Here is a 57,671-nt window from a genome sequence, read left to right on the forward strand (position 1 = left end):
GACTTGTAATGGAGAGCTCGAGAGCGGCAATACACAGGAAAATACGGTGATCGCGATTGGCAGCTCCCCATTACCGGCTTTGCCCATAAGGCAGGTAATGGGCGTCACCCATTACCTGCCGGAATTGCCCATGCCCGTGGTGCCGCATCAATCCTGACAGAAAATGGCGGCCGGCGGCGTTACGCATCGGAGATGACAGATGAACAGCGTGGATTGAGGCGATACGGGCAAGAGATTGCGACTCAAAGAGCAGCAGGTCATGCGGCCCTCTGAGATTTCGTTACCCGACATCGTAGAAGAGGCTCCGCGTGGACGGATTTAGTAGGGCCGCAATGGTAGGTCGAACAGAGCGTGGCGGCGAACCGGCATAGCGATGAAGTCATCTCCCTTTCTGCGACTTTGGCTGGATAAAGCCGGAGCGCTCCTGATTGTGTACGGAATGATCGCTGCCGCAGTTTCGATCGTTCTTGTCCTTGCACTAAATGGCTTTGGTGCCAACCGAGGCGATGTTTACGACCCCTTCTCTTCACCCGGCGCTCCTGCCGGTCCGCTTGACAAGCTGAAGTTCGCGCGTGAGCCCGGCAATGACAAGCACTATATCTGCGAGAAGCCCCAAACTGACGCGTTCATTGCGCGAGACCATTTCAAGGAAGACATCACGTCAACGGCCCGAGTCAAAATGGCGTGGCTTGGCGCGACCTTTGTCCGGCAATTCGCTGCCAAGGTCGAGGGTGTGGACGTGACACCTCTGCAAACGTACATCTTACAGAGCCCAGCAAATATCGATGAGTTCGTCGGAGAGCTGGGCGCTCGCGATGGGGTTAAGCTCGTGGATATCTGGTGCCTCTTGAGGCTGCAGGCCAATGGCGAAAGCGGTGCGCTGCAGACTACCTCTCTTCCGAATGCGTTCTTTGTCCGTGATGGCACGGGTGCACTTGCTGTGATTGATGTTGTATGGGGAGGTGCGGGCTGGGAAATTGGAGCCAGCCCGATCGAAAGCCGACGGACATGGCCTCGCGGCACTCGCGTCTTCTCTCGTTGAGCGGGCTCTCCCCCGAATATTTGTAGTCGTCGACGCCAGCGTCAGCCGACGCGCAGGATCGTCATTTTATTGCCGGCGTCGCCCACGGAAGGCTGCTTCGAAGGTGTATCTCATATGGGATTGGCGCTTCTCTGCGCATCCGTGCAGAAACGGCCTCGTGGCGCGCCACGAATCCTTTTCAGAGACTTATCGGCGGAGGCAGCAGAGTGTTCGCTGGTCGTGCATTTTCGTCAGACATCTGTCACGCGATCAGCGCCATCGACGCCTCGAAAGCCTTGCCAATGAAACAGTAGGGGCTATTGCATAAAGCCCGTGGAGCGGTGGTATGAATTTACGTTCGTCCAGGTTGCCGTTTGGCGCCAGTTCGACAGCTAAGAAATGCTTTTAGTTTCGTTTATTGGAAAAGTCGCTTATGGCAGACTATCCGGTCAACAGGATGGCTCTATTTATCGATGGACTGAAATGGTATGCGACCTCCAGGGCGCTCGATCTCGGTGTCGATCACAGGCGCCCGCGGCAGCACTTCGGGCGCCATGGTCGGCTGCTGCGAGCCTTCCATTATATGATCGGCGAGTTCCATGATGCCGACCGGTGCGAGCGAAGGTTTTGAAGGCTCGCGATTGCTCGGCACAAAGAAAGCGCAGGTCTCCAAAGCCATGCCGACGTGACTACTTGAATCCTTCATTTCTAACTGTTCCAACTCTCGAGAGAGGCTTCATTGTCTGAGCCGAGACAACAGCGAGACCAGCTCGCCCTGCCGCCCGGTTGCGGTCCGCAAAAAGACAGCCTTCGGATGGTTGCGGGCCGTACCCTTGGAGATGTTCATTTCACGGGCGATCTCGTCGAGCGATTGTCCCGTGACCAAGAGCGACGCGAGTTGTGCCTGAACGGGAGTGAGGTCAAAGATCGCCATGAGTGAGGTCTGTGGGACGGCCGGAACTTCATCCAGGTCGGTCAGAAGAAGCAAAACACCCGCATCACAAGCTGACGTTACCCGCTCTAACAGGATCGCCTTCATCACGATCGGTCGTCGGCCGGAGCGATTGATCACCAGTTGCGAAACCGCAGGTCCGTCGCTGGCTGGATATCGACGGACCCGATTGATCAACTCTTCCAACCTCATTCGCGATTGGTAGTCGGACACGAAAAGACGCTGTCTTTGCACAAAGAAGTCGCTGTCGAAGACTTTCCTCCTGCCGGTCACGGTCAGCACTAAGCCGTCTCGATCAAGCCAAATCGCGGAGCAATTGATTAGATCAAGCGCCTTGACAATACTCGAGCACTCCTGAGGGGGCATGGCTGGCTGAGAGAGTTGGGCGATTCCGGGAAGCAAATCGAGCATTTGGAAACTCACCTGCAAGTGCATCTGCTAAAAACAGAACAATGGATCACACGTCGTATTCTCCAAGCATCATCTCGACCGAAGGCGGCAACAATTCGGGTTAAGTTTTGTCAACTCTAACCAGGAACGAGAGACGGGCTGAAGCCCAAGCGGCCCATTGCTGACGTTCCCGTCAACCTTCACGGAAGCACCTTCATTCCGTGTCGGTTGAATCACGGCGCTTGCTACCATCTGGCGCGGAGCCTAGCCGTTCGGCCGGGTCGCGGCCGAACTTCAGCTTCAGTTGCGCCATGTCGACAAATTCATCCGCCTGCCGTCGAAGTTCGTCGGCGATCATTGGGGGCTGGCTGGCGATCGTGGAGATGACGGTGACGCGGACACCGCGGCGCTGCACAGCCTCGACCAGCGAGCGGAAGTCGCCATCGCCGGAAAACAGAATCATTTCGTTGATGTGGCGAGCGAGTTCCATGGCATCGACGGTGAGCTCGATGTCCATGTTGGCTTTGACCTTGCGGCGGCCGCTGGCGTCGATGAATTCCTTGGTGGCTTTGGTGACCACGGTGTAGCCGTTGTAGTCGAGCCAGTCGATCAGCGGACGGATCGACGAATACTGCTGATCCTCGGCGATCGCCGTGTAGTAGAACGCACGCAGCAGCGTCCCGCGGCTCTGAAACTCCCCGACCAGGCGTCTGTAGTCGATCTCGAAGCCAAGCTCCTTTGCGGTTGCGTGAAGATTCGCTCCGTCGATGAAGAGCGCGATCTTGGAGTGTGACATGCCTCAATCCGCGCTGCTCATCTGTGGTCTCCGGTGGCGCAGGACGGCTGCCATTGCCGTGCTGCTGTGACCCGGCATTCAATGCCTTGATTGCCCTAAGCTGTGCTCCGACAAACATTGTCCGTAACGAACGAACAATGGCGTTTCTCCTCCGAGTGTGTCATCTCGGCTTTTCCCCGAGGATTGACCGGCCGCGATGTCGGCTTTGGCGCGATCATTGGACCGCTACGGAATTCCGTTTGATCTGCACTCGCCTCCCATTCGCAATCTGCAAGCCTATGCCCTAGACTGGTCGTTTCGCTCGCCAAGCATCCACAGACCTTTCTCGGGGGGCTGACTGTTGGATTGAACAACCAGTTCGTCCCAAAAGATCACCGAAAGAATGATGCAAGATGCCTGGCGGACTTGCTAGCTCGCCGGCTCCTTTGCTGAGATGATCAACTGAGACGAGCCGTATGCGCTTGAAACAAGCTTGTAACAACAGCACGCCCGTTGCTCGAGGCACCGACGGTCATCGATCTGCAGGACGCCACGCATCTTGCGAATCAGCCCTTGTTCTTCGAATCGGATGAGGGTCTCCGTGACTCCGGCACGGCGCAATCCCAATGCGGTCGAGAGGTAGTCATGCGTTACCGGAAGAACAGGAGCGCCGATGGCGTCGCTCGCAAAACAAAGCCAGCTTGCAAGCCGCTTGTCGCGATCGTGCCGAACCCCGCATAATCCAGTTTGAAGGCAATGCAGGGTCAGCGCTTGCACGTACTGAACAAGATGCTCCCGGATTGCGGGGCGCTCATTCATCACCCGATTCAAATCCTCGACACGGATCCTGTGTGCGGTTCCGGGAAACAGCACGACCGCCTGATGGGTCGAAAGATGCCCTCCTACTAGCAGCGATGCGGCGACCGCCCCCTGATGTCCGATCATCGCCGTTTCAAGGATGCAGCCCTCCGCGACAAGCCTCAGCGAGACGAGGCCCGATTCTATGAAGTAGATGTGCTCGAGACGCCTCTTCGGCTCCTGCAGGACCATGCGCTCCTTTAGGACGATCGGCTCCAGGAGCTCCCCGATTGCCGCGACGTCTTGCGGAGAAAGACTCGCCAGGATCGCATTTTTGACGAAGGCCCGTCGGTGAGGGCGCTCCGTCATCGGCCGGCTGAGCACCGGCCGGGTGGCGGACGCCTGCGTGAGAGCCGCACCTCTGGAGCTGTCAGGCGCTTCGATAATGGCGGGCACGTGGTCGGTCATGGTCCCTCTCCTGGCAGGCGCCCCCGGCAGCTGTAACGAGGAGTTGATTGCTATCGTAACAATATTCTCATCTTTATTTATGCAAGGAGCCCAGGCTGGGCGCTCAAATCCCCCGTTGGGGCGACGTTCTTCGACAGATTTCTGCTGGGCCGACGGGCGCTGCCGCAATACTTGCTTGGATCCGTCGCTCAGTTCGCCAACGCCACAGCAACGGAGGCCTTCCCCAGGGCGGCGGCCTCAGTCCGAGACCGCGCGCCAGCCCGTGCCCGTATGCGCATGTCGACCTGCAAACGTGCCTCACTGAACGGACGAGTGCGGGACGACCTCTACTTGACGAGCTTCAGATGGGGCGGAAACGGCCTGGCCAATGGAGCTTCCGGATCTAGCCGCAGCTCGTTCGACGCGATCATGTCGCACAGCGCCTTGAGATCGGAATCGGTGATGCTGTGAAGCTCCATCCGAACTTCAAGGATCGCGAGCGACAGCAACTTCGCAATCTCTTTGACGCCTTGATCGAATAGAAGTGACTGACACTCTTCCAAGCTTGCAAGCAGCGACAGCAATTGTTCTTCAATATTGGTGACCGGCATATGTTCAACTCCCGACCCCGAGCAGGCGCAGTACAGCAACGTTTCAAAACGGATCAATGCGCGCGCGCTCTACAGGGTGTGGTGCCGGCGCCATACTTGGTGGAGACCGGTACTGCTCTTTGCCTGGCCCGCCTGCGGGAGCCTTCGATCGTCACGCTCCAACGAAAGGCTCAAGCGACTGGTCGCAAATGCGCTCCTGCCCACGTTGATCCGTCGGAAACTATCTCAGGTTCCTCGAACGGTTTCTGCACGAAGCTCTGCTCCAACCAAGGCAATGAGTGGCGAACAATCTCATTTCTTGCCCGAGTGTGGGGCCTCGGCTTCAGATTTGAGCGTTTCGTACAAAGAATCCGCCGTCTTGCCTTTCCAATTTGTTCTATATTTGGGAGACATCGCGCTTCGTCCGCTGCGCAACAGCGGCATACTTGCCACTGCGGAAAGCGAAGCGGCGCCCAGCTTCATCCATAGTCCCAATGGGAACGTCGGTCGTCCGAGGCCTTGCACATCTTGCCACGATTTTGTGATGCCGCGCGGGGCCACTTCGTCGGCGAGGAAAGGGTCGATGACGGTGGCTGAGGACATCCGAGGTACGCGTAAAGCCGGGGCTGACTACGGCGGCTTTGCCTGCTGCTGTTCGGCGACGAAGTGGCAATACGACGCGTTGGGCCCGTATGCCGGAGGCTCGTGGACAAGGGCCGCCTCAGGCGTAGAAAAGCCGGCCCTTGGTGCATTCACCTATTACCTGCCGACGCATCCAAGCATCCTGCCGCCGACGTGACGACAAGAGCGCCCTCCTTCAAAGTGTTGATCGCCGCCGAGCTGGCACGCATTGAGGCTCAACTGGCGAGTACGCCACGCGGGCCAGAGCGCGAGGCGCTCGAAAACAAACTGCGTCGGTTCAAGACCGCGTTCAGCGTCGATAGTTGGGACCGGCCGACCTGAACGACCCACTCACAGGCAAGGCCTCATTCTCAGGTGAGCTCCAACCTCCGCGCTCTGCGGCTGGTTCCGATGAGGAGGCAACTGTACGGACTACGGCGCGTGCGAATTCGTCCGTTCCGCACAAAGTTTGCAAACCGATTGCAAACGCAATCTGTCAACATGACCAACTAAGTTGGCCCATTGGCCTGTACCCGCAACTGCATTGCGCGAACTGTCGATGTCGATTTGAACGAGACGTACCTGCCCGCGAGCTATTGGTGGCGAAGGTCTTTGTTGATGCAATCATGGCGCACTGGCGCAATTTGCGGTCGAAAACACGTTTGCGGAGAGGTGAAAGTGGTGCCGTCACGCTCCTCCCTGGACGTACGCGCGGCGACTGCTGCCATCCATAGAGTGCGGTCGTCACGATGGGAGGCCGGAGTGAAAATATTGATCGTCGAAGATCAGCCAGCACTACGTATTCTGATCGGCAGTCACCTTTCGGAGCGTGGCTTTACGGTTGATGAAGTGAGCAGGGCCGACGACGCAATGGCTGCAACAGCGGTGAGCTCCTACGATGCGATTATACTCGATCTGGGGCTTCTGGATGTAGACGGCCTGGAGCTGCTTGCGCGGGTCGCCGGGAAGGCGCCGATAAAAACGCCAGTCCTCGTCGTCGGTGCGCGGGATGGTGTGGAGGATCGGGGGCGGGCGTTAGACGTCGGGGCCGACGATTATCTCGTGACGCCGATCGATCCTGTCGAGTTGGAGGCAAGACTGCGAGTGCTGCTGCGCAGGCCCCGCCACTGAGCGCAAGACGGCAGAACGATGCATCTGACGAGCGGAACGCCCATCGGTTATGACCCCAAGTGGATGGTCTACAGATTCACCATGTTCATTGGCAATAGGAGCGTCGATTGCGAGATCAGCAACGCCGCGTTGTCCGCTTTGGGAGAGATGCGGGAAAACCCGAGGCGCACTCACGAGTCTGTATTTCGACGCCATCGCAAGCTGATCGAGGGAGTGGCGTCAAGCCACTACAGGGGCGATCCGGGACCGGTCAGGATTTTCGCCAAGCACCTTCCATCGCCGAGGGCGCGAGGCCGCAGATCAGCCAGGCGACCGCCCAGCCTTCGATCGATCCCGAGCTGTGATCAATCTCATTCAATATTGGAAGAAGGCGGAGAGGCCAAAGTGGTGTTGGCAGTTGAACCGCCCACCATTTAAGTACAGGCAAGCTCCAAGCTCGCTTTGTTGGAGACGTTGACGGCCGCCCGTCTCTCCCCGCAATCGGCGTCATGCGGAGAGAGGTGCAGCGCGTTCTGACGCCGCGACCGACCCGCGCCGTCGCTCGGTTCGCCCGAGCGCTGGCCCTGATCTCACATTTCAGATCCATGATATCCGTTTAAAGTGCCAAGGTATCCTTCCAGCTCGACGAGCGCTCGCTGCTCCCATTCCTCGGCCTGCGTCAGCAATGAGATTCGTTGAACTGGTCGGAATGTCGCAGCCTGACGGCACAGCGAAGCTATTGCGCGGTAGTGGCGCACGTTTTCCATAACGTCCAGCCCAGTCATGTTCGAATCACCCATACTATCCCGGCGGGAAAGTGTGCCAGAACGATTGTCGATTGGTTAGCGACCAGCTCGGTAAGCCTGCATGGTTGGCAAATCCTTACGACATGTCCCGTCAACCTGCGGGATGGCAGTAGCAGAAGTCGTGCCGACGATCAGGCCAACGGTTAGATGATTGAATAGCAGTCAGTCCCTGCTTGCCGCTATCGGCATCGTCGACATCCGAACCGACTAAGGTGCGCCGCTCGGAGCCAGTGGCGAAAGCGCAGGACACCATTTCCGATCGTGGAATGATCACGGTCACCGCCAGAAACGCCATCTACATCAGCGGCCGGGCAACGCAGAGTCAGGGCGTCATTTGGTGCCTGAGTTTCACGTGCATTTTGTCATGCATTGCCGTACTCGTCTGCTACCGGGACCGATACCGGGTACGGCGTTGACCCGTTTGCTCGGTGTCGTGCATGCTCGCGCTCCGCCGGCGTCCTTGGAACCATCGTGATCAATGGCAATTGCTCTTCGGCTAACGCGCCTTCAGGAGCCCTGGCTCCGCATCTGACGCTGGATCAGTCGCTATTCCAGATGATAGCTGTCGAGATAGACACCATCGTTCGTCCATCGTTGTTCCTGACATAAGTATCAGGGGGCCCCGGTATCGATCTTCGTGCAGTCCTGGACAGAGCAGTGTGAAAGCTTCTCCGAGGAGGAAGGTCGCTCCGACCTTGTTGCTGTGCTCACGAATGCGAAAGTACAAAGTGCTGTTCACGAAGTGCCAAGTAGCCGCGACTAGCGTTCATGACATTTGAAAGCGTCCCGCCTTGCGCTGCCACCCCAGAGTCAAGTCGCCGGCCGACTCGGAAGGTGAGGCAATGCTCAGGCCGCCCGAGACTGTCTCAAGGGCAACCCGCATCCCTCATCCAGTCCGCAAGATATTACAGCCGTCGGAGCTGTGTTCGCGTCCTGGCCGTGGGCGGTCCCTGCAGCGCAATGTTCTCGGTTTCAGCCGAAAGCCCTTGTCGCATTTAGAGCTCGTGGACCTTCTCAAGGATGCTCGACGATGCTGGCAGCCTTCATCAAGAGCGCGACCTGCACGCTCGCTCTAAATGAACGCAAAGACGAGCAGGCTCGAGCAGAGTAGCGCAAGGCTGGTCGCGGTCAGTGCGAGGAGGCTACCGGAGACAAGGTCATGATTGCGCATGAAACACCCTCGATTGGAGCCGGGAAGAGAGAGCGGCAGTTCGCTGCCTTGCGCTTTGCGATTAAATCATTAATCGATCCTGATTGCATTATTCCTGCTCTTTCATTGAGACAGTGCATTTTACCTGCATCATTAGAGCGCACTTCGTCGAAGCGCGGCGTGACGAAGAAACGAATCGCGGTTTGAGGATTCTCCAGAATCTACTGTCGTCCGAACGTTTGGAGTCATTGCAGCAGCGGTTGCGATCGGTGTTTGACGAACCGTCGCCGACGCGCTGATCGGCGCCGAACCCGTTGGTAACTCGGACTTCTGTCATTGCGAACCACTTGGAGCTTTCCGGCGCCTCTCGGCACACTGGGGCACCTCGTCAGCCGATACGGTCAAATGCGTCCGGCCCTTGCTGCTTGGGATTTCCGGCGGCGTTTCGGCGGTCGTGTGGTCCGGCGTGTCGTCTTTCCAGCGTACTGAGCCGAACGGCCTCTCCAGCATGCGACGGACGCGTACCGGCGTGGAGCCGATGTGGAAGCTGATTGCTCGCTGCTCCAGCGCACGCTCCGACTGGGTCGAGCGGTTGCGCCAGCGCAAGTAGTCGAACCAGGTTGGACAGTGGTAGCGCTCGGTCCACAATTCGGGATTGGCAATGTCGCGCGCGATCGACCAGCCATAGGCGCCGTTGCGCTGGCGGGATAATTGCACGTCCTGCATGACACCATGAAACGCCCGCGCATTCTCGTGTGCAACTCGGTATTCGATCTCGACGACGAGTGGCCCGCTCCGTCCGGTCAAGTCGAGCCTTACCTCAGGATCGGCGAGCAGCGCGGCCTCCTCACCCCGCGCGACGACGCGGGGCATGGGCAGCCAAAGACCGATCAGTGGTGAGGCGAGCATCAGGGCGGCCGACACCAGCAGGGCGGTTTCAACTCCGGCCGCGTCGGTCAGATGGCCCCAACCCCAACTGCCGACGGCAATCCCGCCGGAGCTCGCCGCCTGATAGGCCGCAAGCGAGCGTCCGGCCACCCAGCGCGGCGCCGACAACTGCACGCCAATGTTGAACACCGCCCACGCGATCATCCACACGGCCCCCGCCAGGACCAGCGCTGCCGCGGTCAACACCGGTTCGCGGCTGAGTGCGACTGCGGCGATCGCAGCGCCCATGGACAATGCGCAGGCGCGGATCGCGGCCTCGCCGCTCATCCGCTTGCGCACTTCGGTGATGTTCAGCGCGCCTATTACCGCACCCAGGCCAAAGGCGCCGAGCATGATACCGTAGGTCTGCGCGTCGCCGTGCAAAAGATCGCGCGCGACGAGCGGCATCAGCGCAGTGATCGCGCCGCCGACGATGCCGGTCACCAGAGTGCGGGCCAGCACGATCTTGATCGACGGGGAATTGCTGATGTAGCGCATACCAGACACCATGGCGCGGCTCAATCCCTCAGGCGGAAGCCGCGAGGGCGCACTGATGCGTTCCCACAGGAATAAGGCGGCCATCAACGGCAGATAGAGGAGCGAGTTGAGTGCAAATGCAACCACTGCGCCCGCGGTCGCCACCACCATCCCGCCAATCGCCGGACCCACGCTGCGCGCGATATTGTAGCTGATGCCGTTCAATGCGATGGCCGCAGGCAGCTGCGCTTCCGACTGCACTTGTTCGCTGACCGACGATTGCCAAGACGGTCCCATCAGCGCCATGCCGCTGCCAACGACGAAGCAGAGCACAAGCAAGAGGTTCGGTGTGACCAGGCCCAACCAGGCGACGACCGTCAGGGCGGTTGCGCCGGCGAACGCGATGCCAAGCGCAACCAACGCCACAATACGTCGGTCGTACATATCAGCGATTGCGCCGGCTGGGATCGAAATCAACATCACCGGCAACAGCAGCGCGGTCTGCACCAACGCGACCTTGTCGGCCGAGGACGTCATCTGCGTCATCGCCCAGGCCGCACCGACACCTTGAATCAAGACGCCGAGGTTGGAGAGGAGGCTCGCAAGCCAAATGCGTCGGAAGGTCGCGTGCCGTAGCGGCGCCGTGATGCCGTCGGCGTTACGCGTCTGGACTTTGGCTGGTTCGATCATATCGGACCGGTTTGATTTAACACGATTCGAGTCTGGTGCGAATCACAAGGATGTTCCCCGGTGCGACATCGCGTCCAAACACACGCTCGGTCGTGAAATGCGATGACTCCACCGTTTTGATGCGAGCGATGATCCGACGGCGTCGCCGTCATCCGGCTTATAGCAACCGCGACGTCGCAAGCGGGGTCGGTCACGCATAGCTATAAGGGCGGAACTAATCGTGCATTCCGTACACTACGTACAGACTTATTGCTTTACAGAACTACGCGCTGTTGGGATGCACCTCTGATGGGTCTCACGGACGCGAGACAAGTTGAACGATCGAGCTCGTCTCGTTGAAACGACGAGCAGCAGGGCCTTTGCAATGTAAGCGCTCTTCTGAGGAGAAATCTGAGGAGCGGCTCGGCAGTAGCCGGCCGTTGGGCGCGAATCGCGAAAGGTCGCACGGCGGCTTCAAACGATTAGTCCGGACCGTACGCGCTTTCGACCAATAGAACTATGGACAGCGCTCCCTCGGAAGTTGTAGGAGAGGGAATTGATTGAGCAAATTATAGGTGGGCTATATGACTGAGACATCAAAGGTCGTGCTTTCGCTTGGTGCTGCGCTCGCATCACTAACCGGAATGTCGGTTCAGGGCGCCGAAGCCAAGGCAGTACCTGCCAGGGAAGCAAAGGCGGTCGCGACCGAAAACACCGCCACCAACCTTCAGCCAAATGCCCACTACCAGGTGGGTGAGGACCTTCTTGGGTTTGTCATGACGAAGGAGGCGGATGGCACCATCGTCGCCCAGCATGCCTCCCACGCGTCGCATGCTTCTCATGCGTCCCATGCCTCGAGCCGCTAAGCCTCCTGCGGCGTCCCCGGTCGAAGTAGCTGTCAATTTTGATGCAAGCGTCCAAAGCCTTAGTGCTTTGGACGCGGCAGCCTATCGCCTGATCGGAACGGCGACCTGCCAGATTGAACGAGCGGACGACCGTTATGTTTGCCATCTGGTTTCTTCCATTCCGCAAAAGGGGGCCGTGCTCAGTTCGGACGAGCTGAAAGAGCGGTTTCTGAATCTTGTCGCGGACGAAAACTTGCGGGCTCGCGTCGCCGAAAAAACAGAGGGCATCCGGAACGTCATCCTTGCACTCGCCTTCGGGGCGCTGGCCGCTAACCAAAACGATGCCGGATAAAGTCCTGCGAGCACCATGGCGCGGTTTTTACCTCCTGAAAGCTTCAGTGCGGCAACCGAAGATCTTTCGTTGTTGCCGTTCAATTTTGAGCGCACCGGAGCAAACCGGTATCTGGTCGCCAACATGGTTGGCGATTTTATCCGACTGACCGAAGATGAACTGCACAGGCTGGTCGGCCTTCAGGTTCGACCCGGCGATGGCCTGTATGAAAAGGCCTATGCGGCTCATCTGGTCACGGGGGCGAGCCAGAAGGCGCAACGGCAGCTCTTGGCGGCTCGACTGAGAAGCCGCATGTCGTTCCTGCAGCAGGTGACTCCGCTGCATATTTTTGTCGTAACGCTACGTTGCGAGCATTCTTGCCCCTACTGCCAGGTTTCCCGTCAAAGCACCGACCGCTCACGTTTCGATATGAGCGAAGAGACCGCGATGCGTGCGCTCGACATAGCGTTCGCCAGCCCAGCGGCACGGATCAAGATTGAGTTTCAGGGCGGGGAGCCGCTTCTCAATTTTCCGCTGATCAGGACGATTGTTGCCGCTGCGAAGGCTCGGTCCGGCAAAAAGCTCGAGTTCGTCATCGCGTCAAACCTAGCCTTGTTGGACGATACCGTTCTCGAGTTTTGCAAGGCGAACAACGTGCTGCTGTCGACGTCCCTCGACGGTCCCGCCGACCTGCACAACAAGAACCGCCCACGCCCCGGTGGAAACAGCCATGAACTGGCCGTTGCTGGAATCCGGCGAGCCAGAGAAATCTTAGGCCCCGACGCGGTTGGGGCTTTGATGACCACCACGGAAGCGAGTCTCGACCGTGTTGACGATATCATCGATGAATATCTCAAATTGGGGTTGGATGGCATCTTCCTGCGGCCGCTTTCCCCGTTCGGTTTTGCGATCAAAACAAAGCAGTTTGCCAAGTACGACGCGCGAAAGTGGCTTGCGTTCTACGAGCGTGGGTTACGCCGGGTCCTGGAGATCAACCGAAAGGGCACCCCGTTCCGGGAGTTTTATGCGGCGCTGCTTCTCACACGGATGCTCTCGGACCGCCCCATCGGCTACGTTGACTTGCGCAGCCCCGCCGGCGCCGGCCTTGGCGCGCTGGTCTACAACTATGACGGCAGTGTTTTCGCTTCGGATGAAGGCAGGATGCTGGCTGAGACCGGTGACGACGCATTCCGGCTTGGTCACGTCGAGCACGACAGTTACAATTCACTCATCCTGTCGGATAAACTGATCGGCGCGATTTCGTCATCGCTCACGCAGTGCGCGCCCGAATGCTCGACCTGTGTGTATGAGAGCCACTGCGGCGCGGACCCTGTCTATCATCACGCCACGCAGGGGGATGCCTTGGGAATCAAGCCTCTGTCGGCGTTCTGCGCTCGTCAAAAGGGCATCATGGGCCTGCTGCTGGATATCCTGGAAAACTCTCCGGAAGATGCTGCCATCTTGCGACGGTGGGGCGCCGCATGACCCTTCCTCTCTATGGCACAGCCTCCCAGAGCGTTGGGTTCTCTTCGGATAGAGCCCGCTCGGTCGTCAGGCTTCGGTCGATCGAGAGTGGCGCCGAACGTCACGTGGCGGATTTCGCGCTCGCCAAAGCGCCGCACGAAGTCCGGCGCGCAATAGAAGCTGACTGGTCGTCCATCCTTGTCGTCTCCGAAGGTGCGATCGATTTACCCAGCTCGTTCCAAGGACGGCTGGTCGTGGTGCCCCCGAAATATGGGTACCTGGCCGACGGTGACGTCATTGGCTTCGATCATGCGTCGAGGAAATTCCGTACGCTGTATCGCCGGAATTCGGCGCACAACTCGTTTCTGGTCACAGAGCGGTGCAACAATTACTGCCTGATGTGCTCGCAACCACCGAAGGATGTCGATGACCGGTGGATACTCAGCGAAATCAAGGAAAGCCTTCCCCTCATTGATCGGGCGACCGGCGCGCTGACGTTCACCGGCGGAGAGACCTTGTCGGATTGGCAAGATTTCATCGCCGTCCTGAAGGAGTGCCGCGACCGGCTGCCGGCGACCGCCATCCAGGTGCTGACCAACGGTCGGGCGTTCGTCGACTCCCAGATTGTCGATGCTTGGAAAGATATCGGCCACCCGAACCTGATGGCGGCCATTCCGGTCTATGCCTCAGTCGATCATGTCCATGATCACGTCGTGCAGGCCAAGGGTGCGTTCGACGAAACAATTCTGGGCATCTTGAAGCTCAAGGACCGCGGACAACGCGTCGAGATCCGCGTCGTCCTGCACGCGTTGACCGCGCCGATCATCGAGGATACGGGCCGATGGCTTGCCCGCAATCTGCCGTTCGTCGACCACGTCGCCTTGATGGGGCTCGAAAACACGGGCTTTGCCATTGCAAACGATGCCACGCTCTGGATGGATCCGGTCGATTATGGCGACGGGCTCGCGAGGGCCGTCGATCACTTGAGTGCCGCTGGTGTCAACGTGTCGGTCTATAACCTTCCGAAGTGTGTCCTTCCAAAATCTGTATGGCCACACGCTCTCCAGTCGATCTCGGACTGGAAAAACGGCTTCGTGGAGGAATGCGATCGGTGCGACGCAAAGAACACCTGCAGCGGCTTTTTTACGACCGGACGTCCGCGGTTCAGTCGCGGCGTGCGCGCGGTCACGTTCGACCGAGAAGAATTGAGCCGGTTGGTGAATTAGCAGGCCACGGAAATCAGGAGAACGAATATGAAGATTGATAATGGTCTCCTTATCGCTGCTGCAGTTGTATGCAGCATCTCGGCAGCTCCAGCCCTTGCCAAGACGGCGAAGGAATGCACGGCGGAGTGGCGGGCGGACAAGGCCGGGATGCAAGCCCGGGGCGTAACCGAAAAAGCGTACGTTGAACAATGCAGGGGCGGGGGAGAGACAACCGCCGCCGCGCCGGCGCCGAAACCGGCCGAGACGGCGCTGCCGCCGGCGCCCAGGTCAGCGACAGCAACCGGATCGAAAACCGCCAAAGAGTGCACCGCCGAGTGGCGCGCGGATAAGGCCGGCATGCAAGCCCGCGGTGTGACCGAAAAAGCGTACGTTGAACAATGCAGGACAGGTGCGGCGCCAGCGGCTTCCGTCCCTCCGCCGAGGCCAAACGCTGCAACGCCTCCGCCTGCTGTACCGCCGTCGCCGTCGACGAGTACCTCGTCTTCCCAGAAAACCGCCAAGGAGTGCATCGCCGACTGGCGGGCCGACAAGGCGGGCATGCAAGCCCGTGGCGTCACCGAAAAGGCCTATGTCGAGCAGTGCAGGGCCGGCGGCGCCATGCCGAGTGCGACCGCTCCCGAACCCAAGCCAGCCCCTGCTGCGCCCCCGCCGAGTCGGCTCGCACCAACCGCGACGCAGGCTGCGCCAGCCCCTGCGCCGCAAAAGCCGGCCCCCACCACGACTGCGGCACCCGTGCCTCCCCCGGCGCAGCAACCGTCCGTTCCCAGAGACAACGTAACACTGGAGACAGGACAATTTGCTGACGAGGCATCCGCAAAAGCACGCTGCCCAACCGACACCGTCGTGTGGGTCAACCTGCCGTCGAAGATCTATCACTTCGCGGGAACGAAGAGCTACGGCACCACGAAGCGCGGCGCCTATATGTGCGAGAAGGAAGCAATCGCCGCTGAAGATCGCGCTTCAAAAACCGAAAAACGTCCCTGAAGTCGAATACAGCGGATTTGGCACAGGGAGACAAACTACATGTACCGGTTTGCCGTCCTCGTCACAGCTCCTCTCGCTGGCACCACCTGGGCGGCGGCGGAGACCATCGACGTGAAGTATTACGGCAAGATGGATCTTGCGCCCTTCGCCTGCACCGATGTCTCGCGGAGCAGCTTCATCAACCGAGCGTGCTATGACAAATCCAAACAGCTTATGCTCGTGCAACTTAGATCGGTCTACTACCCCTATTGCGAGATGCCTGCTGCGGTCTTCGAGGCCTTTTTGGCGGCGCCGTCGATGGCGGCAATACAATAACGCCAATATCAAGGGCTCTGGCCCAGATGGCCCTTTTGACTGTCGCACGCATCGGGTTCCCAAATATTAGGTCCTTGTTGGGCGGGCCGGTCCTGCGCCTCTCTCCTCGACAACGGCGGGCGAGCCCATCGGACGTCATCGGCAATCGATGAACAAAGGAATCGATCGCAGATCGATACGAAGAGGAAGCCGAGCAGAGACGTATGGAAGATGCGTCCAACAACGTCATTGACTGCTTCAAATGGGGAGGGCAATGCTGCCCGCAGACGTGACCGCCTCTGACGCAAAAGATGCGAACTACGTAGCCTGTCGGGCCAACGCGGGCACCTCGCGCACTTACGTGTCAACCGACCGTGATGACCAAGGCTTTTCCGAGACCTATCGCACAGCTTGCAAACGAGTAGCGGAGGACCCATGACGCCAAAGTATGCGGCCATTCATATCATCTTGTGGCTGACGCTTAAGCGTTAGCTCGTGGATCAACCTGCCCGGTAAGTCTTTGAAACAAGAGCTCCGAATTGGTGGGGGACCGTCCGTAGCGCTCCAGGGCCGCGAACCCTCGGCATCAACACTACTGGCGCTGCAATAGTGCAACAACCTATTGCATAAAGTCGTCGTTGAGCGGATAGCCCGATCATTTCGGGAAAACCGTGCGAAATGTCGTTGGACGAGCTGGTTAGATCTTTGATGATCGTATTGGTGGGACCGAAGCAACACCGAATTTCTCGGTGAAGCATTTGGTGAGCTCCCGAATTGTCAAACGTCTCGCTGAGCAGCCTGCGACTCCGACGGGACTGCCGCCACCCTCCCTAACGTTCACGGCGCTAGCCACCTTCAAGAAGGCGGATAGTAGACCTTGAACTCGTCGTGATGCCTCATTGACTGAGGCCTGTATGGGCCATGCCCAGCACACTGGGTTACCTTGTCCAATTTGAACCGTTCCCTCACGGACGAATGGACGCGTGCGTCATGTGGTATTTTCCGGATCTCTTCGTCCCAATTGAGTCGGCTAAGCCGCCCACGGAGCCATTTCATCCATCCCGGCAACTTCTCCACGTACTCATCGATGGTGTCTCGCATGCCTGCAAGTTCGCAATGCTGGACGCCGTCCGCCCGGGGGTAGAGGTTCAAATGCGTGCCAGCGTCGCCAGTGTTCTCCAGCTTGCTGCCGTTCACGAGCACAGGACCAAGTTTCAGGCCATTCGGTATGGAAGTAGCTTCTTCGATCATCCAAGCAAGGGCATTGTCCGAGAGCCTCGACTCCGTCTCAGGATAGCTACCTCCGATATCGGAGTGATTGCCCGCAAACCACATCTGCACCAATTTGGGCGGTCCTTCGGCGTCCGGCTTGACCGCTGGATCATCGGCAACGGTCCCCCACTGCACTCGCTGGAAATCCTTCCGGTTTTCGTCGATCGCGTTCGCCGCACGGCCGAAACGAACGTAGACGCTGAGCAGACGGTCGAAATTCTCGTCCTTCCATTCTGCATAGTGTTTGCGCGGAGGATCCTCAGGGTTAGGAAAATCTCGGATGACCTTGAGGCGAGATTGTTTCTGTGCGTGCGCCCACCAGCCGGCCATGCCGAGCACAGTCAGCGCGAGGAGACCCCACCAAGTGGGCCAAAATGGCGCCCACGGGTCTAGGAGCCAGGCGACTACGAGCATGGGCAAAGCCGCAGTCAAGCTGACTGTAAGCGCGAATGCCAGAGCCAATCCGGCTTGGATGACGAAACGACGGAAACCCTTGGCTCCCAGCGAGGCAACTGTGTCAAAGACGCCGATGAAGTAGGGAGCTACGTTGGAGTTAAAATCTCCATCGGATCCATATTTCTTGCGAAATCGTCGCGCTTGTTCGAGGCGTTCGGCTGCATATCGATCACGAGGATATCCGGCACCATGCTCGAGCACCACCGTGACAGCCTCTGTGGCGATGTCGTCCACCTGCTTCCGGAAGCGCATCAGCGGGCCTGTTGGTGTCCTGGTCGGCACCCCGCACAACATAAGTAGGTTCGCTAGGCTGCGGACGGTGTAGGCGCCGCGACTAAAGCCAACAAGGAAGATCCGATCACCGGGTTCGTATTGGTTAATGATGAAGGCGTAGCAATCGGCGATGTTTCTAACGATGCCATTGCCAGTAACCGAACCGAGCAATTTTTGAATGAATCGCCAAGGCGCGGTTAGCGCGGTGGCCCCGATATCGGTACCGAGCCCTGGGTCGTAAAACGCCACCTGTTCGTGAGGGGCGATAGGGTTGTCGGGGCCTGTCCGGGATGCGCGGTACATCTTGTAGACGTTACTGACTCGCTGCTCGGGACGCACGCCGCCATCTTGGCCGGTCCCGTCCGAATAGACCACGATATTCTTCGTCAAGATATCCTCCAGTTCAAAGCGTCAGTCCGTTCGCAGATGTTGCTCAATCGAACGACATCGGATTGCATTGTAAGATCGGACACCACCGCGATCACGTTGCCGGTAAGTCAGAAAACAGGTCGCGCAAAGGAAGCCCTAGGTACGCGGAGACTAGCTTTTGTTGGTCAGGCGATACCTTGTCGTTGCCGGAAAACAGCTTCTGAACATCGTCAACATCCAGCTCCAGCAGACGCGCCATGCCACCGATATCACGGTTCGTGGCCTTGAGCGCCCCATCCAGATCGACGCGACTGTAGCGCGGGCTGTAGTCGGCGCCGCCGACGCTTCGCAGCAGGGAGCTGGCGACCCCACGGATCGCGACCATCGAGCGATCGGACATCAATCCCGAAACGACCGCCAGCAACGAGATGAAGTAGGGGTTGAGTGGAGCGTTGCCGGCAAGCTTTCCTGTGTCGGCAAGCACAGGCACTCCGGCCTTAGCGATAATGAACATGACGATGGCCAAGACTGCGCCGAATGCAAGCCGAAGCGGGTATTCGCCGAACGAAAGTGAGTCCTGATCGTTGCTGATGAATGCGGCGAGCAAGTTCAGGGCGCTGCCAAGCACTCCCATCGAGATGAGCAGCAGCAAGACGACCATATCGTTCGTCCACAGCGCCACGGTGTAGACCGCTCCGCCCCAGACGCTGGAGAGCGAAGACAGTTCAGCGGTGACATTAAGGATGCGCTCGACGAGTTCGGGTGCGGTTGTCGAACTGGAGTCTCCAAATAGCTTGGCAGCCGCCTGCTCGCGATCTTGTCGCTGTTCCTGGAGGCTGGCGATCCAGCTTTCTTTGCCCTTTATCTTGGCTTTATTCGTTTCAACCGTCGCACGAAGTTCTGCGTTCTCGATGTAGCGCTTTTTCGCCTCGGTGAGTTCGCTGCCGAATTGCTTTTGCAGGTCGTCGCGAGAAAGCAGTAGTTCCAGCTGGGTAAGCAGCTCGGAGACACTCGAGGTGCTTTCTGGCGGCGAGGTCGTGGAAATCGACGTCAACTGACCTGAGGCTGTAGTCACTTTTTGCTTCAGAGATCTGATGTCCTCGGCGAGTCGGGTAGCCTCGTTTAGCTGTTCGGCCGCGAGCACCAGATTATTTTGCTTGTCTTTTGCGAGGTTTATCCTGTCTTGCGCAATGCCTTCGCGCAGTTTTCTGATCGCCTCGGGCCAATTTTTAAAGTCCTCCCGAAACTGATCGACGCGCCAGATCGTTAGAGGCGCACCGTTCAAGCTCAATTCAGCGATCCTCGATTGGAATTGGGCTGCCGCAAAAAAGGTCACGGCGCCCGCCGCGGAGAGGACGACGAGGAGGCTCAATACAAAGCCGCCCAAAACGCGGACGGGTCGGAAGTCGCCGAGATAGCGCTTGACCCAGCTATCCCGCTCGGGCGCGTTCTCTACTTGTAGCGTCGAAGTATCGGATGCATCGCTCATCGCAATTGTCCTCATCCGTGCGCATTTGGGCGCACATCCCGACGTGCAATTCTAGGCTGCTCTAATGAATGTTCAAAACCACCATGCCCGAATGCATCGATCAGGTGCTCGGTGGGCTGTCAAGCGCCAACCTGCATCTTCTTGTTGATAGCCGCCCTCAGGTAGAACGTTGCCCAGACCTCGTTCCGCCGGCTTCACGCCGACGGCTTCAGGCTCCTTGTTAACCGCCCAAAAAATGCGTCTCTCGCGCTTCGCCAGCGCGAAGAGCTACACGAACTCTTGCTCGAACCGCTCGACCCCTCGGCGGGCACTGTCCATGATCGAGCGGCGACTGTTTGGGTTAAGCTTATGTTGACGATGACGTTCGTGTTCGATGCGCGTACTTGGTACGATACGGACAAATCCGCGGGCCACACGCACGCATAACGGGCCAAAAGATTGCAGTTGCGGCTGGAAAGATACGACGATGCGACGCCGAAGAGTGGCGCGTATGCGCGAAATCACCTCTGAAGCCGTGATTTGAGAGCCAGCACAGCAATGTCGCGCCAACGCGGACGGCGGGGCTCTGTCAGACGTCGTGGCGCAGAACGACCGCTCGCACGGCACGCAGCAATGAATGCTCATGATCGACAGTTCTCAGCATTTCGTCCTCATGCAGGACGCGCCGCTCCGCCGAATTGGATAGATCTCGATCTGCACTTTTGAAAGACGAGCGCACCCATCAATATCTCAAATTGGACTGGCCCTTTACGACTCCCCCGTGAACCTAGGAGTTGAGAGCGTTGCCGTCATTTATATCGCGTTCCACTAAGCGAAGCGTGGAGCACGCGTATGTCGACTGATCCATTTGCGTTTCAAATACTTGGATTTCATCGGGGAGACCCCGTTTCACCCGGTCCGCCAAGAATCTTCGGGGGGTCGAATATCCGCAGTGCGCTCTACATAATTGACCGCACCGCGATCTGACGTTGGGTGCCGCTCAGTCCTCGTTGGCGGCGATCGATTCCATCAGCGACACCAGCTGACGCTGGACGGCCTGATCCTTGATCTTGCTGTAGGCGCGCAGGAGCCGCAGGCTGAAGGCGCTGTCGAGGAACAGGAGGCTCTCGACCTCGCGGGCCTTGTTGTCACCGTCGTAGAAGAAGGTGACCGGCACGTCGAGCGCGGTAGCGACCTGCTGAAGACGAGCAGCGCCGACGCGGTTGACGCCCTTCTCGTACTTCTGGACCTGCTGGAAGCTGACGCCTAGCTTGTCTGCCAATTCGGACTGCGAAACCTTCTGCTCCACACGCCGCAGGCGAATTCGCTTACCCAACTCAATGTCCGGTTTGCCGGCGCTGCGCGGCTTCAACTTCCTTGCTGCTGCTGATCTGTTCATTCTGCTGACCCGTCTTTCAAATCGAGAATCCCTGGTCTTCTAGGTCAGGGGCTCCGTCCATGATGTACCGCGCTAAATCCGCCTGGATCGTCAGTTGGTCGTAAGAACCACGGCAATCCAAGAAGATCACGGGATGGTAGTCCAGACGCATTCGCGCGCTGGTAAGGAGCTGCTGCCGACTACCTAAAGTCGATCGCGCCAAGGATGCCTCCCGACACTTTCGCCCTCTACAATTGGCAGAGTATTGCCATACTACAACTATCGCGAGTTAATCGTCACCACTGATTTGGATGTGGCAGCCTCGGTCCCGTATTCCTGCGGGAGCGTCCAACGTATGCTCGTTCCGCGGATGACGGTTAGCGCTTGGGCTTTGGAGAACAGTCTGCAGAACAGCTCGTCGACACAGACACCGATGACGCAAGAATAACTGGCTGTTCGGCCGCCGGCTCTGGCACCCGACAGGTTACTGGCTCGCGTTCAGTTCGGTCGGCCCAACGGTGAAGGGGAGCCCCTAGCGGGTGCCCTACCAGCGATCAAGGTTCTATCACTCTCGATAATCATCGGCGGCGCCGGGCGCAAGAATTATGGTCCAGCCCGGCCAAGATCGAAGCGTGCGTCGGTGCACAAGATCGCGTATGAACGCATCCTTGATTTGCCAGATCAGGACAAGTTTGGACTAACGAACTCGCGATCGGTCAGCCGTGGTCGCGAAGCAACGACGGATTTAGCGTGGGACATTCCAAGAAGGCGCGCGCCACTAGCCGCGCGACAAAGAAGGGCAAGCGGGCATCGCGTATCGAAGTCTCCTCGTCGTCGCCGCTCGGCATGCTGGCTCTCCACCTTCTTGCGCAATTGAGAAAGTCCGGACGCGACGGTGTCGTCTTTCTTGCCGAAAACGAGAACAGGGCAGAGCGGCTGGGGAGCATCGTTCATTCGCTCGATCCTTCCTGCGACGTACTGGTGTTCCCGAGACTGAATACGTTACCGTTTGATCAATTGGAGCCGTCCCAAGAGATCGCAGGCAGGCGCAGCTCGGTCTTGCGACGTCTTGCCAAGGCGAGAGGGCCTGTCCTGCTGGTGTCGACGGCGGAGGCCGTGATGGCGCGACTGCCGACGCCATCGGTTTGGCCGCGCCTCAGCTTGAGCCTGAAGGTCGGAGCAACTTATTGCGAGCGAGATCTTAAAGAACGCCTCGATGCTCTCGGATACGCTGTCGATGAAGAGGCGGAGTATCCAGGTGGCGTTCTGTTCCATGGAAAGACGTTCGAGGTGTTTCCGGCAGGCGCGCTAGGTCCTTTCCGGATAGAGCATTCCAACGGCGCAATCCGCAAAATCGCAGCGGTCGACCCGGTCGAACACGAGATCTTATATGAGACCAAGGAGCTTCTCATCGATCCCATGTCGGAGCGGCTCGCGTTCATCGGCAAGCGCGCCCGACGGGCGACGATGCTGGACTATTGTGGTCGAGCCAAATGGATCGCGGATGCAGGCGTATCGGTGCACGCCGATGGCTGGCTGAGTACGATCGAGGAGTCCGCTGGCCGTAAGGAAGCCGCCCGCGAATATCTCGGGCGAAGCGATTGGAAGGGGCTGGCGAAACGCTTCAGCGTGCTGCCTGAAAGAACGCCGTTCAAGCCCACGCCGGATTTTTCGAAGCTGCCGTCGTCGCGGAAGGCTCTGCGGGCATTTGTCGCCGATACGCGGAGCGCCGGATCGCGGCTGATTTTCGTCGCGGCGCTGGAGGATGACCTGCGCGCGATGGAGCGGATCGGCGGGGTAAAGGCGGAGCGCTTTGCGGATTGGAGCGAGGCCGCGGCGGGACGGAAAGGTGAAGGGGCGCTTCTGGCTGATTTCGACATAGGTTTTGTCGGAGCGGGCCGAAAGCCTCTTGTCGTGGTGACGGCGACCGACGTCCTCGGCAGTCGGGCTCATCATCCGCAGCCCATGGCCCGAGCCTGGAGTACGGCTTTCGATCACCCGGATGTGCCGGAGCAGGGCACGGTGGTCGTTCATCTACAACGAGGACTTGCCTTGCTCGACGGCTTGCAGGCGGTGGGAACGGGAGGCGGGCCATCGCACGAAATGGTCAAACTCGTGTTCGCGGCAGACGATGCGGTCTTCGTTCCGCCCGCAGACCTGGCTCTGATCTGGCCGTACGCGGCGGAACTCGGCAAACTGACGCTAGACAGGGCGGATGGAAGCACATGGTGGGCTCGACGTACCGAGGCTGAGAATGAGATTCAGCTCGCCGCGAGAGAACTCGCCAAACACATCAGGCATCGGCGCCGCCGGCGCGCCCCCAAACTCGTGCCCCCGGGCCCAGCCTACGAGCAGTTTGTCGCGCGCTTTCCATATTTCACGACAATTGACCAGGCAAAGGCCATTCGGGACGTCCTGGATGACCTTGCGTCCGGTCATCCCATGGACCGGGTCGTCTGCGGCGACGTCGGATTTGGCAAGACCGAGGTGGCGCTGCGGGCGGCGGCGGCCGCGGCGCTGGCGCGCAAGCAGGTGGCGATCGTGGTGCCGACCACCGTCCTGGCCCGGCAGCATATCGCGACCTTCCGCAAACGCTTCGGTCCATTTGATATCGACGTCGGAGGATTGTCGCGCGCCACGTCGGCATCGGAGGCGCGAGATACGAAGGAGCGGCTGAGAGCCGGACAGCTGAAGGTCGTGATCGGCACGCTAGCGCTCGCTGCGAAGGATGTGAGGTTCGCCCGTCTCGGTCTCGTGATCATTGACGAGGAGCAGCATTTCGGGGCGGCAGAGAAGGCCAGGCTTTCAGAGCTGTCGAAAGGTGCACATACGCTTCTGATGAGCGCCACGCCGATCCCGAGGACGCTTGCGGCGGGTCTGGCGGGCTTCAGGGATCTCAGCGTCATTGCCTCCCCGCCCGCGCACCGGCTGCCGGTAGCGACCAGGATAGCTCCGCTCTCGGATGCGGCCATTACTGCAGCGTTGTTGCGCGAGCGCAGCCGTCACGGCCAGAGCTTCCTGATCTGTCCGCGCATTCAGGATCTCGGTCCGATGTTGGCACGTGTAGAGGCAGTGGCTCCGGATCTGCGCATCGTCTGCCTCCATGGCAAGCTGCCGGCCGACGAGATCGATGACCGGATGATGAGTTTCGTCGAGGGCGAGGCGGACGTTCTCCTGGCAACAAATATCGTGGAGAGCGGTCTCGATATTCCACGCGCGAATACCATCGTGGTCTGCTGGCCCGAACGGTTCGGCCTTGCACAGCTTCACCAGCTCCGGGGACGCGTGGGGCGAGGTGGAACGCGCGCGTTCGCCTATTTGTTGACCGAGGTCGGCGCGGAACAATCCCGGAAGCGTTTGGCAGTCTTGGAGGAGTTCACCAGACCAGGCGCCGGCTTTGCCATCAGTGAGCGCGATCTCGACCTCAGAGGTGCCGGCGACCTGTTTTCGGAGCGCCAGTCGGGCCATGTCCAGGTGCTCGGACCGGTGCTCTATAGTCACCTTCTGAAGATCGCCTCGGAGAAAGCTGATAACGGCGCCGCCGATCTTTGGGTGCCCGATCTGAACCTGCCGCTCGAGGAGACGTTGCCCAGGAGCTATGTGCAATCGGAGGCGATGCGCCTCGAAGTCTATGGCCGGCTCGCGAGGTGCCGGAGCGAAGATGACCTCGACGATCTGGAGGACCAGACCGCCCGTCGTTTCGGCAGGCTGCCGCCGCCGGCCCTAGCGTTCTTTGCCGCAGCAAGGCTGAGGATGGAATGCAAGCGAAGGGGCATCATCAGGCTTAACGTCGGCCCGGAGGCCATCGCGGCGAGTTTCCTCCCCGGGCGACTGCGGAAATCGAAGGCACGGGCGCTGCAACGCGATGGCGACCGCGTCGTCTGCGTGTGCAGGACGCATGAGGATCCGTTTGATCGGGTCGAGGAGTTCCTTGATCTCCTGGACGAGTGAATCGCATGTTCGCTCTCAAGGTGAAAAAACATAGCATTGCCCGCTGCGGAGTGATCTCGATGAATGGGTCACCGCCTCGATGTCGTCGGAATCCGCACCGTAGGCAGTTACCGCCAGTGCGCACGCGCTTTCGCCCACATTTGCGATGAAACTGGTCCAATCACCATTGCGACCTGGAATTCCTCGCACTCGTCAGCTTTTCGAAATGTGCCTCCTCAGCAACGGCGGCGGGGCGGGACAACAGCCCGACAGCCCGCAAGCCACCTTTGAGCAGCAGATCGAGCAACCCAATTCATCCGATGAGGGTTCCGTACGCTCGAATTCGCCTGATGAGGCTTCTGCGGCGTGGACTGGACAGATCCGGCGCGCCGAACTCGGCGGTTCGATGCGGTTGCAGAGACAATTCGTTCAGCAGCTTACGCCACAGCATAGATACGCCCCGCGGGCGCCGCGGAGTTCTATGCACCTGCCGTCGCCGTCCGATTTGCAGGACGGTCTTTTCAGCAGCGCGCGCTACGCCTTATCAGAGGTGAAGCCGGTGATCGAGCCAGCAACGGCAAAGAACGTGCTTCTGTTCGAAAGTTTACACGTTTCATGTCCGCAAACCTGACAAGCTGGCAGGTGCACGACGCTGAAGAGTGAGCGTGCCGCTGCATCGGATGGCCCGGATCATGCAGGATACCTGTTCATCTGACTTGCAAGGGAAGGAAAGCACGACGTCGTGGAGCGACTGGGGTCTCGTTACCCACACTCTATGCTGTCCGAGAGAGATGCACCATGCAATCCATATCTAGAGAGAACGAGCCGATCAAGATCGTCACGCCCGAGGATCGCTTGAGGGTTAGCGCCATTCTGACGACCGCCTTCACGATGTGCCCCTTGTCGAGGTGGCTCTATCCCGAGCCGGTGAGGTACTTGCGTCATTTCGGCGGATTCATCGACCATTATGCCGGCGATCCATATACGGATGGAAGTGGTGCGTACTTGGACAACGGCGACAAGGGCGCGCTGTTGTGGTTGAGCGACAAAGTACACCGAGACGACGCGCGCTTCATGGAATTCGTGCTGGGTAGCGTTCCAGAGCGCAGACGAGCGGAAGCGGAAAGGGTATTCGAAGAATTCGGCAAATTTCACCCTCAGAAGCCGCATTGGTATTTCACCATGCTCGGCGTCGATCCCTTGCTCCAGCGGTCTGGATTGGGAGGGTTACTCTATCGACACGGCCTTGCGCTCTTGGACAAGGCGAAAGGACTGGCATTCACGGAAGCCACGAGCTCGGACTCGGCACGACTGTACGAGCGTTTGGGGTGGAAAATCGTGGGCGAGGTTCAGGTCGGCAGTTCGCCACCGTGTTTTCCGATGCTTCGCCAACCTCGCTAAGTGCAGCAACGGCGAGCTGCCTCAGCAAGCTTTGCCCCTTCGTGAACTTGAATTGCCAGGGCCCGAGACTGAAGGGCAATTAGGAGGCGCTCATCATGCTGCAACTTAAGGACCTCAAGCGGCTCGATGAGCTATTCCAGACCATGGAGAAGGCAAACGACAGTTTTCTCGGCTATCCGTTTGCGAAGGGGTTCGACTATGAACCGCTATGGCGCTTCCTGAAGTTTACCGGCAACAACGCCGGCGACCCGTTCGATTCGGGAAGCTATCGGGTCAATTCCCACGGCTTCGAATGCGAAGTTGTCGAATTTTTTGCCCAGCTTTTTCGCGCACCTTCGGACGACTGGTGGGGATATATCACCAACGGGGGAACCGAAGGGAATATCTATGGGCTGTATCTCGGCCGCGAACTCTATCCGGATGCTGTCATCTACTTCTCGCGAGAGGCGCACTACAGTGTGAATAAAGCAGTTCGTATGCTCCGCCTGGAGCATTGTGTGGTGAGTTCGCAGCCGAGTGGAGAAATTAGCTATGAGGATCTAGCGCAGCAGGCGGCCCGTGGCCGACACCGCCCGGCCGTTGTAGTCGCGAACATAGGCACCACGATGAAGGAGGCCAAAGATGATGCGGCCAAAATTCGCGCCGTGCTTCACGATGTTGGAATCAGCGACGTCTACCTCCATTGCGACGCAGCATTGTGCGGACCGTACGCGCCGTTCTTGGATCCGAAGCCGGCGTTTGATTTCGCTGATGGAGCCGACTTCATCACGCTCAGCGGACACAAATTTCTCGGCGCTCCGATGCCTTGCGGCGTCGTTCTCTCTCGTAAGCACAACGTCCAGCGTGTGGTGCGTACGATCGATTACATCGACAGCTTGGACGCGACGTTAACCGGATCGCGTAATGCCTACACGCCGATTATTCTGTGGTATGTGACCCGCAGCCTAGGTGTCCAGGGAATCAAACGGACGTTTCTTGAATGCGAGCGGTTGGCTAGTTACGCTGCCGATGAGTTCAATGCACGCGGTATCGACGCGTGGCGCAATCCCCATGCGCTGACCATCGTGTTCCCGCCTGTTCGAGAAGAGACGAAGAGCGAGTGGCAACTTGCCACCAGCGACGTCAGCCACCTGATCGTCATGCCCGGCGTAACAAAGAGCCGAATCGATGAGCTCATCGAAGCAATGACGAACCGAAAAGTGCAAATGTAGAGAGGCATGTCGAAGCTCCGCAGCAACAGAGTTAAGGAACCTTCTCCACTGATCTCGCGGAATGGCCGACATAGGCCAGACTGCTTGACGCCTATCATTCCAAGCCCGCAGAAATACATTTGAACGAAAGCGTCACCTTTCGGATGCTGGACATGGTCGACACGCAGTTCCTGGCCAGCCTTGAGATGTAGTTAATGGCGCTCGTCGCCAATCAAGTCGCCTCTGGCGTCGCTTCATCAGCGACCCTACATTGCCGTTGCGTTTCTAGATCCGGCAGATCGACGGACGACGGACTTTAAGAATTCCAGCATGTCTATTCTCGCGAGGCTGGCTTGAAGTGGAGCATGGAGACCCAGTCGGTGGCACTTGTACGCCGCAGTGGATTGGCGAACGCTTGCTTCGAAGCAGCCGGCCTCACCCCGTTGATGGAAAGGTTATATGCGTACGTCCACATAGCAACTATCAGATTAGGTGGCCCACCAAAACTAGCGGTCCCAGACATCCTGAACCGCCCCGGGATTCGGTTCGAGGTGAAGTCGCACCCTCGAGCTATAATTTAAGGTCGACTGCCTGTTCTGCGGCTGCCGGCTTTTATCGCTGTTGCATCGGGTCGCGTTCGCCGAGCACGAAATCGATCGTGCGGAAGATCGATGCGACATCGGTGATCTCAATGTCGTCGCTAGCTTCTGTCTGCCTTGACTACCGACATCAACGGGAACTCGCGCGCGAACTCTGTGCTGCGCTTGCACAGCGTTTGGGCACGGCTGCGACGTCGGCGCTTGCCGAAGCATAGTGGCGATCGACACTCGAGGCATGCCAGCGAACCTGTTGGACCGAAGGTTCGCGGCCGAGCGTCTCTACCAGAAGGGGATCGCCGATCTCACCGATCTTTAGAGGCCGCGGTCCCTGCGCACCTGGCGCGTCAGCGCGCCCTTGATCTCTCGGGCGATCTCCTCGCGGATCAGGGCTCCGAGCTGTATCTCGGCCTCGTCGCCAGTTAGGCCATCGGCTATGAGCCGTTGCTGCAGGCGGTTGGGGAGTTCCTCCTCCATCGCCCTGAGAAGCCGTTCCTGCATCGCTGAGTGGGCCTCGGGCTCGATGCGGCTCAGCACCGTCTCCCAGGGTTGCCAGCGGGTTGCCAGATAGTCGTCGAACTGCGTTGCCTCCTCATGTCGCACCCGCGTCTCGGCCGCAGCGAGGTCGTCCTCGGTGACATAGGACACGGCGAAGAAGCGCATGTCGGGGGCGAGGAGCTGCAACTCCAGCCGCCCGCGCAGTTTGACCTGATAGGCGAGATAGACCTCGATCTCGTCAACAAACCGAAGCGAGTCGACCTTCTCGCGGGCGATCCGGTCGAGTACGCCCAAGCGGAACAGAACACGAGCCTGCTCGAGGAGTTCGTCGAGCCGATCGTCATACGCGCCGTCCTCGACATCGGCGCTTAGGCGCGCGCTCTGCATATGGTTCCAGGCCAAAGTGATGCGATCCTCGCAGCTCGCGCTCGCCCCCAAGGCCTGTTGGAAGTAGAGCTCGCGCAATCGTGGCCTTGTTGCCACCTGCTGCAGATCCTCAGCCACCGCTTGCCGAAACGCGGCGTTGCCATAGTTCACGGTGCGTCTGAGCCGGTCGAGAAAGAGGGCATATTCCTGAGCTCCTGCCTCTTCGGCGAACTCTTGCCAGGCCGTCATCATCTCCGGCTCACCGCCAACCCAATCCGCCACGACTGCGTGCAACGGCGGCGGCTGACTTGGCCCCGCCTCTCCGCCGATCGAAAAGAAGACTCGAGGACCGACGTAGCCCGGCGCATTGATTGCCGTTGCTAAGTTCGTCAGTACCCGCTCGGGCAGCGGGTTGCCGTCCAGGTCGACCCTGCACCAGGGGCGCAGCTGCGTCAGCAAAGTTTCCGGGAGGCTGGTCAGTTGGTTACTCCTCACGTCGAGCAATTCAAGCCCGGCCGGCAAGGTCTCAGGCAAGTGGGTCAGCCGGTTGTGCGCGGCTTCGAGCGTCCGAAGCCCGGCTGGAAGAGCCTCCGGGAGGCTGGTCAGCTGATTATTGCTGACCACGAGGTTTTGCAGCTCAGCCGAGAGTGTCTCAGGCAGACTGGTTAGCTGATTGTGACTGACGTGCAGCGTCCGGAGCGGGAGGGTGTCAGGCAGGCTGGTCAGCTGGTTGCGGCCGACGTTGAGCGTCTGAAGTCCGGCTGGGAGAGGCTCGGGCAGGTTGGTCAGCTGATTACGACTGGCATCCAGCCATACAAGCCCAGCCGGGAGAGTGTCGGGCAGATCAGTCAGTCGATTGTGGTGGACATAGAGCGCCCGCATAGCGGCTGGGAGGATTGCCGGCAGGCTGGTCAGCCGGTTGTTACCGACCACAAGACGCGAGAGCTGCGCCGGCAGAGTGTCGGGCAGGCTGGTCAGATAGTTGACGCGCACATCGAGTTCCCGGAGCCCTGCGGGGAGGGCATCGGGCAGCCTGCTCAGCGCGTTGTGATTGGCAGAGAGGCTTCGGAGCGGAGCCGGGAGACAGGAGGGCGCGCCGACTATCTGATTGACGTTGCACCTGAGCCTCTGGAGCACGTCCGGAAGCGCGGCAGGCAAACTGGTCAGCCGATTGTTGCCGACATTGAGATCCTGGAGCTCCTCTGGGAGCGCGGTGGGCAAGGCCGTCAGCGACAGCCGTGACAGATTCAGCGGCCCATCCGCATCACCAGCCGCCCGCCAGGCCCTCGTTCGTCTTGCCGCCTCTTGCCGGTTCTCGGCTTCGTCCTGTCCGTCCACGCCAGCCCAGGCGTCAAGGATTTCGTCCAGTGATGGTTCGCTGGCCGGCGAGGCATCGAAGCTCGCGCGCGCCCCGGTCAAGGCTTCGATCCTGTGCCGGTTGAGAGCTTGCCGGCGTCTCGTTCGGAAGCGTCGGACCTAATGCCAGCGAACCGCTGAGCTCGTGCTGTGTTCATCAACCATCTCTCTGCGAGAGCCAAACTCACAAGAAGTGCGCCGGAACGACGTTCGTCGAACCCTTGTCATGCGCGTTGATCAATGATGAAGCATTCGAAATCAAGGCTCCGGTTGGAATCTAACATGCTGCCTGATCGCCCTCAGAACAGCTACAGCCAGACGCGGCATGTCCACACCAGGTTCGGGTCCTCAAATTGACAAGTTCCCAGATCGGTCCCGGCTGTTTGGTTGCATACGTCCTGGGAAGGCTCTCGCTCGCTCCCACACAAAGCTGTGGTCGCAAAACGACCCAAACTGTCCGGTTGCCGACGTCGAAGTTTCGAAGGGGGGCATCACACGGGATCATCAGAGTGGCCTCATTGAGTTGCTCATTTGGCACGCCCCCTGCAGGGCTAATCGCAAATGCTCTCCACGATGACTGAGGAGAAAGCATCCCATGACAGGCTCGCCGAACATTGGCCCCGGCCCCGGAAATAGCGCTTCCCGAGGTGACCGAACACCTTGGGTTCGCCGCATCTCGCCGTTTTCGCTTCACATCTTGATTCGTGGTTCTGACAGACTGAACGGCAAACGGACACGTATAAGCGATGGTTCGCCGGAAAGATTGAACGCCGGTGGAATGCCTCACCTACCACTTGGGCTCATGCATCTGGCGTGCCGACCCGTCAGCCAACGCCGCTCAATGCTTCGTCCCCCAGATAGAAAGCGAAAGAGCATGCTGATCAACCAGGGTGAACTCGCCAACCTCACTGAAAGATTCGTGTGAGGCCATGCAGTGATTTCGCACATTCTATCGAAGTTCGAAGATGAGGCCGGGAGTCGTACTGGTTTTCCCTGCTTCTTCGGGCAGAACGCGGTCAGGCGAGGTAATTTACGCTTCCTTCTCGTCCCATATGTTCGCGAAAATTCACGATATGAGCTGGACCGTTTTGCTTGTGGCTTACGCAGCTACGTTGAGCAGATCGATATCGACGCGCTCGATATCAGTCGCCATCGTCCACTACTTGTGCTCTTTGAGCCGGTCGCAACACTTACGACCAGGGACCACTTCAAGCAGATTTTCATCGAAGCGATGCAGTATCTGATTGATCAAGATCAGCGACCCTGGCCTGCGCACGTGTCCAAGGACCCTGCGCATCACACGTGGACGATGTGCTTCCACGGCTGCGAGCTCTTCGTGAATGTAAGCCATCCAGCGCACGTTCTTCGCAGAAGCAGAAACATGGGAGATGGGCTAGCCTTCGTCATCAATCCTCGCAAGATCTTTGATATCGCCGCTCCCGCCGATCGGCGCGGCAGAGCCGTCACGGCGAAGATCAGACGCAACATTGATTTCTACGATGACGTCACACATAGCCCGTTGCTCGGGTCATACCTTCTTGGTGAAGCCCAGTGGCCGCAATACATGATCGCCGACAACAACGAGGATGTCCCCTTACAATGTCCTCTGCGCTTCAACTGAAGCACGGCGCGGTTTGATTTTTTCTCTGTCAAGATCCTGAGTGCCGCCCATTGGTCTCAGGCGTTAGGCGAGCAATGCCTCCGCTTTCCTGCCAGGCAATGACATAGGCAGGAGCAGGAGGTTGCAAAGTTGAGGTTCGTGGCGATCGCGATCTACGGCGAACGCCTCTCTCGTTCCGAGGATCGACGTGAAAGAGGAACTCCAGAGCGAACTCAAGGGGCACCTGGGACTTATCTCAGGTCTTTTGCTCATCGTGACGGTGATCCTTGGATCCGGCATTCTTGTGATCCCGGGGCTTGTATTCGAAAAGCTCGGCAAGGATGGCATCTACGCTTGGTTGGCCTGTTCGCTCCTCTCTGCGCCGATCCTGGTAACAATGGTTATTCTTGGTAGTGCATATCCGAGCACTGGTGGGGTGGCATACTATGCCAAACTCGCATTCGGTCAGTACCTGGAGCTGCTGGTAGCGCTGCTTTTTCTTGGAGCGACACTATTGGGTTTGCCATCCATCGCGATTGTGGGGGCGACTTACCTCCAAAAACTGACCGGCCCCAGCGTGGATGTTCATCTCCTTGCCCCGCTGCTTATTTTGCTTGCTGCCTGCTTTGCTCTGTCCAGTAGTGTGACACTCGCGAGCTGCGCAAGGCTCGTGGGTGGCTGGTCATTATCTCTCTTGGTGGGCGTGCTCGTTGTCTTGCTCATGCTAGCGGTGCGGGCCAATGGTGTCCGATTCAACGGCCCGGCAGATCTTTCGTCGATCGCAGGGCAGATTCCACTGATCTTCTTCTCTTTCGCCGGCTGGGAGATTGCGTCCCACTTGTCCGCGGACTTTCGCAATCCTAAGACGACGTTTGGCCCGGCAATGCTTCTTGCGTTCATTCTGGTCTGCGGCCTATACATCACCAGCGCAGCGCTCGTGCATGTCTCCGATATCAAATCAAACTTTGATACGCCGGTGTTCCAGGCTGCAGTGCAAAGCGCACCGACTGCGCCGGGCTGGCTGGTTCCACTGCTTGGTACAGCGCTGATCGCGGCCAATCTCTTCGGATCAGTTGTGGCCGTCTCGCGGCTGGTTCTTTACCTTTCCGGCCAACGCGTTCTTCCCGCCTGCCTCGGTTACTTGCGCAATGGCGCTCCCCGCAACAGTGTATATTTTGTGGCTGCGTGTCTGATCGCAGTCGTGATCGCCGATCAGATTCGGTTGCTAAATATCGAAATGATGTTCTGCCTGGCCGGAATGAACTTTCTTGCCATTTACGTCATTTCGGCAATGGCGCTGGCCAGACTACGGCGAGGACCAGTTTCGTGGCTCCTCGCTGGCTTGGTTGTGATTCCCTCCGCGCCGATCATGCTTAGCACCAAGTCGTCGCTCCTCTATATCGCGTCGACAGCCTTCGTTGCGTACTTTTCGAACCGCAAAAATCGAACGAGATTGTTATGAATCAACGCCATATCAATGAGGAGTTCAAGGCTGTCTCGATGAGAGAGGGTCTGCTGCCTGTGAAAGTCACGCCGTTCTATGAGAAGAAGATCAAGGAAGAGGTTGAGGCGCTGGGCAATCATCTGGGGCCACTTCACCGAGTGTCCTTTCCAACGCGGGACAGAATTTCATTGAGGGCTCCTAACGAGGTGAAGGATTTCGTCAACGACAGATCAAATGCTTGTGGGCACGCCAACAAAACCTCGATAGTGCGAAAATACGCAGACCGCGCACTCTTCCTGACCACCTCGAAGTGCTTTGGAAACTGTCAGTATTGTTTCCGCATGGACGTGCTGAGCGAGAACACGTTCATCGACGAGCCAAATGATCAAGATGCGGATCTCAGCCTGTTGATTGAATACCTTCGCCGCCAACCGGAAGTCACTGAGGTGATCCTGTCAGGGGGAGATCCCTTGATGCTGCCAGCATCGCGGCTGGAGACAATCATCGAAGGAATTCGATTGGTTCCATCGGTGAAGTCAATCCGAATTCATACAAGAGCGATCGTGTATGAACCCAAGGCGTTCACTGCGGAGAAGATTGATATTCTGGCGAGACACGGCCTTCGCACCACCTTCCACATCGTGCACCCGTACGAAATCTGCGAAGAGGTCTCCGAAAAGATCGCAGATCTTCGAGCGCACAAGATTAGGCTCTACAATCAATTTCCATTGCTACGAAATACCAATGATCATCAACTAGTACTTCATCGTCTACTGGAAAGGCTTGACGGAATGGGTGTGCGCAATCTGTCAATCTTCATTCCGGATCCGATCAACTTCTCCGCGGCTTTCCGCGTGCGTTTGGGTCGCATCTGGCACATTGCAGATCAACTCAACCTGTTCTCGCCATCATGGATCAACTCGACCCGGTTTGTGCTCGACACCAGTCGCGGAAAGGTGAGGCGGGAACATCATACCGAAACGAACAGCGAGACCGATCTCGCCGTCTTCGTGCGCGACGGACATTCAATTCCCTTCCCGGATTTCCCTGAGCATCTCGATGTCCCGGGAGAGCTCGAAGTCATGCTGTGGAAGGAAAATGGGAAAGTGAAAGTGTGAATTGCATCTGCTGCACACGTTCAATTGCAGCGTCGGGGAACGTTGAGGGCGCAGCTCTGGTGGGGTGCAGGTTCAGTCGCCCCTTATAATTGGTGCGCACGGAGCTAGCACCGCTGTTTGTCAACACGCCGCGCAAGTCGACTGAAAGCCCTGCTCGCTATCGCAAGCCGTTCGTTGCAGAGCCCTCTTGCAAGACAGTGGCCGTCGCGCCAATGCATTGGGATTGCGGACGCGCAGACGACCTCAGCGGTGCGAATGCGCTGAGACCAGATGGATGCCAGGGTGATGGAGGGCCGGACGCGGCAATTCAGCTCGGCCTATCCTGATCGTACCCTATCCAATTCGTAAATCTTCGGCGGAGACCTTACCCAAACGGCCGCTCTTTGGTTCATAGCTAATGCGAGCGCCCTCCGCGAGGTCGTCATGACCGGCTTTCTCAACGGCACTAATGTGCACGAAGACGTCCGGTCCCCCATCATCGGGTTTGATAAAGCCATATCCCTTGGTTGGATTGAACCACTTCACGGTACCCATCGCCACTGCAGTATCTCCAGTTTGAAGCCAGTCTATCTAGCCGAGGCGTGAGGCCAATATCAAGACGAGCGCTGGGAAGCTTTTTGTTTTAGTCGTCCCGGACCTGATCCGCGCAGGACATCGAGAGCATCGAGCATAGCGGCTCGGTGCACTTTGCTTCAGTTTACAGCGTCGAGACATCGATCATCGGCCACTCTCGGATCGCGACTATCTCGACACGCTACGTTTCGTCGAACCTGCACTCATCGCGACGTGGACAGCTGCGACTGAGTGCCGAAAGTTCGTCGCGCATCCAGCATGCGCCGATCTTGCCTTGGTGAGGTACGTCGCTGCGTTATCATTGTAGTGTACGTTTCGTACTCTGGATGGTTTCTTGCAAGAAGCTGATCTTTGATGGTCCAGATATTCCCGATCAGCTCATTGGCTTGTGCCGAGTCGGTGGCGTGGTGGTTGACGACGCTGGTCAAAATGCAGCGCGATGAGTGTGAGCTTATGTTATCCAACGCGTCGGCCACATGCCCACAGTAAACGAAGCAAAAGAGGTTCAAGCCGCGATTCCAGGTTGACCTCGGCCAATGCCAGAGAGCCCACCGGCCAAAACGCCTCGCACTCGGGCGAGATCAGATTGCAACGGTGGGCGACTTCGTCCGAATCAGCACACTCAGGCAGTCATCGCCAGTGCGCAGGAGCTTTCGGTCACAGTTTTGATGAAGCTGGGTTCGATCGCCATTGTGATCTGGAATTCCTTACACTCGTCAGCTTTTTGACAGCTGACTCCTATAGAAGCCGAGTCTCGCTCTCGCCTCGAGCCGCTGCCGCCTGCGTCCCGCACATGTGGAGCATAGGTCTGCGAGCGCACGGGACCTGGACCAAAGAAAGGAGTGCATGATGGATCCACTCGACCCATTCAATGCAGGGGCATGGGTGCGGCAATACGCTGCCATGCAGCAAGGGCAGGAGGCGGGACAGCAGCCGCATGGCCGGCAAAGCAGCTTTGAGCAGCAGATCGAGAGGCTGCAACTCAATTCACCCGATGCGGGTTCCGCAAGCTCGAATTCGCCTGAGCAGAGTCCTGAGGTGCGGACTGGACAGATCCGCCACGCCGAACTCAGCGGTTCGATGCGGTTGCCGTCATATTCGCGGCTGGGGGACAATTCGTTCAGCACCGCGCGCCACAGTGTAGATATCCCCCATGAGCGCGGCGGGGGTACGACTCAGCTGTCGCCGCAGTCCAATTTGCAGGAAGATCGTTTCAGCAGCGCGCGCTACACCCTACCAGAGCGGTCAGCGATCGAACCCACGAACAGCAAACGACGTGGATTGTGGTCGCGCATCAAGTCAGGAGTTGGAAAAGCGCTCGGGGGGAACGGAAGCGGAAAGTCGTCCGGCTCCGAGGCGCGTCATGAGTTCACTTCGATCACGTTTCGCGCGGACCCTGCTAAGCAGCCGGCGCGAACGCAAGGGGTCCGTGAGGAGGACGAGGCGATCATTCAGGAGTTCGCGGCGAACGCCACCGGCAACTTGAGCGATGGCACCCTGAGAAATGCAGTGGGCAATCTGCGCGCTTTAAGCGCTCTGTTGCGCGAGAATCGGAGGCCATCAATTGCAGCTCGAATTGACAACCCGGCGTTGTCACCTGGGTTGGATGTCGATGCAGAAACCGATGCGCCGATAAAAAAACTCGGCACTCGCATGAAGGCGGCGTTGAACAAGCTCCGGGAGGCGCGCGCCGGAAGGGCGCTGTCAGCCGATATCCGCCGCCTGAATCCTTATCCCGCAGACGCTACTCTCATCGACATGTGGGCTGCGGCAGAAAAGGCGACACACAGGATCGATTCGAGGACTGTCGACAGGCAGGCTCGGCGCCTTTCCAGGCTGAGCGATTGGCTGCAAACCCAAAACAGAGGGGCCATGGCTGGTCGTCTCTCCACCAATGGGTTTGCCCGTGACGTTGAGGCGTACAAGCGTGAAACCCAGGAGACCAAACTTGACCCTGATTTGCGGAGCCTTGGCCAATACCAACAAGTCCTCGATGCGAACCGAGGGTTAGGGTTGCCTCCTCCCGAAGCGCATTCAGGTGGTCGGACAGGCGTGCAAGAGTACGGGGTGCCGCACGCGCTACCCGCGACACCTGCCACCCCGAGTGAGGGAGCCTGGGATTTGTTGAGGGAGACGATCTATGGGCCCTCTCGATCATCGAGCGTACCCTACGACGGGACGCAGCCGACATTGTTGAGGGAGCCGAGCCGACAACCCGGACCCTCATCATCCGCGCCGTACCGTGGTCCGCAGTTCAGCTCGTTTTACGACCTTCCAGCCATGCCGGCCACCCCGAGCGAGGAAGCTTGGGATTTGTTGAGGGGAACGGTGGGAGCCCCCGCTTCATCATCATCTGCACGGCATCCGTCGTCAGACATCTACGGCGACCTTGAGTCACTGGTTAATCTCAATCCGCCCACGCCTCATGACTTGCACGACGATGGTCAATCGATTTTGGCGTCTGGCATTGCCGGACCACCGTCGTTCGTTGGTCCACCCGGGTCTTCTGAAGAGCTACAGGATATCGGGACTATCGTTGGGGAGGGCTGGGTGCACGGCTCCCGACCAGCCTCAGACGTCCTGATCGACGTACTGGGCAATATCAATCTGCTGCCAAACCAGTTCGGACCCAGCCAGTTTACGATCAACGGTGAGCGCTACTCGGCCACGCTCGGACCGGGGGGACGCGGGGACGTTCGTCTAATCCATCATCCTCACGCCAGGCTGAGAAATGAAGCGGCGGGGCCGTCGCAGCAACCCCATCATCCGCCGCAGACAAGTGACGCTGGGGCATCGCATGAAGGCGCGGTCGATCTTGGGTATCTCATCCGCGGAGGGTGGGAGCACCGCGAACGATTGCTTCCGCCTTACCTCGTCCGCGCATTGGAAGGCCAGCGCCTGATGCCGGACGCCGAGAACCCGACGTATTTCAACATCCGCGGCGTGCCTTACAGGGGCGAATTGGACGAAACGGGCGGCCGCCGGCGCGTTCGCATCTTCCCAGAAGGTCGCTGAAGAACCCACATACGCCAATCTTCAAACGCTCCGCTCGATTTGAACGGAAGAACCTGTTCCCGCGAAGGGATCATGGTGGAGTTGCTCGCACGCACCAGTGCGGCGTGGCCGTCGACAGCTTTGCGGAGGTTGGCGCGAAGTGACGGAGATCGTGTTGCACATGGAGCGCGAGCCGACCCGTGGCCGGCAGGCCTATCAGACGCATCTTGCACATGCGAAATAGGTCAGTCGTTACGGATATAGACTGTTGCTGCAGCGCGGCTGGCCCGTGCCAAATAAGCACATCGTCCGCGTCACAACTGTACGGATCGTACTATTGAGTCCCATGGCGTACAGGCCGGCCGATGATTAGCGCAACTGGCAGATCAGGTGGGTGGAGTGTCCAGTTTTTCTGCCTCAAGACTCTTGCTCGCGGAAAAAACTGTCCTATTTCAACCGCGCCTGCGTTAGCACTCGCAGGGTTCGATTGCTAGCAATCGAAGAACCGTCAACTTGTGCGAATCCTTAAGGAGGGCTTCATGAATTTCCGTCCACTGCATGACCGCGTCGTGGTCAAGCGTATCGACGCAGACGAGAAGACTGCTGGTGGCATCATCATTCCGGACACAGCCAAGGAAAAGCCCTCGCAGGGCGAAGTCATCGCCGTTGGCCCGGGCGGCCGCGATGAAACTGGCAAGCTGATCCCGATCGATGTCCGGGTTGCCGACCGCGTCCTGTTCGGAAAATGGTCGGGGACCGAGGTCAAGATCGATGGCCATGAGCTGTTGATCATGAAGGAGAGCGACATCATGGGCGTTCTCACCGACGTGTCTTCCAGCAAGAAGGCTGCCTAATCCACCCGCTCGCACCGCTCGCCCTGAGGAGCGCCTGCCGGGCGCCCCGCCAAGGCGAGAAGACATCAAACTCAGGGAACTCATCATGTCAGCCAAAGAAGTCAAATTCTCTGTCGAGGCGCGCGACCGTATGCTGCGCGGCGTCGACATCCTCGCCAACGCGGTGAAGGTCACGCTCGGTCCGAAGGGCCGCAACGTGGTGCTCGAGAAGTCGTTCGGCGCTCCCCGCATCACCAAGGACGGCGTCACCGTCGCCAAGGAGATCGAGCTCGAGGACAAGTTCGAGAACATGGGCGCCCAGATGGTGCGCGAAGTCGCCTCCAAGTCCGCTGACGCGGCCGGCGACGGCACCACCACCGCGACCGTGCTGGCGGCTGCGATCGTCCGCGAGGGCGCCAAGTCCGTCGCCGCCGGCATGAACCCGATGGACCTGAAGCGCGGTATCGACCTCGCGGTCGAGGCCGTCGTGGCCGACCTCCAGAAGAACTCCAAGAAGGTCACCTCGAACGAGGAGATCGCCCAGGTCGGCACCATTTCGGCCAACGGCGATGCCGAGATCGGCAAGTTCCTCGCCGACGCCATGAAGAAGGTCGGCAACGAGGGCGTGATCACGGTCGAGGAAGCCAAGTCGCTCGAGACCGAACTCGACGTCGTCGAGGGCATGCAGTTCGACCGCGGCTACATCTCGCCCTACTTCGTCACCAACGCCGACAAGATGCGCGTTGAGATGGACGATGCCTACATCCTCATCAACGAGAAGAAGCTCTCCTCGCTGAACGAGCTGCTGCCGCTGCTCGAGGCCGTGGTGCAGACCGGCAAGCCGCTGGTGATCGTCGCTGAAGACGTCGAAGGCGAAGCGCTTGCCACCCTCGTCGTCAACCGCCTGCGTGGCGGCCTGAAGGTCGCGGCCGTCAAGGCTCCGGGCTTCGGCGATCGCCGCAAGGCCATGCTGCAGGACATCGCGATCCTGACCGGCGGCCAGGCCATCTCGGAAGACCTCGGCATCAAGCTCGAGAACGTCACGCTGCAGATGCTCGGTCGCGCCAAGAAGGTGATGATCGATAAGGAGAACACCACGATCGTCAACGGCGCCGGCAAGAAGGCCGACATCGACGCCCGCGTTGCCCAGATCAAGGCGCAGATCGAGGAAACCACCTCGGACTACGACCGTGAGAAGCTGCAGGAGCGTCTCGCCAAGCTCGCAGGCGGCGTCGCGGTGATCCGCGTCGGCGGCGCGACCGAAGTCGAGGTGAAGGAGCGCAAGGATCGCGTTGATGACGCGATGCATGCGACCCGCGCGGCTGTCGAGGAAGGCATCCTCCCGGGTGGCGGCGTCGCTCTGCTGCGTGCCACCGAAGCGCTCAAGGGCCTGCGCACCAAGAACGACGACCAGAAGACCGGCGTCGAGATCGTGCGCAAGGCATTGTCCTGGCCGGCGCGTCAGATCGCGATCAACGCTGGCGAAGACGGCTCGGTCGTGGTCGGCAAAGTCCTGGAGAAGACTCAGTACTCATACGGCTTCGATGCACAGACGGGCGAGTACAGCAACCTGGTCTCCAAGGGCATCATCGATCCGACCAAGGTCGTGCGAACCGCAGTCCAGAATGCCTCCTCCGTGGCGGCGCTATTGATCACCACCGAGGCCATGGTTGCCGAGTTGCCGAAGAAGGCGGCGGCCGGCCCCGCGATGCCTCCTGGCGGCGGCATGGGCGGCATGGGGGGGATGGACTTCTAATCCAGCTGCGTCACGCCAAACCACGAAAAGCGAAAACCCCAGCAGCAACGCCGGGGTTTTCTATTTGGGGTGCGAACTCACAACGCGTCGCCTTGGTCCCGTTGGGCCACTTCTGCATGTTGGTAGCCCCTGGCGGGTTTGGGGGCTGGAAAGGGCGCTGGCGAAAGCCTGGATTGGCGGGCTGCGGCTGCCATTGGTTGTTCGGGCCTTTTGCTGATGATCTCTTGAAATAGGCGATCTGTTTACCGAAGCGTCCGTTCGCTTTGGCGTCCGACGTCAACGGTTGGGACAAAGTCACGGTCATGCTGGCCTCGTGGCAGGCGAGGATCTCCGCGCCGGTAACCGCGACTGGCCACGGCTCAAGCGTGTTGGTCTGGAACCCGGTCTTCACCTGCTTGGGTAGTTATATGCATTATGAATGTCAAAATTCTCGTTTATTGCGAATTACAGCGTAGAAAGTATTGTTTACTGGCTTAGCTCTATATACTATATATGTAATAATTCACGATTTTTGCGAAAAACAGCACATGAACAATTCAATCCAGTCACGGCTGCCCCATGGCCGCGCCCAGCTTCGGCAGGTTCTCGCCGGCTCGGGCGACGTGATCCACATTGCCGATGTGACAAAGGTGCTCTCTGTTTCGCGAACTGAAGCTGCCAAGCGCCTCGCTCGATGGCGCGAGCAAGGATGGCTGCGCAGGGTAGGGTCTGGTGCCTATATTCCGGCGTCGATCGACACACTCGGCTCGGAACGAGTTCTCGACGATGCCTGGGTGCTCGTGCCGGCGCTTTTCGCACCCGGCTACATCGCCGGCCGTACGGCTGCCGAGCATTGGGACCTGACGGAACAGATTTTCAAAGACATCGTGGTCGTCACCGGGCAAGCCATGCGCGAGAGGCATCAGAAGCGCCAGGGGTTCGACTTCACGCTGAAGCATCTGAAGCCGGAGAAAATCTTCGGCACCAAGCCCATTTGGCGCCGCAACACCAAGGTGCCGGTCTCCGATGTCCACCGCACGATCATCGACATGCTCGATGACCCAGCGCTCGGCGGGGGTATTCAGCATGTGTCGGATTGCCTGGGTGCATATTTCAAACGGCCCGACCGCAGCGATCAAAAGCTGATCGAATACGCCGATCAGCTTGGCAATGGCGCCGTGTTCAAGCGCCTTGGATTCTTTGCGGAAAGACGCGCTGACGGCGCCACGCTGCTTGAACTCTGCCGCGTCCGCCTCACGGCAGGCAATGCCAAGCTCGATCCTGCTTTGGATTGCAAGCGACTCATATCAAGATGGCGGCTCCTCATTCCGCCATCCTGGACATCCGGAGAACCTGGTTGATCGACAAGCGCGAAATTCTCGACCTTGCCGCGCAGACATCGCTCAACCCGCATGTCATCGAGAAGGACTACGTCCTTGGTTGGATGCTCGCTGGCATCTATGCCCATGAGGAACTTGCCGACAACTGGATATTTAAGGGCGGGACCTGTCTCAAGAAGTGCTTCTTCGAGACCTATCGGTTCTCCGAAGACCTCGACTTTACGCTGCGTAACGAGGCGCATCTTGATGAAGCCTTCCTGAGGCGGGTCTTTGCCGAAATCGGCGGTTGGATTTACGACGAGACCGGCATCGAAATCCCAGCTGACCAGCAGGAGTTCGAAATTCTCAAAAATCCGCGCGGCAATCTCTCATGCCAGGGCAAAATCAGTTACAAGGGGCCGGTTTCGCCGACCCGGTCCCTGCCTCGCGTCAAGCTCGACCTGACCGCCGATGAACGCGTCGTCCTGCCACCCGAGACGGTAGAAATCTTTCATCCCTATTCCGACGCGCCGGAAGAGGGGATTGAGGTGCTCGCCTACGACTACGTTGAAGCCTTTGCCGAAAAATTCCGCGCTCTGGCAGAACGCACCCGGCCGCGCGATCTCTACGATGTCGTCAACCTTTACCGCAACGCCGATGCCCGGCCCGAGCAGCAACAGTTCGTCACGGTGCTGCGCGAGAAATGCGCGTTCAAAGGCATCCAATTGCCTCAACTCGTCGACATCGAACCGCACCGCGGCGATGTTGAGGCCGGCTGGTCCGGCATGCTCAACCATCAGCTTCCGGCTTTGCTGCCGATCGCGTCCTTCTGGGATGCCCTGCCGGAGATATTTAGGTGGCTTCATGGCCAGGTTGCGGCGCCGGTGCTGCCGACGATGCCGCTTCTTGGTGGTGCCGGTGCCGAAGCGATCCGCGAGCGCATCGTCGGTCTTCCGCCGGGATCACATGGCCAGACCTTCATTGAGACCATTCGTTTTGCCGCCGCCAACCGCTTGCTGGTCAATCTCCACTATCGCGACCAACAGGGCAAGCGATCCACTCGCGCAATCGAAGCCTATTCCTTGCGGCGATCCCGCGCGGGCGATGTTCTGTTGATGGCAGTTCGTGCGGATAGCGGTCAGCCGCGCAGCTATCGCCTCGACAGCATTCTAGGAGTTTCGCAGACGCAGACAACATTCTCGCCGCGCTATCCGATCGAGTTGACGCCGACAGGCCCGCAGTCGATCCCTCTAACGTCACGGCCTGTCGGCGTTGTGCTGCCGCGAGCCTCAACGCGTCGGCGATCGCGTGCGTCAAGCAGCGGCCCCACTTATGTCTTTCGTTGCACGATCTGCGGCAAGCTGTTCGAGCGCAAGAGCCACGACAGCACGCTGCGGCCCCACAAGAACCGTGCTGGCTATCAGTGTTACGGCACATACGGAACCTATGTCCGTACGAAATAGCAGCTGGGTCGCAGTATGAACAAGCTCCGACTGGCTCTGGTCCTCTTGGGTCGTTTCGGGCGTGGAGAATTCAGTCAGCCCTCGGAGGCGGAAAACCTGCTCGAGGCTTGCGGCTGCCCCGTCACTGAAAAAGGCTTCGTCGGCTCGGGAAACACCCTGCTCAAAGTAGACTGCTGATAGCGGTCAGTTTGATTGTGGCGCTGTTTTGCTACTGGAATGTTGACCGTCAACGTCGCATATTTCAGGGATGACCAAGGCGCTCGGCACCAAAGAACAGAAGATCATGGATTATCTCCATGAGCATGTCTTCGACCCGATTTTGGTGTCACCGACTGCCTCTAACAGCCTTAAGCAGGGCATCAGGCTGACAATTATCCGTATGACGGAGCGCGATGCCGTCGGAATGGTCGATTATTTCTGGGCAGCTCTGAAAGGGACCCCGCGAAGCGTCGGCTTCGCCGCTAAGATGAAGAAGGAGGGGTTTGACCGATTTGAGGAGAAGTTTGAGGAATTTCGGGATCGCTTTGGCAATGATTTTCTGAGCCGATCATGACGCCCAAGCGACCCCAACCAAGCTCGCTAAGCGGATCATTGACATCGCGACAGGCGAAACGCCTGACCGTAACCCTACGCCCGAGGAGGGCGAGGCTTGCAGTTTCCACGCCGTTGGAAGATGCGTCACACGAAGGCAAGCTCGCGGACCAATGCGAGTTTTTAGTCGAGAAGTACCGGCGCTGGCGCGAAGACAACCTTCAGCAGGCCGTGCCGGTCCGCATGCAGTGGGCAAACTGGTCAAAAGGCACCGCGCGGGCGACTAAGCTATGATTCGGACAGGGAGCGCGGAATAACCGTGCACGAAGTTGGATGCAATTCGCTCCGCCTCGCCAACGATCTCGACCTCCAAGCGTGCATTTAGCATCTCCTCCCAGAGGATTTTCAGCTGCAGCTCCGCAAGATGTCGACCAACGCAACGATGGATGCCGAATCCGAACGAGAGATGTTGACGCACGCTCTTGCGATCGATCACGAATCTGTTGGCATCCTCGATGACCTCATCGTCGCGGTTACCGGAGATGTACCACATGACGACCTTGTCGCCTTGCCTGATTTGCTTGCCCCCCATGATGGTGTCAGCCGTGGCGTTGCGACGCATGTGTGCAATCGGCGTCTGATACCGAATAATCTCGGACACCGCGCTCGACACCAGATTGGGGTTATCCCGTAGCTTTCGTAGCTCGGACGGGTGCTTCTTCATGAACAGCAGGCCTCCGGTGATCGAATTGCGCGTGGTGTCGTTCCCGCCCACGATCAGGAGAATGAGATTTCCAAGGAACTCACGTGGCTCCATATGCCTAGTCGCGGATGAATGCGCCATCATCGAAATGAGGTCAACGCGTGGCTCGGAGTTTATCCGGTCACGCCAAAGCCGGGTGAAATAGTCCAAGCACTCGGACAGGATTGCGCTTCGCTTGTCCCAGCTGTCGATGGCGTGGCCAATTTTCGGAGTTGTAACGGCTATGTCCGACCAGTACGTCAGGAGCCGCCGATCCTCAAACGGAAAATCAAACAGCGTGGCCAGCATCTGCGTCGTCAACTCAATCGAGACCATGTCGACCCAGTTGAAGGTATCATTGCGCGGCAAGCCGTCCAGAATCGTTTTGACGCGACGGCGGATTAATCCTTCGAGCTTCGCCAGATTGTCCGGTGCGACTATCGGACTTACGGTGTTGCGCTGCTCGCCATGTTTAGGAGGACCCATCTTAATGAAGCTCGGAGTCCAATGCTCCTCGGGCACGTCGACAATCGTCACACCTTGCTCTGACGTGAATATTTTATGATTTGTATCGACGGCCACGATATCGCGGTATTTCGTTATCGACCAATATGGACCGTATGGGCTGTCCTGGCAGTAGTGAACGGGATCCTCCCTTCGCAGCCGCTCGAAGCAAGGCCATATGCTGTCATCTTCAAAACGCTTTGCTTCGCTTACATCCAGATTGGTCAACGGAATGCCGCACGCATTTTCGTCACCGCGTGCTTCCAAGAGCGTTTTCATGACGGCCTCCTTGGTCGGTTCCTTCTGGAGAGCCCATGATCTCTATAAGTCCGGAACCGCATAGGTTCGTTCCGGGTGCTTCAGTTGGAAATAGGTTCTCGCCCGAATAGGCAAAGTATATCCAAAACCGCCGCCGAGCCCCCCTACCATTTCCGGCAGGAGCGAGATCGCCGTCACGCTGCTATGCTCTTCGGCCGGAACATTCTTTGCGGCGGCGAAGGTACCACTCAACGTCGAGCTCGTCTTCGTAGCTGATGCCCGGCAACATGCCCGTCGCGACATAGTCTGGCAGAATCAGCGTGGGGTGATGCTTGGTTACAAAGTATCCCAGGTAACGGCGCCGTTAATATGAGGCGCAACGTTGGTCTCGAACGCAATTTGCGCCGCCTTGTCTGGATCATACGTGGTTGTCTGAGCTTGAGACGGAGCTCCTTCGTGCCTTGTACCGCCGCTCCTCCCTGGGAATCGGACGCCGAGACCGATGAGCGAAAACGGCTCATTCGGAGGCTAAGAACGCAGTAACGGCGTAGACTAAGCGACGGTGCACGCGCCAAGCGCCCGGCAAGCTACGAGACGCTCTCGCAGCTTGGACCAGGGCCGCTTGAGTTTGCCGGCGCTCGACGACACAATAGCGGGCGCCGCAGTTGAGGCCGGTTGCATTTGAACCGGTGCATAGAGCCGAGCATCGGGTATTCGAACGGTCTCGTCGATCGCATGAATTGTTTTCTTGATGGCCTACCCAACAAGGCTACATGAAGTCATCGTCGTCCGAATCGGGAGGAGTAGACTCGACACGGTCGGTATCGCTGCCTTCAGTATCGTCAGCCTTGGACAGATACAGTGATGGTTTGTTTGCTCGCTGCCATTCACCGTCACTGTTCTTCGTCCACTTGTCGGGGTGCTGGGTTGGGTCAAGCACCATCGTCGAGTTGCTCACCGCAACAAAACCCAACGCCGCTGCGCGGGCTTTTGCTTCTGGGTTCACGGGATTAGAGAGGATCAATGGTCGTTCGCCGTCGAGCCGAAGCTGATGTTCCAGGAGAATATCGCCCGCGTTATCGACAAGCGGATGAGTAACCCGAAAGTCTGTAGTGGATGTGGTTTCGGTCCGTCCTGGAAACTGTTCGCGCCACTGTTCTCCTTCGAACACATCCTTCATGCTGGATCCGCCTTCCGTGCGGAGCAGTCCAACGCTCTTATTGCCTAGCTGATAGCTGAAATATCGCGCGTCTTTCGAATCGGAGCCCGTGCCGCCGTGGCGATAGGCAACGTATGCTGTGCGTTCGGCTTTCAACGACACAGGACGCGAGTACTGCTGCGGGTCCGCGGCGATGTGCTCTATTTCTTCGCCATAGAAGTCCTTCACTTTTTTCTCGAATGAAGAACTTGAGATTTCCACCACAGGCGGCTTGCGAACGAGAGAATAAGGTCGTGTTGGCGCCGAAGATGAACTGGCGTAGGAATTCGGCTCGGCCATGTGCATAGCGGAAAACATGTCCGAAAACCTCTGGCTGTCCGCATCATCAGCATCGGAAATGCCCGTAGATTGGATGCTGGATGAGCCACTGATTCGGTTGTACATGGCGATGCGCGCTCCTATCGGCATGGTGTTTCGTACTGTGTGCAGGCCACTCAGGCCCTGCGGAGATTGATATTCAGCCTCCCTGACGACAAGCTGACGGCCGGTCGCAAGCGGTGTTAAGGCCTCGCTATCGCGATCGCACCAACGCGTGCGACAAGTCCGACACCGGCTCTGGGCTGGTGCTGCCGGGGCCGGCGCTTCCATCAAGAGCGAGCGACAGGCTGAGATTATGCCGTACCATCGAATTCCCAGGATCCATGGCGAGAGCTTGCCGATATAGCGCTTGAGCCTCATGATGACGCCCCTCGTTGTCGAGGACAACACCCTTCGCGTTCAGTGCGCGAAGGTCGCCAGGTACTGCAAGCAAGACGTCGTTCAGCAACTCAAGTGCCTCATCCGAACGCTTGCGTGCCAGCAAGGCCCGAGCAAGAGCAACCGCCGCGTCAACGTTGCCCGGTTGTTGCTTCAACGCGACACGCAAAGTCTCCTCGTCGACATCCCGACCGAGGGCGTGCACAATGCGCTCGCGCATAGCAGGATCGATAGTCCTTGCACTCAGTAACGCAGGTCCTGGCGGCTCCTGCAGTGAAAGACCCGGCGTATCCCAACTAGCGCAACCTGCGAGGATCAGAATAGCAGGCACAGCGAGGAGGGTTGAGCACGAGCCCGGACGAAAGAGGCACAGCCGCGGTCGGCGTCCTATCTCCTGTGAATTCATATTATCTCACGCCCAACGATTGTGCTCTGTTAGCCGGCTGCAGGAACCACGTCATGACGGTCTCCTGACACAGCCTGATGCTTGGTAGCCGTGAGCTTGACGGATCCAACCGGCTGGACCGTGAAATCCGGGGCGAGATCCTGATAGGACAAGACAGGCAGATCGATCCCGTTGCGGGTAAGGAAACCGCGGACAAAGCGCCGGATGTCCATTGCCCCCAGGATGATGGGCCGCGTCTGCCCCGGTGCGATGTTCGAATGGATCTGGCGAAACTGTGAGAGCAGCCTCTCGCTCTGCCAACCCTCCAAAACCAGGTAGGGACCGACAGCGGTGTCACGCACCGCATTGCGCACAACATCCTCGGTCTCGCGTTCGATGATGAAAGCGGGCAGAACACGGTGGGCATTGGCATGGCGATGACAGATCTGCCGCCTCAGACCTGAGCGAACATATTCGGTGAGCAAGACGGCATTCTGCTCGCGTTCGCTCCATTCTGCCAGCGCCTCCAAGACCAGCCGAGTATTGCGAATGGGGATGCCTTCATCCAGTAGCCGCCGGAGAACATCGGCGATCCGGGGGACCGGCGTCGTGCGAAGCACCTCTTTTACCAGATCGGCATATTCCTGCTCCATCCGACCGAGCAATTGGCGCGTTTCCTGAATGCCTACCAACCGCTGTGCATAACGCGTCAATGTCGAATGGACGCGCAAGGCCAGCAGTTCGCTCGGGCGGTGATGCCCGATTCCGGCGGCTCTGAGAGCCGGCGCATTGCCCTGTTCAGTCCAGATCCGGTTCGTCTCTGGGTCATGCCGAAAGGGGATGCCGCTCAATTCAATGTTCGCAATGTCGTCGTTGAGCGCGAGTTGCGTGGGGTCTACCAAATCCCGTTCGACTGGTACGCCCTCGACATCTACCCTGAACTGCGACCGGCTTAAGTGCTGGTCGACCTGGACAGGGATGCGTGGAATTGTGATGCCAAGATCAGCTGAGACCAGTGCCGAAACCCGTCCAATGCATTGTCCCAGTTCTTCTTTGTCGATCGCCTGCGTCAGGTCTGGCGCAAGAAGCAGCGCGATCGGAAGTGCCTCCGCAGGCACAGTCTGCTTCTGGGCTTGTGCTGTCGGCGGAGCCGGAGTCGGAGCAGTGACATCTGCGCCGGCCTTGGCGGCCGTCTTGGCGTCTTGCACGCGACCCTTGATAAAGCTCGCCGCAGCGAACAGTGCTGCCAGAAGGACAAACGGAGGCAGAGGGAAGCCGGGAATCAACCCCATCACAACCAGGACGCAAGCTGCCAGCCGTAATGCCTGCCTACTGGCCGTGAGTTGGTTGACGATATCGGTACCGAGATTGAGCTTGGAGGCCCCATTCACGCGCGTGACAATGGTTGCGGCTGTAATCGACAGCAGCAACGCCGGAATCTGCGAAATCAGCGCGTCACCTATCGTCAGCAACGTATATTGATGCAGTGCCTCGTCGAGGGACATCTCCTTGGAGAATAGACCGATGCTGATCCCGCCCAACATGTTGATGCAGATGACTATAAGCCCGGCGATGGCGTCTCCTTTCACGAACTTCATGGCGCCGTCCATGGCGCCATGAAGTTGGCTTTCTCGCTCCAGCGCGGCACGCCGGCTGCGAGCTTCGTGCTGATCGATATGACCGTTGCGTACGTCCGCGTCGATCGCCATCTGCTTGCCCGGAAGAGCGTCGAGTGTGAAGCGCGCGGAGACCTCTGCGACGCGTTCGGCGCCCTTGGCGAGAACCATGAACTGTACCATCGTCACGATTAGAAATATGACGATGCCGACGGCGATGTTCCCCGATATTACGAAGTCGCCGAACGTGTGGATGATGCTACCTGCGTCGCCCTCAGCGAGGATCAGTCGCGTCGTTGCGATGGTCAGCGCCAGACGAAACACCGTGGAGATCAGGATCACGCCCGGCAAGGATGAAAAATCAAGTGGCGTGCTGAGATATAGGGCAACCATCAGCAGCAATATGGCAAAACCCAGATTGAAGCCGATCAGCATGTCGATCACCACGATAGGGACCGGCACGATCATCATCCCGATCGCCAAAAGCAGCATCAGCGCAACCATGAAATCTGGACGAGCCGGCGCGCGCGCGATTAGGTGACGCAGGACGTTCGGCATGGCAATCCTTATTGTTGCTCGTTGAGAGCTGTGCGGCCACGCAATGCCACATAACATTGAAATGCGGCACGCGCCTCGTCCATGCGGCCTGCCTTTCGTAGGGCGTGACTTCGCAAGAGCATCAAAGGGATCCGCGAAGTCGGCTCGTCATCAAGTGTGTCCAGCCTATCCAGTACCGCCAGCGCTTCGTCACCAAGCCCCTCGGAGATGAGTGCGTAGGCGAGAATGCGGAGCAGGTCGACGTCTTGAGAATCGTCGCGTTTGATCGGCTGCAACAGAGCCAGGCTTCGTGCGCTCTGCCCGCACGCAAGGTGGATATAGGAAAGTGCGCAGAGCAAATCCCGCTCCGGCCCGGAGATCAGCAAGCCATCGCCGGATTTGGAGATGGCTGGCGGGACCGTCGGGGTGACATGCTGCATTTCATCCGGGCCGATCATTGCTAGCCCTCGATCAAGCTGTTCAGATTCTGCCGGAGCAGGATTAGCCACCGCAGATCCTGCTGCAGGATCGCAAGGCCTTCGCACGCCATCTGATCCTCTGGCGCTGCTTTCAGTGTTTGGGCCAAGTGCTCAAGAAGAACACCATGTTTGTCAGGGCGCAGCACGTCTGGATGACGTAGGCGTGGAATGACGAAGGAGAGCAGGCCATGTGCGAGATTGTGGCCATAAAGCGAGGCCAGTGCCCTGCGTGAGTCAATCTCATTTGTCTGGACCGTGCTCTCGTAGAGAGTGACGCGTGAGATTGCATCGATCGAGTTGACCTCGATCTCGGCTTCCAACGCGGGGGCGATTGTCGGATCCTGCGTCGGGATATCCCGCAAAGAGGGCTGCTTCTTGCCGTCTTTTGCATGAGTACCCTCGATTTCGATGTTATTGGTCTTTGGGGGGAGCAGGCCGATCGTTGGCGCACGCTCGCCCATGTTGAACGCCTGCGAGGAGGTACCGGGCTCTATAGCGGGATGAGGCAGCTTGGCCATGACATCCTCCGTCTTACCTGCAGGGGCCGGAAAGTCTAATAGGGAAGAGCAGCAAGCCGGCCACTCCGGCTCAGCAGCACGCGTCCATCCTCGATCCGATCGACGGTCCATCCATTATTCAACAGCGCGCCCACGAAATACTTTTGACCGCCGATAAGCAGATAGGGTTGGCTTCCGCGCCAAACGGCTTGGACCGCAATTGAGGACGGCGTCTTCTCCTCCTTGACCGTCACGGCGTTCACAAGTGCCGGAATGCCATTGGTATGATGATCGAACCATTGCTGGACCTCCTGCCATTTGGCGACGAAGGCGGGCGTAACGGTGCCCTCAGCGGTCACAACGCCCAGCCCGGAACTGACCTTGATGTTAAGGAGGCCCGCTCCATCAACTGTCTCTTGCAGCAGTTCGGCAGTTGCATCGGTGGTCCCAGCATCAAGGCCGCTGAGGGACAGCTTGGGTGCGGCCTGGATGGCAGGGGGCGAATCAGTGCCCAGCGTCACCGCGTTGCCGGTATGGGCGGAAATGATTGAGACTGTGCCGATCGCGACAGAGCTCAGCAAGATCAAGGTGAGTGCTACGATCGCTCCACGCGAGCGGCCGACCGAACCAGCTTGCGCAGAACCCGGTCTCGACCAGCGAATGGACATCGCGCCGGTGTGAATGATGGCAGGAAGAGGAACTACAACACGCTCGCCCGGGGGAATATCCTCGTTTTCGTCTACGCTGATTCCGGTCGCAAGGGCTTCGATCTCAATCGAATTGCCATGTGGGATGATCCGAAGGTGATGCGGCTCGAGCCCTTGTTCAACGAAAATCATGTCGGCATCGAGGCCACTGCCGATGAGGCTCGTGCCGACACCCGCTTTACCGGTCAGTCCAGAATATAGCCCAGACAGCACCTCATAATTGGCAGAAATCGATTCATGCACGGATAATCTCCTAAACAATGAGAGAAGCCGTACGGCGGTTGCCGTACGGCTCATTTGCGAGTTCGTCATTCACGGCGCAGCCGGCACAGCGGCGCGGTGTGCCACCCGTCTTGCAGCACTACTGAACGCGCTCGTCGGCGACCTTTTTCTCGGACGAGAGCTCGGTCGTAATTCTGCGCATCTCGACGGCCTGCGCCTGGACTTTTTGGCTGACACGCTCGAACTCAGCCATCTGCGTCTCGAAACCGGGATCGTTGGCCTGCTGAGCACCGGCGCCGACACCGCCAACATTGGAAACCATGTCTACTGACCTTTCCTTGGAACCTGTCGCTATTTGTGAGCTGTTACGTCGGATGAGCCGGCGTGACGATGGCGGGAAGAGAAATAAAGACATGCTCGCCCGGGAGGTTGTTCAGGTAACTTTCCACGTTCGTGCCCGGGGTATCTTCTTTGCGCTGTACGTTGTTTCCTCCGACGCCGTCCTTATTGTCGGAGCCAACTTTCTCATCCTCCAGTTTGTGCAGCACCTTTTCGAAGGCATGGTCGACGGCGCCGCCGACAACGGACCCAATCGCCGCTCCTGGAGGTCCACCCAGCCATCCGCCGGCAGCGCTTCCGATCATTTCTCCGATCATCGGGTTCTCCTGTGTTCATTTTTCAATACGCTCAATAGACGAGGCGTCGCCTAGTGATCACGTGCTCTCATGCTAGGAGCGTTACCTTTCGAGAAGCTGACGGGCCTCAGCAGGTGTCGAAGCCAAGGCGCCCGCAGACGGCCGGAGCACCTCGCGACCGCTGCGGCTCCACCTGGGTTTCGCTGGCCGGGCATATGCCGGCTCATTGCCGGACCGACAACGGGAAGGGGAGTTTCCCTGTGCGTTCAGGCACAATTTCTGATCTGGCGAGCTCTCGATCGGAGTGCCAATTAGCGCCGGTTTTCTACCGAGCAAGTCACATCGGCAGGCGATGGGGAGCGACTGTAGCTTTCATCGATGAGTGCGTGGTCATCTCGTGCAGCAGCCTTGGTGCCACATAGAACGCGAGCGGGAACCAGTTCGGAAGCGGCAACTGCCAGATGTGGCCGGCCAATGTACCCAGAGATCACGTCGAGACTCTGCTCTTCGATTGCCTGGCGGCATGCGTATGGCCTGCGATCGATGGCGACAACGTCGCTTTGCTGGTTCGATGGGCGACCGGCGGTATTCGACGATCGGTGTCGCCTGTATACTGAGGGAGAACGGACGTACCCGCTCGACCGCGGTGATTGCTGCCTCAATGGCTAGGCGGCGTGAAAGCGCGGCATTGGGAAGACCCGTCTGAGAAGCTGACATCCGATCGATGTTCTCGAAGCGACTTGCCGCTTGTGATCGGCAAGCATCACGGTCGTTCGCCGAGACCGGTCGCGAACGGCGGCCAGCATGACCAAGCATCTCAGGATTGGGTCAGGTCGTAACGAACGCTGAGATGTCAGTCGGTCGTTTCCATCGTCAGCTTCTCGACAGGTGCTGCGGGTAGAGTTCCTGCGAGTTGGATAGAGGTCCGATATGAGCGCGCCCTCGAAATCGGATGAAAGAAGTAGGGTCGCTTCATCAAGGCTGTGGTCGTTGGCAGCGAAAACATGCGTGCGCCTCGGCCACGGGCGGACGAATGATGCGTTTTGGGGAGTTCGTGAGTGATGCGCCTGATCGATTGCGCACGTGTCGCTCGCAGCCTGCCGCTTTCTTCAATGCAACAGGAGTAAATCAAAATGTCGTATCTTCCTGCGGCCGGTCTTCCCGTGGTCGGCGCTTTCGATTCGGCGGTGAATGGTCCGGTGCCGGAGGGCGCTGCCACCAATCCCGCGTTCAACATCTTGTTGGGGCAGTACGCCGGCGGTGTTCCGGCGGGCACCTATCAGTATCTGCCGTTAAGTACTCCAGCCGTCGTTACTCCGGGAGCCGCCCCTCTAGCCTTCGCGCCGACCGTTGTTGTTCCGGCATACACGTCGCCGCCCCCTCCTTCGATGCTGCCGGCTCAGCTTAACCAGAGCCCACCACCTTCGCCGGATCCGGTGTGGACGCATGAGGTCAAGGATGGCAAGGCCACGATCAACCTTGGCGACAAGTACACAATCACAGCCGACGAGAAGGACGGCACTTGGACCATTCGCAACAACGAGACCGGCCATGTCACGAAGGTCCACGGCGATCCTCACGTCGATGCTGATGGCGATGGCAAGGACGATTTCGATTTCAAGAAGGATATGACTCTGCAGCTCGATGATGGCACAAAGATCACCGTGAACACCGTCGATTACGGTGACGGCAAATCCATCTCCTCGAAGCTTACCATTACGAACGGCGACAACGCCATGGTTGTCGAGGGGCTCGGCGACGACAAGGATGGCAAAGACAATCTGAAGGTGACGCAGTCCAACGCTGGGCAGACCCTCGATCAGCTGACGCCCGATGGTAGTCAGACAATTCATGAGGACGCTCAGGGGTGGGTCGATGGTTCCGGACGCACGGTGGACCAGGCGGGTATCGATGCTGGCGAAGACGGGCGCGCGCCCGGAAACGGCGCTGACCAGTCCTCACGCCCGCCGCTTACCTCTGCAGTCCTCGTCAGTCCTCTCTTCGTTCCTCCTCCGCCCCCTCCTTCGTTGCTGCCGGCTCAGCTTAACCAGAGCCCACCACCTTCGCTGGATCCGGTGTGGACGCATGAGGTCAAGGATGGCAAGGCCACGATCAACCTTGGCGACAAGTACACAATCACAGCCGACGAGAAGGACGGCACTTGGACCATTCGCAACAACGAGACCGGCCATGTCACGAAGGTCCACGGCGATCCTCACGTCGATGCTGATGGCGATGGCAAGGACGATTTCGATTTCAAGAAGGATATGACTCTGCAGCTCGATGATGGCACAAAGATCACCGTGAACACCGTCGATTACGGTGACGGCAAATCCATCTCCTCGAAGCTTACCATTACGAACGGCGACAACGCCATGGTTGTCGAGGGGCTCGGCGACGACAAGGATGGCAAAGACAATCTGAAGGTGACGCAGTCCAACGCTGGGCAGACCCTCGATCAGCTGACGCCCGATGGTAGTCAGACAATTCATGAGGACGCTCAGGGGTGGGTCGATGGTTCCGGACGCACGGTGAACCAAGGAATTATCAACCACAATGAGAATCCTGATGCGGGATCTCAAGACGCGGATGCGTGACATGATGATCGGTCGCCATGCGCCGCTGGCCTGACGCCCGATCCAGTTCCTGTTCATACGTCATGGAAGCGGGCGCTTGCGCCCGCTTGTTCTTCCTCCCCAAGAGAGCGACGGGGAAGGGATGGGCGGCGGTGGATCTATCCATGATCGCCGCTCTCGCATCTTGATGATCCGAAGTTCTCTAGCACAACGCTGACCAACGAACACAGCCGCAGACTTGGCAGCAACGTCTTGATCAGAATAGTTAAGGCGGTCCTCGAGAACTCGGTGCGCCAGGGCTTCAGCTGGCGCCAGCGCCGCTACGGAAAAGTCGTTGAAGATCGAATACGGGAGAGGTCGTCGGCGTTGCCACGGATTGGATTGCGGAATGCCTGGCCAGCGCGACCACAGCGTTTCAGCCGATACGGGAAGGCACGAATACGCCTTTTCTCACCTCCAGCCGCGGAGTCGCTCTGGATGCCCAAGGCTTCCTTGAGACAATAAGGCTCTTTGAGATTATGAGGCTGCTTGAGATAATGGGCTCTGCTGCCCGGGCCTGTTGCAGAAGATCAAAAGGATAGTCGGAGCGGCGGCCCGCTACCGAGAAGGCTCAAGCGCGCTTGGCGCGTGACGTTGCTCTCGCGACGGATCGGGAAGACCATTGCCGTCTCGATCAAGCTGCGCATCCTACAAGCTGTGCCAAGCCCCTGCTTGCGCCGTCCAGTGCTTCTCGAGTTTGATCACTGATGCTCCATGTATCCTTGGAGACCAGGCATTCATTCGGGCTTTACGCATCCTCATCTGTTTCGTTCAGGGCGTCGTCTATATCCTGTTGGGAATCGCTGATAATCTGCACTGCGATCGAACCGAGAGCCTTTTCGAAGGCTTGACGCAGTTTTGCAGCATGGGCGTCGTCGCCACCGCTCATCGCGCCGTCAGAATTCGCGACATCCTCAAGTCCCCTCGCTCCGGTATCGGGCGCACCTACGCTCATCTTTGTGATACTCAAATAGGCGGCGTCGCCGCGAGAGACCTGCTCTCTTAATGCTATCAGGACTAGCTTTCAAAATGCTGACGAGGAGAAGCCGTTCCTTGCGGTAATGATTTCTGGCGACAGATGCGGTTTCGGCGCTCTGTCGACGTACCGATTGAATGGAGTCGCAGGGTAGAAGAGTGCCTCGATGTGGCATGCCAGCACAGCCTATCCGAAGTGGTGTTTCATGAACAAAGCGCGACAGAAGTTCACAGCAGTGGGGAGACGTGGGGACAGCCGTCGGTTAGCTGAGGCGGTCAGGCCGGGTAGCGCTTCTTCCGTTGTAGACAACTTGATCGACGTTAATACTGCTGCGTGAAGCATGGAGCATGAGCGAACAGGACGTGGTCGCGCTTGCTTTGACTGCCGTGGGAAGACGAATCAGACAGGCTTGCGCGCCGGCTGCTCGAATGTATTGTGGACGTCGCGTGACATGACGCGAACTCGTCTTCGCGGCGCTTCGCCGCGTTGCGACGATAGCGCTTGCAGGGTGATCGAGCGGGCAATATCGCTTCACTGAGTTCAACATACAACAAACCGGTCCGCGCCCAAACCGGACCGGGGCCAGTGACATCAAGATCGCGGCCGGATGACTGCCTGTCTTGGAGCCGCTACACAGAGTCCTTGCCTTGACCAGATCCTTGGATGCACTCACCGATTGAGATCGTACAAGGAGGTTGGCCGGCGGGAAAGCCGCCGGCCAAAGTGGACGCCGCTAACCTCCGCCCGCCGGCGAGGGCTCAAAAGTGCAACGAAGGCGCGCGCGTGCCTCTGCTGCAGGCCGGGCGGTGGTGGCTAGCCTGTGGGCGAATCTTCACCCGAGCCACCAGGCCAAAGGTTAGGGTCCAGCGCCGGTTTGATATAAGTAAATCCCTCTTCTCGCCATTCGGCCGTGTGGGGCACACCTCGCATGGTGAAACTTGTTGTCGGGGAGTCCTTGCTCGGCATGATTCCGTTGCGCTCCAGCATGTTGATCTGAGCGTCTGTGGCTGTTTGGCCAGTGAAGACCCAACGGTCCCAGGCCCTGCGACCGTTTCCCATTTCGAAATCTCCGAGTTCTGGTGGCACGGCTCCCCGATGTGGTCCAACTTGAGACGGCCCTGGTTGAGACGGCCCGGCTTGCGACGGGCCAGCCTGGAGCATCCGTGGTTCAAGCTCCTGCCAAATCGGATCATTGCCGAAATCGGGGGCCTCCCTCTGTGACGGCGCAATCGGCTGCGGCGAGCTCGGCTGCAGAAGCCGTTCGCCGGCGACCGCGCCCCCCGATGGCCCGGGTGCGAGCTCCCGCCAAATCAGATCCTGATCGTAACCGGGAACTTCGGCCAAAGACTGAAACGCGCTCAGCCGCTGCTCAAAGCCCGTTTGATCCGCTGGCGATTGAGGTGAGTCCGGCTGTGGGCTCTTGTTCGCTGGGTCGATTGAGTTGAAATCCATCCTGTTCCTCCTTTCAGATCAGGGAGCCGCTCGAGCTCTTCTTCGCGGAAGGCCATTTGCATTGCGACCACCGAAGGGAGTGTGTCGGAGG

Annotated in this window: 48 protein-coding genes; 24 read left to right on the forward strand and 24 right to left on the reverse strand. The window is 58.7% G+C overall.

Annotated elements, in window-relative coordinates; all coding sequences use genetic code 11:
- The first annotated feature begins 373 nt into the window (after positions 1-373).
- The gene (locus FBZ93_RS26745; protein WP_146989985.1) at positions 374-1,042 is read left to right on the forward strand and encodes a Flp family type IVb pilin; all 669 of its coding nucleotides are present in this window, start codon (positions 374-376) and stop codon (positions 1,040-1,042) included.
- Between the two features lie 442 nt (positions 1,043-1,484).
- On the opposite strand, the gene FBZ93_RS26750 is transcribed toward FBZ93_RS26745, so the two are convergent.
- From FBZ93_RS26750 to FBZ93_RS26775, 6 genes are all read right to left on the reverse strand, one after another.
- Positions 1,485-1,727 carry a hypothetical protein gene (locus tag FBZ93_RS26750; RefSeq protein ID WP_146989987.1) on the reverse strand — a complete coding sequence of 81 codons (243 nt, stop codon included), beginning with the start codon at positions 1,725-1,727 and terminating at the stop codon, positions 1,485-1,487.
- A 30-nt stretch (positions 1,728-1,757) separates the two neighbouring features.
- Complete coding sequence (locus FBZ93_RS26755; RefSeq protein WP_246667657.1) at positions 1,758-2,384, reverse strand: helix-turn-helix transcriptional regulator; 627 nt, start codon at positions 2,382-2,384, stop codon at positions 1,758-1,760.
- Between the two features lie 193 nt (positions 2,385-2,577).
- Positions 2,578-3,159 (reverse strand): NYN domain-containing protein, encoded by a 582-nt coding sequence (locus FBZ93_RS26760; protein WP_146989988.1) that lies wholly within the window; start codon positions 3,157-3,159, stop codon positions 2,578-2,580.
- Between the two features lie 408 nt (positions 3,160-3,567).
- On the reverse strand, positions 3,568-4,404 hold the full coding sequence (locus FBZ93_RS26765) for a Crp/Fnr family transcriptional regulator (RefSeq protein WP_146989990.1): 837 nt from the start codon (positions 4,402-4,404) through the stop codon (positions 3,568-3,570).
- Between the two features lie 326 nt (positions 4,405-4,730).
- A complete protein-coding gene (locus FBZ93_RS26770; RefSeq protein WP_146989992.1) occupies positions 4,731-4,994 on the reverse strand; it encodes a hypothetical protein in 264 nt (87 codons plus the stop codon).
- A gap of 291 nt (positions 4,995-5,285) precedes the next feature.
- Positions 5,286-5,576 (reverse strand): hypothetical protein, encoded by a 291-nt coding sequence (locus tag FBZ93_RS26775; protein ID WP_146989994.1) that lies wholly within the window; start codon positions 5,574-5,576, stop codon positions 5,286-5,288.
- Positions 5,577-6,356: 780 nt separating this feature from the next.
- Here FBZ93_RS26775 and FBZ93_RS26780 point away from each other — a divergent pair.
- The 3 genes from FBZ93_RS26780 to FBZ93_RS26795 all read left to right on the forward strand — a co-directional run bounded on the left by FBZ93_RS26780 (position 6,357) and on the right by FBZ93_RS26795 (position 8,867).
- On the forward strand, positions 6,357-6,725 hold the full coding sequence (locus FBZ93_RS26780) for a response regulator transcription factor (RefSeq protein ID WP_208764060.1): 369 nt from the start codon (positions 6,357-6,359) through the stop codon (positions 6,723-6,725).
- A gap of 18 nt (positions 6,726-6,743) precedes the next feature.
- Positions 6,744-7,142 carry a DUF1488 family protein gene (locus tag FBZ93_RS41975; RefSeq protein ID WP_146989996.1) on the forward strand — a complete coding sequence of 133 codons (399 nt, stop codon included), beginning with the start codon at positions 6,744-6,746 and terminating at the stop codon, positions 7,140-7,142.
- 1,527 nt (positions 7,143-8,669) lie between these two features.
- Positions 8,670-8,867 (forward strand): hypothetical protein, encoded by a 198-nt coding sequence (locus tag FBZ93_RS26795; RefSeq protein WP_146989999.1) that lies wholly within the window; start codon positions 8,670-8,672, stop codon positions 8,865-8,867.
- A gap of 126 nt (positions 8,868-8,993) precedes the next feature.
- Here the strand turns inward: FBZ93_RS26795 and FBZ93_RS26800 are convergent, their stop codons facing one another.
- On the reverse strand, positions 8,994-10,754 hold the full coding sequence (locus FBZ93_RS26800; protein WP_146990001.1) for an MFS transporter: 1,761 nt from the start codon (positions 10,752-10,754) through the stop codon (positions 8,994-8,996).
- Between the two features lie 563 nt (positions 10,755-11,317).
- Here FBZ93_RS26800 and hxsA2 point away from each other — a divergent pair.
- The 6 genes from hxsA2 to FBZ93_RS26830 all read left to right on the forward strand — a co-directional run bounded on the left by hxsA2 (position 11,318) and on the right by FBZ93_RS26830 (position 15,898).
- Positions 11,318-11,599, forward strand: a complete 282-nt coding sequence (hxsA2, locus tag FBZ93_RS26805; RefSeq protein WP_146990003.1) for a His-Xaa-Ser repeat protein HxsA2 — start codon at positions 11,318-11,320, stop codon at positions 11,597-11,599.
- Positions 11,600-11,666: 67 nt separating this feature from the next.
- Complete coding sequence (locus tag FBZ93_RS26810) at positions 11,667-11,930, forward strand: hypothetical protein (RefSeq protein WP_146990005.1); 264 nt, start codon at positions 11,667-11,669, stop codon at positions 11,928-11,930.
- Positions 11,931-11,945: 15 nt separating this feature from the next.
- On the forward strand, positions 11,946-13,394 hold the full coding sequence (gene hxsB / locus FBZ93_RS26815; protein ID WP_146990007.1) for a His-Xaa-Ser system radical SAM maturase HxsB: 1,449 nt from the start codon (positions 11,946-11,948) through the stop codon (positions 13,392-13,394).
- On the forward strand, positions 13,391-14,599 hold the full coding sequence (hxsC, locus tag FBZ93_RS26820; protein ID WP_146990009.1) for a His-Xaa-Ser system radical SAM maturase HxsC: 1,209 nt from the start codon (positions 13,391-13,393) through the stop codon (positions 14,597-14,599). Before hxsB ends, hxsC begins: the two co-directional genes overlap by 4 nt.
- A gap of 27 nt (positions 14,600-14,626) precedes the next feature.
- Positions 14,627-15,583, forward strand: coding sequence for a hypothetical protein (locus FBZ93_RS26825; protein ID WP_146990011.1), 957 nt, complete (start codon positions 14,627-14,629; stop codon positions 15,581-15,583).
- 39 nt (positions 15,584-15,622) lie between these two features.
- Entirely contained in the window at positions 15,623-15,898 is a 276-nt protein-coding gene (locus FBZ93_RS26830) for a KTSC domain-containing protein (protein ID WP_208764061.1), read from the forward strand.
- 834 nt (positions 15,899-16,732) lie between these two features.
- Here FBZ93_RS26830 and FBZ93_RS26835 read toward each other — a convergent pair.
- The 3 genes from FBZ93_RS26835 to FBZ93_RS26845 all read right to left on the reverse strand — a co-directional run bounded on the left by FBZ93_RS26835 (position 16,733) and on the right by FBZ93_RS26845 (position 21,114).
- Complete coding sequence (locus FBZ93_RS26835; protein ID WP_146990013.1) at positions 16,733-18,268, reverse strand: DUF2235 domain-containing protein; 1,536 nt, start codon at positions 18,266-18,268, stop codon at positions 16,733-16,735.
- 91 nt (positions 18,269-18,359) lie between these two features.
- Positions 18,360-19,736 (reverse strand): hypothetical protein, encoded by a 1,377-nt coding sequence (locus FBZ93_RS26840; protein ID WP_146990015.1) that lies wholly within the window; start codon positions 19,734-19,736, stop codon positions 18,360-18,362.
- Positions 19,737-20,715: 979 nt separating this feature from the next.
- Complete coding sequence (locus FBZ93_RS26845) at positions 20,716-21,114, reverse strand: helix-turn-helix domain-containing protein (protein ID WP_146990016.1); 399 nt, start codon at positions 21,112-21,114, stop codon at positions 20,716-20,718.
- 825 nt (positions 21,115-21,939) lie between these two features.
- On the opposite strand from FBZ93_RS26845, the gene FBZ93_RS26850 reads away from it, so the two are divergent.
- The 4 genes from FBZ93_RS26850 (at position 21,940) to FBZ93_RS26865 (ending at position 27,635) form a co-directional block, all read left to right on the forward strand.
- Positions 21,940-25,044, forward strand: a complete 3,105-nt coding sequence (locus tag FBZ93_RS26850) for a DEAD/DEAH box helicase (RefSeq protein ID WP_146990382.1) — start codon at positions 21,940-21,942, stop codon at positions 25,042-25,044.
- A 145-nt stretch (positions 25,045-25,189) separates the two neighbouring features.
- Positions 25,190-25,654, forward strand: coding sequence for a hypothetical protein (locus FBZ93_RS26855; protein WP_146990019.1), 465 nt, complete (start codon positions 25,190-25,192; stop codon positions 25,652-25,654).
- 167 nt (positions 25,655-25,821) lie between these two features.
- Positions 25,822-26,424, forward strand: coding sequence for a GNAT family N-acetyltransferase (locus FBZ93_RS26860; RefSeq protein WP_146990020.1), 603 nt, complete (start codon positions 25,822-25,824; stop codon positions 26,422-26,424).
- 95 nt (positions 26,425-26,519) lie between these two features.
- A complete protein-coding gene (locus FBZ93_RS26865) occupies positions 26,520-27,635 on the forward strand; it encodes a histidine decarboxylase (RefSeq protein WP_146990022.1) in 1,116 nt (371 codons plus the stop codon).
- 890 nt (positions 27,636-28,525) lie between these two features.
- On the opposite strand, the gene FBZ93_RS26870 is transcribed toward FBZ93_RS26865, so the two are convergent.
- On the reverse strand, positions 28,526-30,493 hold the full coding sequence (locus FBZ93_RS26870) for an NEL-type E3 ubiquitin ligase domain-containing protein (protein WP_246667658.1): 1,968 nt from the start codon (positions 30,491-30,493) through the stop codon (positions 28,526-28,528).
- An 871-nt stretch (positions 30,494-31,364) separates the two neighbouring features.
- Between FBZ93_RS26870 and FBZ93_RS26875 the strand changes: the two genes are divergently transcribed.
- From FBZ93_RS26875 to FBZ93_RS26885, 3 genes are all read left to right on the forward strand, one after another.
- On the forward strand, positions 31,365-32,051 hold the full coding sequence (locus tag FBZ93_RS26875) for a YqcI/YcgG family protein (RefSeq protein WP_146990024.1): 687 nt from the start codon (positions 31,365-31,367) through the stop codon (positions 32,049-32,051).
- A gap of 187 nt (positions 32,052-32,238) precedes the next feature.
- Positions 32,239-33,492 carry an APC family permease gene (locus tag FBZ93_RS26880; protein ID WP_167529224.1) on the forward strand — a complete coding sequence of 418 codons (1,254 nt, stop codon included), beginning with the start codon at positions 32,239-32,241 and terminating at the stop codon, positions 33,490-33,492.
- Entirely contained in the window at positions 33,489-34,592 is a 1,104-nt protein-coding gene (locus tag FBZ93_RS26885) for a radical SAM protein (protein ID WP_146990027.1), read from the forward strand. Before FBZ93_RS26880 ends, FBZ93_RS26885 begins: the two co-directional genes overlap by 4 nt.
- Positions 34,593-34,925: 333 nt before the next feature.
- On the opposite strand, the gene FBZ93_RS26890 is transcribed toward FBZ93_RS26885, so the two are convergent.
- Positions 34,926-35,132 (reverse strand): cold-shock protein, encoded by a 207-nt coding sequence (locus tag FBZ93_RS26890; RefSeq protein WP_208764062.1) that lies wholly within the window; start codon positions 35,130-35,132, stop codon positions 34,926-34,928.
- Between the two features lie 882 nt (positions 35,133-36,014).
- Here FBZ93_RS26890 and FBZ93_RS41115 point away from each other — a divergent pair.
- From FBZ93_RS41115 to groL, 3 genes are all read left to right on the forward strand, one after another.
- Complete coding sequence (locus tag FBZ93_RS41115) at positions 36,015-38,180, forward strand: hypothetical protein (RefSeq protein ID WP_246667659.1); 2,166 nt, start codon at positions 36,015-36,017, stop codon at positions 38,178-38,180.
- Between the two features lie 518 nt (positions 38,181-38,698).
- Complete coding sequence (locus tag FBZ93_RS26905) at positions 38,699-39,013, forward strand: co-chaperone GroES (RefSeq protein ID WP_146990029.1); 315 nt, start codon at positions 38,699-38,701, stop codon at positions 39,011-39,013.
- An 85-nt stretch (positions 39,014-39,098) separates the two neighbouring features.
- Entirely contained in the window at positions 39,099-40,748 is a 1,650-nt protein-coding gene (groL, locus tag FBZ93_RS26910; RefSeq protein ID WP_146990030.1) for a chaperonin GroEL, read from the forward strand.
- A gap of 10 nt (positions 40,749-40,758) precedes the next feature.
- Here groL and FBZ93_RS26915 read toward each other — a convergent pair whose 3' ends face one another.
- The gene (locus FBZ93_RS26915; RefSeq protein ID WP_146990032.1) at positions 40,759-41,052 is read right to left on the reverse strand and encodes a hypothetical protein; all 294 of its coding nucleotides are present in this window, start codon (positions 41,050-41,052) and stop codon (positions 40,759-40,761) included.
- Positions 41,053-41,275: 223 nt separating this feature from the next.
- Here FBZ93_RS26915 and FBZ93_RS26920 point away from each other — a divergent pair, with 223 nt between their 5' ends.
- The 3 genes from FBZ93_RS26920 (at position 41,276) to FBZ93_RS26930 (ending at position 44,062) form a co-directional block, all read left to right on the forward strand.
- On the forward strand, positions 41,276-42,088 hold the full coding sequence (locus tag FBZ93_RS26920; RefSeq protein ID WP_146990034.1) for a type IV toxin-antitoxin system AbiEi family antitoxin domain-containing protein: 813 nt from the start codon (positions 41,276-41,278) through the stop codon (positions 42,086-42,088).
- Entirely contained in the window at positions 42,085-43,509 is a 1,425-nt protein-coding gene (locus FBZ93_RS26925) for a nucleotidyl transferase AbiEii/AbiGii toxin family protein (protein WP_146990035.1), read from the forward strand. Before FBZ93_RS26920 ends, FBZ93_RS26925 begins: the two co-directional genes overlap by 4 nt.
- A 247-nt stretch (positions 43,510-43,756) precedes the next feature.
- Positions 43,757-44,062: a hypothetical protein gene (locus FBZ93_RS26930; RefSeq protein ID WP_146990037.1), complete on the forward strand. Its 306-nt coding sequence runs from the start codon at positions 43,757-43,759 to the stop codon at positions 44,060-44,062.
- 261 nt (positions 44,063-44,323) lie between these two features.
- Here FBZ93_RS26930 and FBZ93_RS26935 read toward each other — a convergent pair whose 3' ends face one another.
- The 10 genes from FBZ93_RS26935 to FBZ93_RS26980 form a co-directional block, all read right to left on the reverse strand.
- Positions 44,324-45,565, reverse strand: a complete 1,242-nt coding sequence (locus tag FBZ93_RS26935; protein WP_146990039.1) for a cytochrome P450 — start codon at positions 45,563-45,565, stop codon at positions 44,324-44,326.
- Between the two features lie 42 nt (positions 45,566-45,607).
- Positions 45,608-45,796: a hypothetical protein gene (locus tag FBZ93_RS26940; RefSeq protein ID WP_146990040.1), complete on the reverse strand. Its 189-nt coding sequence runs from the start codon at positions 45,794-45,796 to the stop codon at positions 45,608-45,610.
- Between the two features lie 517 nt (positions 45,797-46,313).
- Positions 46,314-47,147 carry an Effector protein NopP gene (locus tag FBZ93_RS26945; protein ID WP_246667660.1) on the reverse strand — a complete coding sequence of 278 codons (834 nt, stop codon included), beginning with the start codon at positions 47,145-47,147 and terminating at the stop codon, positions 46,314-46,316.
- A gap of 127 nt (positions 47,148-47,274) precedes the next feature.
- Positions 47,275-47,679 (reverse strand): tetratricopeptide repeat protein, encoded by a 405-nt coding sequence (locus tag FBZ93_RS26950; protein WP_246667661.1) that lies wholly within the window; start codon positions 47,677-47,679, stop codon positions 47,275-47,277.
- 215 nt (positions 47,680-47,894) lie between these two features.
- A complete protein-coding gene (sctV, locus tag FBZ93_RS26955; protein WP_146990044.1) occupies positions 47,895-50,018 on the reverse strand; it encodes a type III secretion system export apparatus subunit SctV in 2,124 nt (707 codons plus the stop codon).
- 8 nt (positions 50,019-50,026) lie between these two features.
- Complete coding sequence (locus tag FBZ93_RS26960) at positions 50,027-50,455, reverse strand: tetratricopeptide repeat protein (protein WP_146990046.1); 429 nt, start codon at positions 50,453-50,455, stop codon at positions 50,027-50,029.
- Between the two features lie 2 nt (positions 50,456-50,457).
- Positions 50,458-50,994, reverse strand: a complete 537-nt coding sequence (locus tag FBZ93_RS26965; RefSeq protein ID WP_146990047.1) for a hypothetical protein — start codon at positions 50,992-50,994, stop codon at positions 50,458-50,460.
- 35 nt (positions 50,995-51,029) lie between these two features.
- A complete protein-coding gene (locus tag FBZ93_RS26970; RefSeq protein ID WP_146990049.1) occupies positions 51,030-51,923 on the reverse strand; it encodes a SctD/MshK family protein in 894 nt (297 codons plus the stop codon).
- A gap of 118 nt (positions 51,924-52,041) precedes the next feature.
- Positions 52,042-52,224, reverse strand: a complete 183-nt coding sequence (locus FBZ93_RS26975; RefSeq protein WP_146990051.1) for a hypothetical protein — start codon at positions 52,222-52,224, stop codon at positions 52,042-52,044.
- A 43-nt stretch (positions 52,225-52,267) separates the two neighbouring features.
- The gene (locus tag FBZ93_RS26980) at positions 52,268-52,558 is read right to left on the reverse strand and encodes a hypothetical protein (RefSeq protein ID WP_146990053.1); all 291 of its coding nucleotides are present in this window, start codon (positions 52,556-52,558) and stop codon (positions 52,268-52,270) included.
- 1,112 nt (positions 52,559-53,670) lie between these two features.
- Between FBZ93_RS26980 and FBZ93_RS26985 the strand changes: the two genes are divergently transcribed.
- A complete protein-coding gene (locus FBZ93_RS26985; protein ID WP_146990054.1) occupies positions 53,671-55,134 on the forward strand; it encodes a DUF1521 domain-containing protein in 1,464 nt (487 codons plus the stop codon).
- 766 nt (positions 55,135-55,900) lie between these two features.
- On the opposite strand, the gene FBZ93_RS26990 is transcribed toward FBZ93_RS26985, so the two are convergent.
- Positions 55,901-56,107, reverse strand: a complete 207-nt coding sequence (locus FBZ93_RS26990) for a hypothetical protein (RefSeq protein ID WP_146990056.1) — start codon at positions 56,105-56,107, stop codon at positions 55,901-55,903.
- Positions 56,108-57,671: the final 1,564 nt, after the last annotated feature.

This window comes from Bradyrhizobium macuxiense (assembly GCF_007993935.1).
GTDB classification, from domain to species: domain Bacteria; phylum Pseudomonadota; class Alphaproteobacteria; order Rhizobiales; family Xanthobacteraceae; genus Bradyrhizobium; species Bradyrhizobium macuxiense_A.

Excerpts from the sequence above, each read along its gene's own strand:
- groL (WP_146990030.1), top strand. The coding sequence starts at position 39,099 with ATGTCAGCCAAAGAAGTCAAATTCTCTGTCGAGGCGCGCGACCGTATG.
- FBZ93_RS41975 (WP_146989996.1), top strand. The coding sequence starts at position 6,744 with ATGCATCTGACGAGCGGAACGCCCATCGGTTATGACCCCAAGTGGATG.
- FBZ93_RS26935 (WP_146990039.1), bottom strand. The coding sequence starts at position 45,565 with ATGAAAACGCTCTTGGAAGCACGCGGTGACGAAAATGCGTGCGGCATT.
- FBZ93_RS26770 (WP_146989992.1), bottom strand. The coding sequence starts at position 4,994 with ATGCCGGTCACCAATATTGAAGAACAATTGCTGTCGCTGCTTGCAAGC.
- FBZ93_RS26945 (WP_246667660.1), bottom strand. The coding sequence starts at position 47,147 with ATGTACAACCGAATCAGTGGCTCATCCAGCATCCAATCTACGGGCATT.
- FBZ93_RS26960 (WP_146990046.1), bottom strand. The coding sequence starts at position 50,455 with ATGATCGGCCCGGATGAAATGCAGCATGTCACCCCGACGGTCCCGCCA.
- FBZ93_RS26920 (WP_146990034.1), top strand. The coding sequence starts at position 41,276 with ATGAACAATTCAATCCAGTCACGGCTGCCCCATGGCCGCGCCCAGCTT.
- FBZ93_RS26905 (WP_146990029.1), top strand. The coding sequence starts at position 38,699 with ATGAATTTCCGTCCACTGCATGACCGCGTCGTGGTCAAGCGTATCGAC.
- FBZ93_RS41115 (WP_246667659.1), top strand. The coding sequence starts at position 36,015 with ATGGATCCACTCGACCCATTCAATGCAGGGGCATGGGTGCGGCAATAC.
- hxsC (WP_146990009.1), top strand. The coding sequence starts at position 13,391 with ATGACCCTTCCTCTCTATGGCACAGCCTCCCAGAGCGTTGGGTTCTCT.
- FBZ93_RS26765 (WP_146989990.1), bottom strand. The coding sequence starts at position 4,404 with ATGACCGACCACGTGCCCGCCATTATCGAAGCGCCTGACAGCTCCAGA.
- FBZ93_RS26930 (WP_146990037.1), top strand. The coding sequence starts at position 43,757 with ATGACCAAGGCGCTCGGCACCAAAGAACAGAAGATCATGGATTATCTC.
- FBZ93_RS26950 (WP_246667661.1), bottom strand. The coding sequence starts at position 47,679 with ATGCGCGAGCGCATTGTGCACGCCCTCGGTCGGGATGTCGACGAGGAG.
- FBZ93_RS26775 (WP_146989994.1), bottom strand. The coding sequence starts at position 5,576 with ATGTCCTCAGCCACCGTCATCGACCCTTTCCTCGCCGACGAAGTGGCC.
- FBZ93_RS26980 (WP_146990053.1), bottom strand. The coding sequence starts at position 52,558 with ATGATCGGAGAAATGATCGGAAGCGCTGCCGGCGGATGGCTGGGTGGA.
- FBZ93_RS26990 (WP_146990056.1), bottom strand. The coding sequence starts at position 56,107 with ATGAGCGTAGGTGCGCCCGATACCGGAGCGAGGGGACTTGAGGATGTC.
- FBZ93_RS26825 (WP_146990011.1), top strand. The coding sequence starts at position 14,627 with ATGAAGATTGATAATGGTCTCCTTATCGCTGCTGCAGTTGTATGCAGC.
- FBZ93_RS26800 (WP_146990001.1), bottom strand. The coding sequence starts at position 10,754 with ATGATCGAACCAGCCAAAGTCCAGACGCGTAACGCCGACGGCATCACG.
- FBZ93_RS26795 (WP_146989999.1), top strand. The coding sequence starts at position 8,670 with ATGATTGCGCATGAAACACCCTCGATTGGAGCCGGGAAGAGAGAGCGG.
- FBZ93_RS26850 (WP_146990382.1), top strand. The coding sequence starts at position 21,940 with ATGCTGGCTCTCCACCTTCTTGCGCAATTGAGAAAGTCCGGACGCGAC.
- FBZ93_RS26755 (WP_246667657.1), bottom strand. The coding sequence starts at position 2,384 with ATGCTCGATTTGCTTCCCGGAATCGCCCAACTCTCTCAGCCAGCCATG.
- FBZ93_RS26915 (WP_146990032.1), bottom strand. The coding sequence starts at position 41,052 with ATGACCGTGACTTTGTCCCAACCGTTGACGTCGGACGCCAAAGCGAAC.
- FBZ93_RS26885 (WP_146990027.1), top strand. The coding sequence starts at position 33,489 with ATGAATCAACGCCATATCAATGAGGAGTTCAAGGCTGTCTCGATGAGA.
- hxsB (WP_146990007.1), top strand. The coding sequence starts at position 11,946 with ATGGCGCGGTTTTTACCTCCTGAAAGCTTCAGTGCGGCAACCGAAGAT.
- hxsA2 (WP_146990003.1), top strand. The coding sequence starts at position 11,318 with ATGACTGAGACATCAAAGGTCGTGCTTTCGCTTGGTGCTGCGCTCGCA.
- FBZ93_RS26985 (WP_146990054.1), top strand. The coding sequence starts at position 53,671 with ATGTCGTATCTTCCTGCGGCCGGTCTTCCCGTGGTCGGCGCTTTCGAT.
- FBZ93_RS26745 (WP_146989985.1), top strand. The coding sequence starts at position 374 with ATGAAGTCATCTCCCTTTCTGCGACTTTGGCTGGATAAAGCCGGAGCG.
- FBZ93_RS26830 (WP_208764061.1), top strand. The coding sequence starts at position 15,623 with ATGTACCGGTTTGCCGTCCTCGTCACAGCTCCTCTCGCTGGCACCACC.
- FBZ93_RS26860 (WP_146990020.1), top strand. The coding sequence starts at position 25,822 with ATGCAATCCATATCTAGAGAGAACGAGCCGATCAAGATCGTCACGCCC.
- FBZ93_RS26975 (WP_146990051.1), bottom strand. The coding sequence starts at position 52,224 with ATGGTTTCCAATGTTGGCGGTGTCGGCGCCGGTGCTCAGCAGGCCAAC.
- FBZ93_RS26845 (WP_146990016.1), bottom strand. The coding sequence starts at position 21,114 with ATGAACAGATCAGCAGCAGCAAGGAAGTTGAAGCCGCGCAGCGCCGGC.
- FBZ93_RS26750 (WP_146989987.1), bottom strand. The coding sequence starts at position 1,727 with ATGAAGGATTCAAGTAGTCACGTCGGCATGGCTTTGGAGACCTGCGCT.
- FBZ93_RS26865 (WP_146990022.1), top strand. The coding sequence starts at position 26,520 with ATGCTGCAACTTAAGGACCTCAAGCGGCTCGATGAGCTATTCCAGACC.
- sctV (WP_146990044.1), bottom strand. The coding sequence starts at position 50,018 with ATGCCGAACGTCCTGCGTCACCTAATCGCGCGCGCGCCGGCTCGTCCA.
- FBZ93_RS26855 (WP_146990019.1), top strand. The coding sequence starts at position 25,190 with ATGAAACTGGTCCAATCACCATTGCGACCTGGAATTCCTCGCACTCGT.
- FBZ93_RS26760 (WP_146989988.1), bottom strand. The coding sequence starts at position 3,159 with ATGTCACACTCCAAGATCGCGCTCTTCATCGACGGAGCGAATCTTCAC.
- FBZ93_RS26840 (WP_146990015.1), bottom strand. The coding sequence starts at position 19,736 with ATGAGCGATGCATCCGATACTTCGACGCTACAAGTAGAGAACGCGCCC.
- FBZ93_RS26965 (WP_146990047.1), bottom strand. The coding sequence starts at position 50,994 with ATGGCCAAGCTGCCTCATCCCGCTATAGAGCCCGGTACCTCCTCGCAG.